This window comes from Prosthecobacter sp. SYSU 5D2 (assembly GCF_039655865.1).
Taxonomy (GTDB): Bacteria; Verrucomicrobiota; Verrucomicrobiia; order Verrucomicrobiales; family Verrucomicrobiaceae; genus Prosthecobacter.
Genome location: NZ_JBBYXL010000001.1, coordinates 115,344 through 172,632, shown reverse-complemented (window position 1 = coordinate 172,632; position 57,289 = coordinate 115,344). Strand labels below are relative to the sequence as shown.

The window sequence follows — 57,289 nt, the reverse complement described above, 5'->3', positions numbered from 1 at the left end:
TACAGGCAGAGGCACTTGCACTTTCCACCCGGAAGATAACGGAACCCGAAACGTTCCACATGCCCCGGCAGGATCCAGGGGCTTTGACCCAGCCGCATGTCCGGCTGCCGGTCTTGTTCTGCTCCCTGCTGACCTGAGTCCGCGTCTCTGACAGACGCACTGTGCCCACACGACACGATCCTGTTTAGGACAACCGTGTCTGGGCCTTGGTTTTTTCAAACCATTCACGACTCAGAATTCATGAAGATTTTTTTATCCTTAGCCGCCCTCTGGCTGCCGATGGCCGCCCTGGCCTGTGACGATTGCAAGACCCGCCGCCCGGTGACCGGGCCGCTGGTGGAATACGACCTCTACATTGCCGAACAAACTGTCAGCCCGGCGGGCAAACCTGTGCGCGGCCTAACCATCAATGGCGGCATCCCCGGACCGACGCTGCGCTTCCGTGAAGGTGACTTTGCGCGCATCCGCGTGCATAACCAGCTCAAGAATGAGACCACCTCCACGCACTGGCATGGTTTGCTTTTGCCGAATGAAATGGACGGTGTACCTCACGTGACCACCCCGCCCATCCAGCCGGGGACAACTCATACGTTCGAGTTCGAGATGCGGCATTCCGGCACCTACTGGTATCATTCGCATACGCACCTGCAGGAGCAGAGCGGGATTTATGGATCCATTGTGGTCTTGCCAAAAGGCGGTGAACCGGTGGCGGCGGATCGCGAGCAGGTGCTGCTGTTTTCAGACTGGACCAACATTGACCCGCATGAAGTGCAGCGGATGCTCATGCGCGGCAGTGATTACTTTGGACTGATGCGGCGAAATTCGCAGTCCATCCTCGGCGCGGCACAGCAAGGCATGCTGAAGGATTACTTCCGCCGCGAATGGACACGCATGATGCCCATGGATGTCTCGGATGTGGGCTATCACGCCTTTTTGGTCAATGGTCTGCGGAGCACGAAGATCGAGGGCAGGCCGGGGGAGCGCGTCCGGCTGCGGCTGATCAATGCCTCGGCGGCGACGTATTTTTACATCCACTCCTCCGCCGGGCCGATGACTATCGTGGCGGCAGACGGGCCGCCGGTGCAACCGGTGCCGGTGGATCGGCTGTTCATGGCTATTGCGGAGACTTATGACGTCATCATCACCATCCCCGCCAGCGGGCAGTATGAGCTGCGGGCCACCACGCAGGACGGCAGCGGCCATGCCTCCGCCTTTTTTGGCGAGGGTGCGCTGACGCCATCCAGCGACCCGCCGAGGCCGAATTTGTATCAGATGAACGAGATGCTGCGGCTGGCCCTTGAGGAGAAGGAGGACGATCCGCGAGCCTCGCTGAATTTGCCCCGGCCCGGCTCGCCCTATCGTGTGCTGAAGTCCACCAAGGACACCACCTTGCCCCGCCACCTGCCGCGCCGGAAGATCACGATGCACCTGACCGGGGACATGAACCGCTACGTGTGGGGGTTCGATGGCAAGACGATGGCGCAGGAACCTTACGTGCCGATCAAGAAAGGCGAGATCATCGAGCTGGAGCTGATCAATGACACGATGATGCATCACCCCATCCACCTGCATGGGCACTTCTTCCGGGTGCTGATGGGCCAGGGCGCGCGCTCACCGCTGAAGCACACGGTGGACGTGCCGCCGATGACGAGCCGGACGGTGGAATTTGAAGCCAACGAGGAGAAGGACTGGATGTTCCACTGTCACATTTTGTACCACATGATGAGCGGCATGGCGCGGGTGTTCCGGTATGAGGAGACCGGGCACAAAGTTACAGAGGCCGCCGCTGAAAACGCACCGTCGGTCACCGGCCATGATCATAGCCTGGCCCACGCCGGAGGCCTGGGGGAGCATGGCCATGACATGGCGTATGTCTGGGGAGCAGCCTCCATCCAGAGCCACATGAGCGAGGGGCTGCTGACGTGGATGAATCCCAAGAATGATCTTTTGTTAGGCTGGGAGGTGGGCTGGGGGAAGGTGGACAAACCGGAATATGAAATTGACGCTTTTTACCAGCGCTACTTCAACCCGAATTTCCAGGCCTTCATTGGCGCCCGCTTCAGCAATGAGGAGAATGTGGAGAACCGCGCCGCCATCGGCTTCAACTACCGTCTGCCGCTCATGGCCTGGGCGGAGCTGAGCATGGACAGCGAGGGAGATGCACGGATCGCCCTGTCCAAGCGCTTCCAGCTCACGCCGCGGCTCGGTATTTTTGGCGAGGTGGAGTATGACACGAACACCCGCTGGGAGTGGTCTGCCGGAGCGGACTACACGCTGACCCGGCATGCCTCCCTGATCACTCAATACCATTCCGAATTCGGCCTCGGGGCCGGCGTCCTTATCCGCTTTTGATGAGGCTCTTTTTCGTCCGAAATCCAAACCAAACCAACAATGCCTGACATGAAAACCAAAATCACCACCGTCATTGCCATTGCCCTCATGGGCCTTGCCATGACCTCCTGCGCCACGTCTGGCGGAGCCAAACCGTACCCGCTGGACACCTGCATCGTCAGCGGGAACAAGCTGGGCAGCATGGGCACCCCTGTCACCAAAGTGCACCAGGGCCAGGAAGTAAAATTCTGCTGCGAACCCTGCGTGGAGGAGTTCGAGGAGAACCCTGCCAAATTCATGGCCAAACTTTCTCGATAACCTAACTAACCAAGTAACAAAAAATAAACAGAACAAACGAACATGAAACGCACCCCTTTTATCACCCTCCTGGCCGCCGCTGCTCTCAGCGTTGGCCTAGCCACCGCTGCTGAAAAAACCACCGAAGGCCTGCCCGCCAACTATCCGCTGAAAAAATGCGTCGTCTCTGACGAGGAATTCGGCGGTGAAATGGGCAAGCCGGTCAAGGTGACTCACAACGGGACCGATGTGTACCTTTGCTGCAAAGCCTGCTTGAAGGACTTCAAAAAGGACCCTGATAAGTACACCAAGATGGTCACGGACGCGGCGAAGAAGAACTAGGCACTCCTCGAAATCCGGCTGGAGATCACCTCTCCAGCCGGATATCTTTTATGGGCAGTCACAGTCCAGGCAGCCATGTGTGGCACAGGTGCGGCAGACGCGTTGCACCTGCTCGCGCAGCCTTTTGCGGGCACGCAAGAGCCGGACATTGAGGGTGTTCGCACGTTGATTTGTCTCCTCAGCGATGGCTGTGGCGGATTCGCCTTCAAGATCAATTCGACGAAGCAGCCCGGCATCCGCCGGTGGCAGTGCAGGCAGCAGCTTCATCACACATTGGCACAGCGCTTTTTCATCCTCGGCGGCCATGGTGGCTGGCAATTCATGCACCAGTTTTTCCAAAGCCTGCTCCCGCGTGCTGCGGCGACGGTGGGCATCGATGATGGCATGGCGGAGAATGCGATAAAACCAGGTGACCACGCCTTCGTCATCCTCAGGCATGTGGTCTGCCTTGAGCGCCTTCATCAGGCACTCCTGCACCAAGTCTTCCGCCAGGTCGGGATCCCCGGTGCGGGAACGGGCAAAGCCGAGAAAGGCATCCAGATGTTGTAGCAGGGGATTCGTGGACATGGGTGGCGGAGCAGTCTCCAAGATACGCACAGATTTGTCTGCAATCACTGTGTAACCTTTTTCAATGTCATCCGTGAGCACTCATGAAAGGCCCATTGGCCCACTCCTCTCACCTCATCTCTCAGACCTTCCATGATACCTCACTCCCATTCCCATGACGAAAAACCCCCCTGCTGCCAGGCTGCACCCAAGCCTACGAAACCCAGTTGCTGCGGGCATGATCACAGCGCCCATGGGGAGTCTGTGACGCCACCCAGCACGGCGAAGTATTTTTGCCCCATGTGCCCCGGAGTGGAGTCTGACAAGCCAGGCGCCTGCCCAAAATGCGGCATGGCCCTGGAGCGCAATCCGGCCTGGAAGGCGGCCAGCAAGACGCTCTACACCTGTCCCATGCATCCTGAGGTGCAACAGGACCACCCTGGCAACTGCCCCAAATGCGGCATGGCCCTGGAGCCGATGAATGTGACCGAGGCTGATGACGCGGATGACGATGCTGAACTGCGCGACATGACGCGGCGCTTCATCTGGAGCGCCGTGTTCACCCTGCCGGTATTCATCACCGCCATGGCCCACCTGGTGCCCGCCTGGAGCCATGCTGCCTGGGTCAGCGGTGAACCCACGCGCTGGATGCAGTTTGCCCTTACCACCCCGGTGGTGCTGTGGGCGGGTTGGCCCTTTTTCCAGCGGGCCTGGCAGTCGCTTCTGCATCGCAGCCTGAACATGTTTACCCTCATCGCCCTGGGGGTGGGCGCGGCCTATGCCTTTAGCGTCGCAGCCATGCTGGCCCCCGGCTGGTTTCCTGAAAGCCTGGGCGATGCACATGGCCAGGTGCCCTTGTACTTTGAGGCCGCCGCGGTCATCATTGTGCTTGTTCTCCTGGGGCAGGTGCTGGAGCTGCGCGCCCGTGCCCGCACCGGCAGCGCCATCCAGGAACTGCTGGGCTTGCAGCCCAAGACCGCCCGGCTCGTGACCGACCAAGGGGATAAGGATGTCCCCATTGACTCCCTCACCGTCGGCCAGCAGGTGCGCGTGCGCCCTGGTGAAAAGATGCCCGTGGACGGCGTGGTGGTGGAAGGCAACAGCCAGGTGGATGAATCCATGCTCACCGGTGAACCGGAACCGGTGGAGAAACAAAAGGGTGCCCAGGTGACGGGCGGCACGCTGAACCAGCACGGCAGCCTCGTGGTGCAAACCGAGCGCGTGGGGGCTGATACGCTGCTGGCGCAGATCGTCCACCTTGTCGGTCAGGCCCAGCGCAGCCGCGCGCCCATCCAGGCCCTGGCGGACAAGATCGCCGCGTGGTTTGTGCCCGCCGTGCTGGCGGCCTCCGTGATCACCTTTGGGTTTTGGTTTTGGTTAGGTCCCCAGCCCGCCCTGGCCTACGCCATTGCCAATGCCGTAGCCGTTTTGATCATCGCCTGCCCCTGTGCCCTGGGGCTGGCCACGCCCATGAGCGTCATGGTGGGCATTGGGCGTGGGGCTCAAATGGGTGTTCTCATCCGGGAGGCGGCCGCCATCGAAAAACTGGCCCTGCTCAACACCCTGGCAGTGGATAAAACAGGCACCCTCACGGTGGGCAAACCGGAAGTGACCAGGGTGCTCACGCTGCCAGGCAGTTTGTTATCCGCCGACGAATCCCTGCGCCTGGCCGCAGCTCTGGAACGCCAGAGCGAGCATCCCCTGGCCCATGCCCTTTTGCAGGCGGCAGAGAAAAAGAACCTGACTCTCCCGGAGGTGACCGGCTTCCACGCCACCACCGCAGGCGGGGTCAGCGGTCAGGTCGCGGGGCAGCCCACGGTCATCGGAAAGGCAGCCTTTTTGCGTGAGCAGGGCATCTCCCAGGTGGATGCCCTGGAAGCTCTCGGCATGCCGCATCAGGCCGAAGGAAAGTCTGCCATCTACATGGCCGTGAAAGGTAAGGCCACAGCCGTCTTCATCGTCAGCGATCCCATCAAGTCCAGCACGCCCGATGCCCTGGCCCAGTTAAAAGAGCTCGACATCTCCGTGGTCATGCTGACGGGGGATAATGAACGCACGGCGGGCCACATCGCGCGCACCCTGGGCATTCAGCGCTTCCACGCCGGGGTGACCCCGCAGGAAAAGCACCGCTACATCACCGAGATGAGAAAACCGGGTGCCGTTGTCGGCATGGCGGGTGATGGCATCAATGATGCCCCCGCCCTGGCCGAAGCCGATGTCGGCATCGCCATGGGCACAGGCACCGACATTGCCATGGAGAGCGCACCCGTGACCCTGGTGAAGGGCGACCTGCGCGGCATCGTACATGCCATTTTGTTAGGCCGCGCCATGATGCACAACATCCGCCAGAACCTGCTCTTTGCCTTCCTTTACAATGCCCTCGGCATCCCCCTGGCGGCAGGGCTCCTGTATCCCTGGTTTGGCTGGCTGCTGAGTCCGATGATCGCCGGAGCGGCGATGAGCCTCAGTTCGGTGTCGGTGATAGGCAATGCCCTGAGACTGCGGCATTTGAAACTGAAGGCGTGAGGGGCGGGGGCAAGCAATACCTGGGAATCTCAGTTGGAGCCCAACTGAGCTACTTTTCGGATCTTCACACTTTCTTAACGGGAAGGAGCGGGACGTTTACTGGCGCGGTGGTTGGGGTGAGTGAGGCTGGGAGGGCATGAGCGAATCCAAGGACAGCAGCCGCCGCAGCCCGCACCAAACCTCCACCCTCACGCTGGTTATTGCGGCACTGGGGGTGGTGTTTGGGGACATTGGGACGAGCCCGATCTATACGCTAAAGGAGTGTTTCAGCCCGCACAGTCCACATCATGTGGAGACGACACCGGAGCATGTACTAGGGGTGGTTTCGCTGATCCTCTGGGCGCTGATTTTACTGATCTGCATCAAGTATCTGGTCTTCGTCCTGCGGGCGGACAACAAGGGAGAGGGCGGGGTGCTTTCGCTGATGACGTTGGCGGCGCATAAGCTCGGAGAGAAGTCGAAACGGCGGACGGTGATTGTCATGCTCGGACTGTGCGGGGCGGCATTGCTGTTTGGGGATGGCATCATTACGCCGGCCATTTCGGTACTCAGTGCGGTGGAGGGGCTGAAGGCGGGCGGACTGCTGGGAGCGGGGCCGACGGGCATTGCAGAGGCGGCGCTTTGGGACCAGCAGATGCAGTGGCTGATCATTGGCATCACCTCGGTGATTTTGATTCTTCTGTTCTCAGTGCAGTTCCTGGGGACAGCACGGGTAGGGCGGTTTTTTGGGCCGGTGACGGGGCTGTGGTTTGTGACTCTGGGGGTGCTGGGGGCGCGGCATCTGGTTGCGGGGCCGGAGATCCTGGCGGCATTTAATCCATGGCATGGGCTGAGCTTTTTACTTGAAGGCGGGTCGGCGGCGTTTGTGATATTGGGGTCGGTTTTCCTGGCGGTGACAGGTGGGGAAGCGCTGTATGCGGACATGGGTCACTTTGGCCGCAGTCCGATCCGGCGCGGGTGGTTCATCCTGGTGCTGCCTGCGCTGGCGCTGAACTACCTGGGTCAGGGGGCGCTTCTGCTGAGGCAGCCGGAACTGGCGGAAGCACCGTTCTTCCAAATGGCTCCGGATTGGGCGACGCTGCCGCTGGTGTTGCTGGCCACGGCGGCGACGGTGATCGCATCGCAGGCGCTGATCACGGGGACGTATTCACTGACGCTGAGCGCGGTGCAGCTTGGTTATCTGCCGCGCCTGAGCATCCGGCACACGTCTGAACATGCGCAGGGGCAGATCTACATTCCGCTGGTGAACTGGCTGCTGATGCTGGCCTGCCTGGCACTGGTGTTTACCTTCCAGACATCGTCCAACCTGGCGGCGGCCTATGGTGTGGCGGTGACGATGACGATGCTGATCACGACAGTGCTGTTTTACTTTGTAGCGCGGCATCTGTGGCATTGGCCGATGTGGTCATCCTTGTTGTTATGCGGTCTTTTTGGCGTGATCGAACTGGCGTTCCTGAGTGCTAACCTGCTGAAGTTTTTTGACGGTGGCTGGTTTCCGCTGGCGGTGGGGGCGGTACTGTTCGCGCTGATGACGACCTGGGCCACCGGGCGGCGGCTGGTAAAGGAAAGGCTGGAAGTGAGTGCGCTGAGCCAGGAGACGCTGGTGGAGAGCCTGAAGAGGCGGCCACCGGTCATTGTCCCGGGCACAGCCATCTTCATGGTGAGCACGCAGGGCCGCGCTCCGGTGGCGCTACTGCATAGTTTGAAACATTATGGGGCGCTGCATGAGCGGGTGATTTTTGTGACCATGACGGTGACGGATGAACCCTGGGTGCCTGCCAGCCAGCGGCTGGAGGTGGAGGCGCTGGGCGCAGGCTTCTGGCGGGTGACGGGCAAATTTGGCTTCATGCAGAAGCCGGACGTGCCGCGCCTGCTGCGCCAGTGCACGGCGAAGGGGCTGGAGGTGACGGTGGAAAAGACAACCTTCTTCCTGGGCCGCGAAACCATCGTGCCGAGCGCTCATCCAGGGATGGCCAAGTGGCGCGAGCAGACCTTTGCCCTGGCCAGCCGGCTGGCGCAGCAGCCGACGACGTATTTTCAAATCCCGGTGGACCGGGTGATCGAACTGGGGCAGCAAGTACAGATCTGACGAGGTGCCGCGATGAAACCCAACCCTATGCCGGAACCAGCTGAACGTCGGCCTGTGCCGGCGGCGGTAATAGGCCAGTATAGCTGGGGCGTGATGCTCATCTTTTTGCTGGCCTCTGCTTGCTGGCTGCTGCTGCCCTATACAGGCTATCTTTTTTCGGCACTGGTGTTCCTGACCGCCATCGTGCTGATGGGCGTGCGCTGGAGACGGGGCCCGGTGTTGATGATGACGCTGCTGAGCGCGGCGGTGTGGAATTTCATTTTCATTCCGCCGATCTTTACCCTGCACATCGATGAACCGCAGGATGTGGCGATGTTTATCCTGTTCTTTGCAGCCGCCTTGAGCATGGGCCATCTGACGACGCGGCTGCATGAGCGGGAGGAGGCACTGGAAATGCATCATCGGGAGAAGGAGCAGCTCCTGGCGGAAAAACATCATGCTGAATTGATGGCCGAATCTGAGCGTCTGCATCGCATCCTTCTGGACAGTGTGTCCCATGAACTGAAGACGCCCATCGCCATCATCCGCGCAGCGGTGGATGGGCTGGGCCCGGGGAATCCTTTTGCTGAGGAGATAGACACAGCCTCACGACGGTTGCAGCGTATCATCGAAAACTTCCTGGAGATGAGCCGCATCGAATCCGAAGCGCTGAGGCCGCAGCCGGACTGGTGCGAGGCAGACGATGTGATCCATGCGGCCACGGCACCGCTGCAACGGGAACTGGCTGGCCATGTGCTGAAGGTGACGGTGCCTGCTGATCTGCCCCTGCTGAAGCTGGACAGCCGGCTGCTGGCGCTGGCCCTGGGCAATGTGCTGCACAATGCGACGCTGTATGCTCCGACAGGGACGGAAATCGAGCTGCGTGCGATGGTGGAAAACGATGTTCTGCAATTAAGCGTTCGTGATCACGGCCCCGGTCTGCCAGCGGGCGGCGAGGCGCAGGTGTTTGAAAAGTTTTACCGCGCGCCTCAATCGCCCGCCGGAGGCACCGGGCTGGGCCTGACGATCTCCCGTGGGCTGATGCAGGCGATGAAGGGAGGCATTGAGGCGATGAACCCTTCCGAAGGCGGTGCTGAATTCACCCTGTGGCTGCCTGTTCAATCCCGTCCTACCCTGTCCCTGCCATGAGCACCGCTCTGATCATTGATGACGAAACCCAGATGCGCCGCCTGCTGCGCATGGTGCTGGAATCTCACGACTACAAAGTCTGCGAAGCGGCAGACGGTCCGCTGGGGCTGAACGAGGCCGCGCTGCAACGTCCAGACGTGGTACTGCTGGATCTAGGCCTGCCGGGCATGGCCGGCACGGAAGTGCTGAAAAGGCTGCGCGAATGGAGCGATGTACCCGTGCTGATCCTGAGTGTGCGCGACCAGGAGGCGGTGAAAGTGGAAGCGCTGGAGGCCGGGGCGGATGACTATGTGACTAAACCCTTTGGCACCGGGGAACTGCTGGCACGGCTGAAGGTCATCCAGCGCCGCCGTTTCACCCGCCAGAGCCCGCAGATCATTGCCGGGCCGCTGACGCTGGATCTGCTGCACCATGAGGTGACGCTGAATGATGTGCCGTTGAAGCTGACGCCCACGGAATTCACCCTGCTAAAGGTACTGGCTGAGCATGCCGGGCGTATCCTCACGCAGGGCCAGATCACCCGTCAGGTGTGGGCCGGGCAGTTCACTGATTCCAGTGAGGGACTGCGCGTACATATCAACCACCTGCGCAAGAAACTGGGTGAGGCCGGGCCGCGAATCGTGAATGAACCTGGTATAGGCTACCGGCTTGAGGCGGAGTGAGTGCCCTTTTTGCGTGACTTCAAACATGCAAAATCATTTGGTTATTCGAAAACCTTGAGGCAGCCTTTTGCGGGTCTGTCGAACACCTCATCCAAACTCCACTGACATCATGATCAAAGTCACTGAATTTGCTTTTACCGGATACAGCGTCACAGACATGGACCGGGCGCGCACGTTTTATGAAAAGGTGCTGAACCTGAAGATTGCTTCGACGTTTGGCGAGGATCCGGAAAAGCCGGACTGGGTGGAGTATGAGGTGGGGCCGCATGTGCTGGCCCTATGCGTCGGTGGGGATATGTGGAAGCCTAGCAAGGACGGTGGCGGCGTGGCCCTGGAGGTGGAGGACTTTGAAGCGTCCGTGCAGTGGCTGCGTGAGAACAACGTGAACATCTACTTTGGTCCTTATGAATCCCCTGTGTGCCACATGGTGCTCGTTGCCGATCCCGATGGGAATTCAATCTGCATCCACAAGCGCAAGCCGGGGCATGGGTGATGGGGGACGTGGGGCAAGTCCCGCTTCTTATCATTTCTCCTCCCAGCGGGCGAGGAGCCAGAGGACGTCGGCGAGGCGGTTGAGGAAGCGGAGGGGCTCGGGGTTGGGGAGCTCCTGGGGGGTGGAGGTGAGGTCTACGAGGTGGCGCTCGGCACGGCGGCAGGCGGTGCGGGCAAGGTCGGCATGGGCGGCGCTGAGGACGCCGGCCTCGCCAGGGAGGGCCCAGCCTTTGAACTGGAGGGCACCGCCGGCCTCCAGGGTGGCGACGCATTCATCCAGCCAGGTGGTGTGGTCAGCTGTGAAAGGGGTGTGGGTGGCGGCGTAGCGGGCCTCCATGCCGGGCGGGGTGGCGAGCTCCCCCATGAGGGTGATGAGGAGGGGCTGGACGCGGACGACGATTTCGCGGGTTTCCGGTTTCAACGCGGTGATGCGGAGGGGGCCGAGCGCGGCGTTGAGCTCATCCACGGCACCAAGGGCGTGGACTCGGGGGTGGGATTTGAGGAGGCGCTGGCCGAAGAGGAGGTCGGTCTCCCCCTGGTCGCCGCGGCGGGTGGCTATAGACATGGGGGTGGGATTACGCGCGGGAGGGGGCGGGGTAGGCGGGGATTTTTAGACAGGATTACAGGATTGGCAGGATGTACAGGAGGGGCTTGGAGCATTCTCATCCTTGGTGTTTTGATGGCGACGGATCGTCGGCGCTCCATGGCTCAATCGTCGTCGTCGCGGATCTCGCGGCCGGAGGAGGTTTTGCGTTTGAGGACGGGGGAGATGTTGCGGTGGACCCAGACGCTCTGCATCATGCCGACGAGGAAGAGGGTGACAATCATGAAGGTGCCGCCGTAGCTGATGAAGGGCATGGGCAGGCCGATGACGGGGAGCATGCCGAGGTTCATGCCGGCATTCTGAAAGGTGTGGGCGAAGAACATGGTGACGACGCCGACGACGAGGAGGCGGCCCACCTGGTCGCGGGAATAAAAGGCCATGAAGATGCCCTGGATGAGGAGGAGGGCGATGCCGGAGAGGAGGAGGAGGGCACCCCGGAAGCCGAATTCCTCACAAATGACGCCGAAGATGAAGTCGCTGTGGGCTTCTGTTTGGGGGAAGAACTGGCGGTGGATGCTGGCCTGGTCGGGGACTTTGACGGAGAGGGGGCCTTTGCCTTCAAATCCGGCGGAGGCAACGGCCATCTGCACATAGGTGGGGACCCAGCCGTCGCCACGGGTGTCCACCTTGTCCATCTGGTTGGTGATCATGTACCAGGTGGTGTCAATACGGGCCTGCTGGTAGGGTTTGAGGATGAAGAAGTAGAGGATGGGGATGACGCAGAGGGCGCTGAGGACAAGCGTGATGAGGTAACGGAAGGGGATGCTGCCGACGAGCATCATGGAGAGGAAGACGGGTGCCCAGACGAGGCCTGAGCCCAGGTCTTCCTTGATGACCATGGCGGCGGGGACGCCGGCGACGATACCAGCGACGAGGATGCGAAGCCAGGGGCGGCGGAAGACCGGCCAGATGCGGGGGAGCTCCCCAAAAACAACAGCGAGGGTGACGATGCCGGCCATGATGGCAAACTGGGAGGGCTGGATGGACTGGCCGGCGATGAAGATCCAGGCTTTGTTGCCTTTGACCTCAATGCCGTAAAGCTCCAGATACACGAGGCCGCCTATGCCGGCGAGGTACATGGGGATGCAGGCCCAGCGGATCCATTTGTAATCAATGAGGGAGGCGGCGAGGAGGAAAGGGACACCGAGGCCGACCCAGCGCATCTGGTCCTTCCACTTGGTGTGGAGGCTGAGGACGCCGGAATCATCGCGGAAATAAGAGGCGTTATAAATGGCATACACACCGAAGGCGAGGAGGCCGAACATGGTAAGGATGAGGATCCAGTTGATGCCGAGGAATTTTTTGAAAAGCGGGGTCATGGCGGGGTGGCAGTGCCTGAGAGGGAAGGGGGCGGAAGGCTCAGCCGGGGATGGAGGCGAGGAGCTTGCGGGTGTATTCGTGCTGGGGGCGCTCGCAAAGGTCATCGGCAGGGCCGCTTTCGACGATCTGGCCCCGGTTCATGACGATGATGTCATCACTCATGTGGCGGACGACGGCGAGGTCATGGGCGATGAAGAGGTAGGTGAGCTTGAACTCGTCCTGGAGGTCTTTGAGGAGATTGAGGACGCTGGCCTGGACGCTGACATCGAGGGCGCTGACAGGCTCGTCGCAGATGAGGAATTTGGGCTGGACGGCGAGGGCGCGGGCGATGCCGATGCGCTGGCGCTGGCCGCCGCTGAACTCGTGCGGGTAACGCTGGAGGGAATCCACGGGCAGGCCGACGCGGTGGAGGAGGGCGGCGGAGACGTCCCGGCGCTGCTGGCGGGTCATGTCCTTGAAGTGGATGGTGAGAGGTTCCGCAAGGATGGACTCGATGGTCATCCGGGGATTCAGGGAGCCGATAGGGTCCTGAAAGATCATCTGCATTTCTTTGCGCAGGGGGCGGAAAGCGGGCTCGGGCAGGGAGAAGATCTCCTGGTCGCGGTAGTGGGCGGTGCCGTGGGTGGGCTGGATGAGCTTCAGCAGGGCGCGGGAGACGGTGGACTTGCCGCTGCCGCTTTCGCCGACGAGGCCGAGGGTCTTGCCCTCCTGCACCTGGAAACTGACGCCATCCACGGCCTTCACGACCTCCCGGCGGCCTAACCAGCCGGTGCGGAGGGGGAAGTGGACTTGCAGGTTTTCAACTCGGAGGAGGGCCATATGGCCGGGAGTTTACCACACTGCGGGGAGGTGCCAAACGAAGGCTGAGGAAAGTGCAGGGGGATGGGGCGGGGGACGGGAGTGCCCAGAACTCAATGCTTGGGGCAGAGAGTGGTGGCTGGAAGTGATTCTGAGAGGGAATTAACCGGTCTATGAAAGCAGCTCGGCAATCGCGCGACCGTTTTCCACGATGTGGGTGGGGCGGCCGTTCAGGTCCTCGATAGTGACTTTTTGATAATCGATGCCGAGGTGATGATAGATGGTGGCCAGGAAGTCGCTGGCGCTGCAAGGCCGCTCGATGACATCCTCGCCGCGCTTGTCAGTCGCGCCGATCACCGCGCCGGTCTGGATGCCGCCGCCGGCCCAGATGTTGGAGAAAGCGCGCGGCCAGTGGTCACGACCGGGTTGCAGCGTTCCTGTCGGGCCGCTGGCATTGCCGGCACCGGTGCTGCGGTCGAAGCTGATCTTCGGCGTGCGGCCAAATTCACCGGTGACGACGACGAGCACTTTTTTATCCAGGCCCCGGGCGTAGATGTCCTCGATCAGGGCGGAGACGCACTGGTCATAGGTGGGCATGCGGAAGCGCAGGGCTTCAAACTGATGCTGGTTCACCGCATGGTCATCCCAGTTGTTCACGCGGCCACAGAGAGGGCCGTTTAAATTGCTGGTCACGATCTCCACCCCGGCTTCCACGAGGCGACGTGCGAGCAGGAGCTGCTGGCCCCAGCGATGGCGGCCATAACGGTCACGGGTGGCGGGCTCCTCCTTGCTCAGGTCAAAGGCGTCGCGGGTTTGCGGATTGGTCAGCAGGGTGGCGGCCTGGGCTTCGAATTCATCCAGCGCGCCCAGCTCGCCTTCCTTGTCAAAGACACGCTCCATGCGGTCCAGACTGCGGCGCAGGGCAATACGGTCGCTCAGGCGGCGGACTTCGGCTTCGTTTTCCAGGCCGATGTTGGGTACCTGGAAGTTAGGACGGTTCGGGTCGTCACTGACGGCAAAAGGGGCAAACGCATCTCCCAGATACGCCGGGCTGGAGTACTCCGGGGAGACCGCCGGCACACCGATGTAATTTGGCAGGGGATTGGAACGCCCGCCTTCTTTGGCGCGCAGGTAATGCGCCACGGACATCCAGTCCGGCAGGCGGGGTTTCGGTTTGTCGCGGGTGTCTTTGTCGCCGGAAAACATCTGCATGGTGCCGGCCGGGTGGCCGCCGGCGGTCTGGTGCATGGAGCGCAGGACGGTGAACTTATCGGCGATGCGGGCGCTCAGCGGCAGCAGCTCGGTGAAACGTGTGCCGGGCACCTTGGTGCTAATGGTCTTGAACGGCCCGCGATACTCGCTGCTCGCGTCGGGCTTTGGATCGTAAGTGTCAATGTGAGACAGGCCCCCCGGCAGCCACACCATGATGATGGACTTGCGCTCAGACTTTGGCTTCGCGGCATTTTCCGCACGCAGTTTCATCAATCCGGGCCAGCTCAGCGCGGCCATGCCTGTCAGGCCGAACTGCATGAAGCCGCGGCGTGACATGGGACCTGCGCATCGCATGATCGAAGGTGGCGGGATGATGGAAGACATGGGAAAGAGTACGGGTTGAAAAGAAAAGGTTTATCGGGTTCCGGGCGGAGACGGCTTTTCGCCAAAGGCGGCCAATTCCTTGCCCGCCGCATCCCACAGGCGAAGCTGGCTGTCCTCGCCGCCGCCAATGATGACACTGCCATTGGGAGAGCTGGCCACGGACTGCATAAAGTCTGGCAGATTGGCCATGGAGCGCACTTCGGCGCCTTCATCCGTGACGATGCGGATGCGGTTGTCACCTGCGCTGGTGACGATCTGATTCGTGGCGCCGATGAACTCCAAGGAAGTGACCTCATTTGACCAGCCTTCGATTTTCTTTTTCCGCTCGCCCATGAGCATGTTCCAGGTCACCACGCTACCCTCCGCTCCCGCAGTCGCCAGCACGCGGCCATCGCTGCGGAAGGCGATGCCCGTGACATAGTGGGTATGGCCTTCCAAAAGATTAACCTGCTTGCCTGAGGTGACTTCCATGACGCGGGCGATCTTGTCCGCCGCACCCGAGGCCAGGAGCTTGCCGTCCGGGGAGAAATCCAGGCACAGCACGCTGTCACTGTGTACTTCATTCCAGGTCTTCGTGGCTTTGCCTGTGGCCACATCCAGCAGGATGATGTCGCCCGAGCGGGAGGGCTGGCCGCCGCCGGTGGCGAGCGTCTTGCCATCCGGGCTGAAAGTCACGGCATTCAGGCGGTCAGCGAAGAGGCCTTTGGGAGCGATCTTTTTCTCCAAGGTCCAGCGCGGAGGGCTGCCGACTCTCAGGGTGGAAGCTGTTGTTGCGACAAAGCTGCCATCGGCGGTGGCCGCGAGCGTGGTCGTTGTGCTGGCAGGGTTGCGGCTCTCTTCAATCGGGGTGCCGCTGGCAGTCGCCCAGACACGCATGGCCCCGTCTTCAAACAAAGAGGCCACGCGATGCCCATCGGCGGAAAAGCCGACCGCAACAGGCTTTGAGGCAACTTTTGTCATCGCCAGTTTTAAAGTGGTCACGTCAGCCGTGGCCTTGTCCTGAGTGGCTTTGGCGGCGGCTATCGCTGCATTCGCTGAGGCCACGCTTTTGGCGTTATCAGCTTTGGAAGCTGTGATGCGCTTCACATCATCTTCGGCATCCTTGATGTTATTCTCCGCCGCCGAGACCGCTGCCAGGGCGGACATCTCAGCCGTGGTGGCCGTGATGAGTTTGTCCTGTTCAGCCTTCAGTTCTTTCTCCAGCGCCGCGTCTTTGGCCTTGGCAAATTGAGCGCTCAGTTCATCCACCTTTTTCTGGGCAGCGATCTTGGCCTCTGTGGTTGGCGGGACCGCTTTCTTCTTTTCCGGCAGGACTTTGCCCATGGTCACGATGGCCTCTTTGGCTTTCCCCAGCAGCACATCCAGCGCTTTGTCTTGCGCGGCATAGCGGGTGAGTTCGCTTTTATAAAAGGTCTGCTCCAGGGTCTGGGCGGCGATGATGCGATCCAGCTCCGCTGTCTTCTTGACTGATTCTATCGTGCCTCGCAGTTCCATCAGGGGCTTGGCCGTGGCAGCGTCCCACACCCGCACGGTGCCATCTGCACAGCCGGTGACCACTTGCTTGCCATCCGCAGAGAGGGCGCTGGTCAAAACGGATACCTTGCCTGTGGTGGTGATTTTTTTGAGAACTGCATCGCCCGCAGGAGTTGACGTGAAAGCGGCTTCGCCCGACGAAGATACAGAAGGCGTCAGATCCAGTTTCCAGATTTTGACCTCTTGAAAACTGCCGCTGGCCAGCCGTGTGCCGTCCGGGCTGAAGGCCAATGACTGCACCAATGCACGATGCGCCGCGCCGTCCTTTTCCGCCGGGTCGCTCACCTGTCCTGCAAGCTGGCGCGTGGCCAGGTCATAAAGATAGATTTTGTTAGACCGCCCGCAGGCTGCATAGCGGCCATCCTGGGTCACGGCCACGCTGTAGATCGGGTCCACCGTGGTGGAGAAGTTTTTCAGTATCACCGCACGCACCTGCTGGACGGAGCTTTTGGCACCTTCATCCACCCACTGCTTCAGGATCGCGATCTCTTCCGGGCTCAGATTTTCCGCGCCAGACTTGTTGTTAACCGGCGGCATCTCCATCTCCTTCTTATGCGTGGAAGCCAGCACGATGAGGCTCTCTTCACTCTTGCCCGGAATGAGGGACGGCCCGGAGTCGCCGCCTTTGATCATGAGCTCCGGCGTCTCCATGTTGAGGCCCGCTTTTGCGGTCGTCTTGTTGTGGCAGGAGATGCAGTTCGTCTTCAGAAAGGGATACACATCCTGGTAGAATTCGAGGTCAGCCGACTGGACGGCACTCGTGCTGCAAAGGAGGGCAATGAGGGCGCTAGGTTTCATCACTTGCCAGCGGTGGTGGGGGTTCCCGGTTTCACACTCACGTGGATCGGTTGGGAGATGATGATCTCCACCGTATCCGCCGGATTCGCGGATTTGGAAACGGAGGTCATCTTGCGGGTGGCGGCGGTCATTGCGGCTTCCGCCTGCTTTTGTTTTTCAGCGGCCTTTTTCGCGGCTTCCACATCCGTCGCAGCCAGGGCTTTGGCTTCCGCCGCGGCTGCAGCCAGTGCATCGGCGGCCTTCTTCTGCTCAGCCTCGGCCAGGGGCACCGCACCGGGATTGTAGCGGTATTTGCAGATGCCCAGGCTCTGCAAAACGAAGGTGTATTCCCCAGGGGCAATCTTCATCGCCGCCAGGTCCAGCTTGAGATCATGCGTCGCCGCTTTGATGGGGATCTCGACATCCTTCAAAGCACTGAAACCCTCTCCATAGGCTTTTATTTTGATGGAGGTGCCGTTGAAATCATTCCGCCAGGTCAGCTTCAGGGGAACCGTCAGCACCTCGCCCACCTTGGCTTCAAACACCTTTTGCTCGGCCGTGGCGATGGTCACGGGTGCCTGTTCAGAATCGGTGACGGACACCGGCAGATCGCACATCAGACGTGGGGCCGGGATCTCCGCCTTGGCATTGATCACAGGCCATTCCATGCTGGCCACACGGACCGGCCTTGTGACTTCCTTGCCGTCAATCACCGCCTTGCCCATGAGCCTGGCCAGGGAGAATCCGCGAGGTGCATCCTCGTCCGCGTAGATGATGAGATGTCCATAGGTTTTACCCTTGGCGATCTTGAGGCCTGCGGCTTTCACCCCTTGGGGAAGGTCCTCCATGTGGATGTCAATGTCGCCATCGAAACCGTCGCGACGCTGCACGACGACTTCAAAGGCGCGCGCATCCCCCTGCCGCAAAGCCGCAGGCTTGGACAAGGCCGCGCGGTCACCGTTGCGGAGCGTCATGTGAACTGCCCAGGCCGCAAGGGAAAAATCCGGCGCAGCCTGGCGCACGATCAGCCGGTAAACATTCTGCGGATCATTGCGCGTGCCGCCAAAGAGGTCCCGCACTTGCAGACGGTAGGTGCCGTCCTCCTTGACCTCAAATTTGCCCAGCACATCCGGCGAGCCGGCATCATAGGGAGGGCCGTCGTAGGAGTAACCATTGCTGGTGACTTTCATCGGCGGTGGCATGTCATAAAACTCCGCCACATCACTGAGCTTGCCGTCCTTCACCTGCTGCACAAGCACGAAAGGATCTGTGTTTAAACCGAGGCGCTCACTGCCCACTTCCACCCACCAGGTCTCGCCTTTTTTGGCGGTGAACTCAAAGGTGTCCACATCCGCCGCCGGGAAGAAGTAGCCGGAGATATCACAGGGCAGAGTGATCTTCTGCGCATCCTTGTTGTTAGGCTCGGCTTCAGCCGTGGCCGCCGTGGAAGCCAGCCCCACCGGAGGCCAGGACATCGCACTCACCATTTGTGTCTGGGGATGTGGCTGGGCAGGTCCCTTTTGCAAGGCCAGGCGGTAAAAGTGGCGTTCGCCGCCCTGGTAGGTGAGATCGTTCACCTTGATGATGTAAGTTCCGTCTTCTGTCGGCGTGAAGTCAATCATCCCGCCCGTCCGGTTCACCTTGAGATCGGCCCCTTTTGCATCGGCGATGACCAGCACGGGCGTCAATTGCGAGTCAATGCCCGTCGCCGCGCACTCCACGGCCACCGGCTGGCCCTTCACCCCCTGAAAGGAATAATAATCTACCGCCCGCTTCGTCATCGTTGCGTTGCAGATGGAGCCCAGGCTCATCGGCATCGCCGTTTCTAACGTGTTGTTAGGCTTGCTGCGGACCGTCTCCGTCAGCTTGCTCACGGAGAAAGCCCGTGACGAAGAAATGCCCAGGCGGGACATCACCCGCACATCATAAACATCCACCTGCGCGTCCTCGGCGATCTTCACCACAAAGGTGTCCGGCTTACCTGCTGCGGGACTGGCGGTGATCTTGGGGCTGGAAAACAGCAAGGCGGAAACGTCCTCGAGGTTCTGGCCGGTAATTTTGACCTCCACCTCCTGCCCCGCCTGTCCCCCCATGGGCATGACCGTCAGCAGGCGCGGCAAAGGCAGGGTCACCTGTTGCGCGAAACTGACCGTGGAGAACAAAACTCCGGCAGCGAGTGCGAGTGAAAACTTTGAGTGCATCATCTTAATGGTTAAATAGAAATTCCTTGGTGTTCATCAGCGCCCACAGCAGGTCTTCATAACCGTTGCGGCTGGCTGTTTGTGAATCCAGCACCTTGCCCTCCGCATCGGTGCGCGGCCTGGCCAGATAGGCCCCCGCGATCTTCAGCTCCTCCGCAGACGGCTCACGGGAAAAGGCCGCCAGGTAAATCTCGCGGATGCGTTTTGGCTCCGAGGTTTCCGCTTTGGAAAGCAGCACGGCCCGGCCTGTTTTGGCCGTCAGCTTCTCCTTGATATCCGGGGCGTTCATCAAGTGCAAGCTCTGGGCGAGGCTGGCCGACTGCACACGTTCACACTCACATACGCTGGTGTTGTCCGGACGGCCAAACACCTTTAAAAACGGTGACGCCTTGGTGTAGCTGTTGTCCGGCAGCGAGATGGCCCGCGTGCCCGGCGGCAGATCCGCGAAGTCCGTCTTGGTCCCTGCCACCGCGTCAATGCTGTCCAGCAGCACCTCCGCCGTCATGCGTTTCGGGTAGTAGTGGGAGTAGGCCTGCTGGTCCACCACGTTGTGCTCATTGGGCATCGCGCTGAGCTGATAGGCATAACTTTGAGTGATGACACGGACCAGCGACTTCAAATCAAACTCGCTTTCCAAAAAGTGCTTCGCCAATGCATCGAGCAATTCTGGATTCGTCGGCGGATTGGTATCCCGCAGATCATCCTCCGGCTCGATCAGACCGCGCTTGAAAAAGTGTTTCCAATATCGGTTCACCAGCGCCTTGGCAAAGAAAGGGTTCTCCTTCTTCGCCATCCAGTCCACCAGCGCCAGGCGGGGATCATCATCCGGCGCGATGTCCATCGGCGCATCTCCCAGGCCTGCAGGCTTTAGCATCTCCCCCGTTTTGCGGTGCTCCGTCTGGGCGACGCCGCGCTTGTGGAAGATGAGGTCTTCCCCCGCCACCGTGGTGGGCTTGCGCCCGATCTGGCTGAAGAATGCCGCCAGGTGAAAATACTCGCCCTGCGTCCAGCGCTCAAACGGATGATGATGGCACTGCGCACAGTTCATGCGCACGCCCAGGAAAAGCTGCGCCACATCCTCCACCTGGGTGGTCGCCTCCTTCACCCGCTTGTACCAGGCCACTGGCGGATTGGATACAATCGTGCCTGTGGAAGCGAGGATCTGCCGCACGATTTGATCATAGGGCGTGTTCGCCAGCAGGTTGTCGCGCATCCAGGCATGGAAGGCAAAATTTGCCGTGATGTCCGAGGCCGCAGCCCGCTGGTTCTTCAGTAGCGCCGTCCATTTGTTGGCAAAATAATCCGCATAGTCCGGTGAGTTCAGCAGGGCCTCAATGGCGCGGTCGCGCTTATCCGGTGACCGGTCAGCCAGGAAGGCTTCCGTCTCCTCCAGCGTGGGCAGACGCCCGCCAATATCCAGCGACACCCGGCGCAGAAAGGTACTGTCATCACAGATGGACGACGGCGGAATGCCGATCTGTTTCAGGTTCGCAAAGACATGCTGGTCAATGAAGTTTTTCTCAGGCGGCAGTTGCTCCACCGGAGCCCCTAGCGGGATGGACACGCTGCATACGCTCACCTTCCCGCCATAGCGCACCATCACCGCCACATTGCCCGGCAGATTCAGCGTGTTCACCAGGCCGTTTTCATTGGCCGTGGCCATCGCTGTGTCATTGGCTTCAAAGAGAGCCAGTTCCGTCACGTCCCGGCTGCTGCCATCGGTGTATCGCGCCATGACTTTCAGCTGCTGGGCCGCTTCGTTTTTCAAAGTGATGCGTGCAGGCTCCACCTGGATGTCCTTCAGCTCCGGCTCATCGGGCAATTCATAGCGCATGCCCTCGGCCACCCAGCGCACCAGAGTGTGGTACATTTCCGAGCCAGGCTCCAGCCGCTTGCCGCCTGTGTGGGGTACGATGGCCGCCGCTTTGGTGATCAGCAGGCTCTCCTCCGGTGCCGGTGGGAAGACACGCCGGCCTTTGCTCTGCTTCACAATCGCCTCATAATCCTCCGCCGGTTCGAAACCCAGCACGCTCAGGCGGAAGCCACGCTGGCCGGTGATAGCCCGTGCATGGCAGGCTCCCGCATTGCAGCCCGCCTTCGTCAAAATGGGCTGGACGTCCCGGACAAAACTCAAAGGCTCCGCTGCAAATCCAGCGGAGGCCAAGCAGCAAAAGAGAAAGGTTTCCCGTATCATTTCAGTGTGAAAGCATACGGCCCCCTTTCGAGGATCTAGCAGCGAATCTGGGAGGGGTTAGGGTCAGTGTTCAGTGTTCAGTGCGCAGTGCGCAGTGGAGGTGGGTGGGTTTTGGATAAGGGGGCGAGGGGGGCATCGCATCACTCGGAGAGTGATGGGTACTGTACTAAGCCAGGCCGACGTGTTTGAGGGCTTCGAGGGGTGGGCCGTCGAAGGTGGCGGAGGTGACGTTGCCACGGTAGCCGATGTCCTTCATCCCTTCGGGAGTGGTGTAATAGCCACCGGCGGTGAGATCGCGGTAGCGCTTGAAGAAGGCGGCGGGTTTTTTGTGCTCAGGCTTGGGTTTGGCGGCGGCGATGTCATCACAGATGGCAGTCTGCTGCGCGGGCTGGAGGTCGGGGAAGGGGAGCTGGAAACGGCGCTGGGATTCGGCATGAATCCAATCGAGGCCTTCGATGATGAGGGGGCGGTCGGGGGCCTGCTCGGGGTAGGGAGAGCTGACCCATTCATCAATGAAGGCGGGGACGCCGACGGCGGAGGCTGCGGGAGAGGTTTCATCCGCAGGGAGGATGACATCGCAGAGGGCGGTGGCGGTGCGGCGCTGGGCGTCGGTAAAGGTGAGGGGCCAGACGTCGCCGGGATTGTAGATTTTGACGATGTCGGGATCGGGGCCGTAGCCTTTGGCCGTGATGGGGGGAATTGGGCTTTTGGCGGCAGACTGGGCTTGGGCGGAGGCCGTGCCAGGGATGCTGAGGCCGGCGGTGGCGGTGAGCATCCACTGGATGGCGGCGCGGCGGTCCAGGGGGGCGGAAAGGGGGACGTGAGGGGGCATGGCTTAGATGTTGCCTTTTTTGAGTTCATCCATGAGGTGGTCCGCCATGCGCCAGGCGAGGGCCATGATGGTGAGGGTGGGATTTTTATCGGCAGTGCTGGCGAAGGGGGCGCCATCGGCCAGGAAGAGATTTTTGACGTCCCATGTCTGGCTCCACTGGTTGGTCACGGAGGTGGCTGCATCGGCGCCCATGATGGCGCCGCCGACCTCGTGGATGACGGTGCCGCCGTTGCGGATGGCCTTGAGCGGGTCGGTCTCCGGGGGCTTGGAGAAGTGGCCGCCGAGAGCCTCCAGGAGCTCGGCGATGCGCTGCTGCTGGTGGCGGACCTGGTTCAGCTCGTGCTCGGTCCACTTCCAATGAAAGCGGAGGACGGGGATGCCCCACTGGTCTTTGAGGTTGGGGTCGATCTCGCAAAAGCTGCCGTCGTTGGGCAGCATGGTGCCTTGGGCCCCGAAGCCGATGCGGCAGCCGTAGAAACGGCGGGCATCCTCTTTAAACTGGCGGCCGTAGCTGGTGCCGCTGCGGCCCGCAAGGCGCTCCGCGCCGTTAGCGACGGTCATGTTGGGCATGTGGCGACCGGGATTGAACTCCAGGTGGTAGCCGCCGGGGAAGCCAAGCTCGCCCTTGCGGTTGAGCGCATGCTGGGTCCAGGGGACATAGGCGTGGGGGCCGCCGGCACCGTCTTCATTGTGCAGGGGCATGCCCTCAAAGGCGGGGATGTGGGCGCTGAAGGAACTGCCGACGGAATCCGTGATGTATTTGCCCAGCTTGCCGCTGGAATTGGCGAGGCCCTGGGGGAAGAGCGTGGATTTGGAATTAAGCAGGAGGCGGACGGACTCCTGGGAGCTGGCGGCGAGGACGATGACGCGGCCTTTAACGTGGCCTTCCTGGCCGGTGGTCTTGTCAATGAAGGTGATGCCATTTGCTTTGCCGTCCTTGCTCAGGGTGACCTCGCGGGCCATGGCGTTGGGGAGGATGTCGAGATTCCCGGTGGCGAGCGCGGGGCGGAGGTGGACGGTTTGGGAATCGTAATTGGCGCGGATGGAGCAGCCGCGATGGCAGTCGGTGGCCCAGAAACAGGGGGCGCGGCCGCGCATGGAATCGGCCAGGATGGCCTGGGCTTTGGGATTGCCAGGATGGAGGCGGGCGGGGATTTTTTCGGCATCCTGGGGGACGCTGAGCACGGCGCGGTGGATGGGGGTGACCTTCATGCCGGCCTTGGGCGCGTGCTTTTGAGCATAAAGCTCGCCCACGCGGAACTTCGGCGGGGGAAGGAGGACGCCGGGGGAGGAATCGGGGGAATTTTCCAGGCCTTCGTTGCTGCCAAAGACGCCGATGAGCATCTCCACTTTATCGTAATAAGGGGCGACGTCGTCGTAGGTGATGGGCCAGTCGAAACCGGCGCCATAGACGGTGCGGGGCTTGAAGTCATAAGGGCCGTTGCGCAGAGAAATGCGGCCCCAGTGGTTGGTGCGTCCGCCCATCATGCGCTGGCGCCACCATTTGAACTGGTCTTCGGGTTTGGTACCGGCGTTGGAATACGGCTCGCCTGGGATGTCCCAGCCGCTGTGGATGGAGGAATCGTGAAAGCCGTACTGTTTATCCGGGGTCTTGGTGCCGCGCAGGGGGGCGTGACTGGGAAGTTGGAACATGGCCACCTCGGTGGCGGGATCGAAGGAGCGGCCGGCCTCCAGCATGAGGACTTTGACGCCCTCCATGGTGAGGGTGTAGGCGGTCTGGCCGCCCCCGGCCCCGGAACCGACGATGACGACGTCATAGGTGGACTGGGCTTTTTCGGCAGAGATAACGGGCATTGGGGAGTAACGTGGGGAAGGATGGGAGTCTCTCTTATCCTTGCATCGCAGGAGCATCCGATGAGGGCCAAACGGGAAGTCAAAAACGAATTGGATGGATGACCGTCCAAGACGCCCCGGCACGAAAATTTAAACTGCGTGTCTTTCAGGCAGTGCTCATTGTCGCGCTTGTGGCCATCCTGCTCTTTGGCCTGGGCTTAGTAGCGGAAATTTTGCTGGTGGTTTTCGCAGGCATTCTGGTGGCGGTTTTTCTACGCGGGCTGAGCACGGCTCTCAGCAAGGTGACCCCGCTGAGCGACGGGTGGGCCCTGGCAGTCGTGGCGATGGGGCTCGCGGGGGCAGTGGGCCTGGTCGGCTGGCTGCTGGCACCGGAGGTGAGCAAGCAGGTGGAGGAGTTGTCAAAGTCTCTGCCGGAATCCCTCAGATCCCTGCGCGACCAGCTTTCCAGCACGAGCTGGGGCGCGGCGCTGGTGGAGCGGGTTTCTGAGGCGGACCAGTATTTCTCAGAGCGGAGCGCGCTGTCGCAGGCCAGGTCTTTTCTCTCCACGACGACGGGTGCCCTGGCGGGCTTTTTTGTCATTCTGGTCCTGGGCTTGTACATGGCCTCCGAGCCCGACTATTACCGGCATGGGGTGGTGCGGCTGGTGCCGGTGGTGCACCGGAAGAGGGCAGACAAACTGCTCATCCGCCTGGGCGATACGCTGCACTGGTGGCTCATCGGCCAGTTCATGAGCATGACGCTCATCGGTATTCTGACGTGGATTGGCCTGCTGCTGTTCGGCGTACCGCTGGCCCTCACGCTGGCCTTGCTGGCTGCCGTGCTGACTTTTATCCCAAATGTGGGGCCGATCATTGCCGTGATTCCTGCGGCCTTGCTGGCCATGATGGACAGCCCCATGCGAGGTTTTTACGTGCTGTTGATGTATCTTGGGATCCAGACGGTGGAAAGCTATCTGGTGACGCCCTTGATCCAGCGCCGCACGGTCCGCCTGGCCCCGGCCCTGATTCTCGTGTCGCAGATGGTGGCCGGCACCCTGCTGGGCCTCTTCGGCGTCGCTCTGGCCACGCCAATGGTGGCCGTCCTGATGGTGGTCGTGCAGAAGCTCTACGTGGAGGAGACGCTGGAAAAAGGGGCAGGGGAGGAAGCGGGGAAGGATCCAGTTTAAATGAAGGCGGAGGTGGCTGGCTACGGACCCGGCGGTGGTGACTGTGGCCGCAGCGTGGAGCAGTGAATCACCCAGTAGATGGCCACCGTGATGATGCCGCCCAGGAGCGTGGCCAGTGCCCATAGATATCCTGAAACGAAATAAGTGCGGCGCTGGTAATGATGAAACTGGAGCGCGCTGTCCTTAAATACGCCCCAGGCGAACATGGCATGCATGAAGAGGAACAGGGCTGCGATAATGATGGCCAAAGGACTCGAGGTTAAACCCGGAATAAATAAGCTGGAAGAATTCATAAGACAAAGGATTGGCCTGCTGTTTCGGTTTATCAGAAAGTGGCTCAACTGTGCAATAGCCTTCTTCCATGGGGAAAAGATAAACCTATGGAAATTTTGACGGTTATGATTAAATTGCCACCATGCTAGCGGTGCCAACGGGCTCGTTTTTACGTTTGGTCCTCCTTTCCGGAGGGCTGGCCTGGGCATGCCTGCTGGGCACCGCCAGAGGGATCATCCTATATGATACCGGGGATGCTCTGGTGAATACCACCGCTCCAGCGGGGATGTATGCGGACAGCGGCTGGAGCTACCAGGGGATGTACGGGGACTTTTTGGGCACGATGATCGCGCCGCAGTATTTCATTACCGCAGATCACATCGGCGTATCCGCCGTGCCCACTTTTACCAGTGTGGAATCAGGGAGCATCTATACGATAGATGCGGCGGCAAATGCGGGAATAGGATTTTGGCAGGTGGGGGATACGGATCTGCGGATCTATAAGATCAACGAGAGCTTTTCAGCTTATGCACCGCTCTATATGGGTGAGCTCGAAGCGGGCATGGATCTTGTGGTATACGGTCGCGGCGGGCCACGCGGGGCGGAGGTGGAGCTGGGAGGCGACCTGAAGGGCTGGTATCACACCGGGGCAGACGGGGTGGTGCGCTGGGGGGCAAATGAGGTGGACGGCATTACGACGATCAGTGGCAATGAATACCTGCGGGCCAGTTTCAGCCCGGTGCTGGGCCAGAATGAGGCGACGCTTTCCGTGGGGGATTCCGGCGGGGCGGTTTTTGTGAATGACGGCGGCGTCTGGAAGCTGGCAGGCATCAACTATGGTGTGGACGGCTTTTTTGATACCAACAATGTAACTGGCGACGGGCTGGAGTTTGAGGCCGCGCTTTTTGACCGTGGAGGGTTTTACCAAGGAAGCGACGGTGCCGGCTGGGCAGGACCTCTGCCTGACGGAAGTGCAGGGAGTTTTTATGCCTCGCGCATTTCCGCGAGTGCGCTGGAGATCCAGGGAATCGTGGGCGTGCCGGAGCCGGGCGGCATCCTGTTGATAATGGTAGGTGCGGGGCTGGGAATGCGGCGGCGAAGGTGAGGGTCTGACGCGACGTCAAGAAGCAGGCCGAGAGACTACTTTTTCAGTTCAGCAAAGATGAGGCGGCCGGCGGAGGTGGGGAGGGCACCTGAAATGGCGATTTCGACGGTCTGGCCGATGAACTGCGCGGCGTTGTTGACGACGATCATGGTCCCGTCCGGGAGGTAACCCACCGCCTGCTGTTTGTCCTTGCCCGGGCGGGTGAGCGAGAGGGAGAGTTCATCCCCAGGATTGAGCTGCGGCTGGAGGGCGATGGCCAAGTCATTAAAACTCAGAACGACAATGCCGCGCAGGCGGGCGACTTTGGCCAGGTTTTCGTCATTGGTGAGGAGGCGCGCATTGAGCTCGCGAGCCAGGGACACGAGGCGGGTGTCCACTGGCAGGTCGCGGCTGACGCCGGGCGGGTCTTCATGGATGGAAAGGGGCAGGTCTTCCAGGTTACGCATGGCCTCCATCACCTCCAGCCCACGCCGGCCACGGATCACTTTTTGAGGCTCGGCGGAATCGGCGAGAAGCTGAAGTTCATCCAGAACAAAACGGGGGACGACGAGGGCGCCGCTGAGGAAGCCGGTTTTGACCACGGCAGGGATGCGGCCGTCAATGATGACATTGGTATCCAGCAGCAGGGGCTCGCCTTCCAGACCGTCACGCCGGAAGCGTACGTAAGGGATCAGGAGGGCGAACTGGTCCCGATCACTGCGCAGGGCAAAGGTGATGCCGAAATAGGCGAAGCAGGTGTAAATGACGATTTCCACCGCATTGCGGAGGGCTTCCCCGTCCAGCATGGACTGGAAATAACTGAGCTGAAAGACGCCGATGCGGGTGATGAGCCAGGCGCAAAAGAGACCGATGGCCAGGCCAAAGGTGGCCTGGGAAAAATCACGCAGGCTGAAGCGGACGAAGATGGTGTCCAGGATGATGATGAGGCCCATGGCCAAGGCCCCGGTGACAGCCCCAAGCCACGCAGGCTGCTGAAAACCCAGCGCCACCGTGATACCGGTGAAGACAAAAAAGGCAAAAAACAGAGCCCGGATGAGGCGGATGGACCAGGTGGAATTCATGCGGGAGAAGGAGAGGGAAAGTGCAGAGTGCTCAGTTCACAGTGCGGGACTGTGGAAGAAGACGGGTAAAAAGATTTTGAGGTGGAAAGGTTTTTTTGGGGAGGGTTTAAAGCGGCTTTTGCCCGGCGGTGGGCACTCAGGTCAGAGATTGGGGTTGGGAATATTAGTGCTTATTGCTGGGTATTAGTGGTTTAAATATCAGGCTCGGGGGCCGCAGTTGGCAGGCCGAATTATTTTTGGAGCACCCAGGAGGAGATGCAGCCTTCGTGAGCTTGCTGGGCGGTGGCGGCGAAGTCGGCCAGGTAGCCACGACGGGGATTAGGTTTCGGCCAAGCCGTCGGGCGGGTGGTGAGGTCGGCGTGGAGGTGGATGGTACCTTCCAGGAGGTCGAACTCGATCTCATCACCATCCTGTACGGCGGCGATGGGGCCGCCGACGGCTGCCTCCGGGGAGCAGTGGATGCCCATGACGCCGTGGGAAACGCCAGAGACCCGGCCATCCGACAGGAAGGCGACCTGGCCATCCAGCTCCGGAACGGCGAGCGCGGCCGAGGCGACGAGAAGTTCGGGCATGCCGGCAGCGATGGGGCCGACACCGCGCAGGACGACGAAGTGGCCCGGGCGGATGCGCTTTTCCGTGGCGGCCTGGGAGACCGCCTGCACACTGTCGAAGCAGATGGCGCGGCCTTTGAACCGGGGACTCTGGCGGGAGGAGACTTTGAAGACCATGCCGTGGGGGGCGAGATTGCCGAAGCAGATTTGAAGGTCGGCGTAGTCTTTGAAAGGCTGGCCCAGGGGGGCAATGAGGTCCTGGTCCGCCGGGACATCCGGGCAGTGAGCGACGTTTTCGGCCAGTGTTTTCCCGGTGACGGTGATGCAGGTTCCATCCAGCAGACCCGCTTTTAAGAAGTGGCGCAGGAGCATGGCGGTACCGCCGATGCGGTGGAGATCCGCCATGGTGCCACGGCCACGGGGGGCGAAATTGCAGTAAACAGGAGTGCGGCGGCAGATGGTCTGGACATCCCGCAGGGTAAAGTCCAGGCCCGCCTCACGGGCGACGGCGAGGATGTGGAGAACGCCATTGGTGGAGCCGCCCATGGCGGCGATGGCGGTCATGGCATTGGTCATCGCGGCCTTGGTGATGATGGCGCGTGGGCGGAGATCCAGCTCCAAAAGATTGCGCATGGCCTGTCCCACGCGGAGGCAATCGTCCTTTTTGGCGGCATCCACAGCAGGGATGGAGGAGGTGTCCGGCAGGCTGAGGCCCATGGCCTCCAGGGCAATGCCCCAGGTATTAAAGGAGGCGGCGATGCCGCAGCCGCCGGCTCCAGGACAGGCGGCGCGGATGATGTCCTCGGACTCCTGGTAGCTCATGGTGCCGTTATTGGCCTGAGCCTGGGAATCATAGGAATCGAGGATGGTGACAGGTTTACCGGCGTGGCAGCCGGGCAGGATGCTGCCGCCATTGACGATGAGGCCCGGATAGTTCAGCCGGGCCAGGGCCATGGCAAAGGCGGGGCCGTTTTTATCACAATGATGGACGCCGATCATGCCGTCGTAACAATGGGCGCTGGTGACCATCTCCGCCCCATTGGCCATGAGATTGCGGGAAACCAGGGAGGAAGCTCCGCCTTCATGGCCCTGGGTGATGTTGTCGCTGACGCCTGAGACGCCGAATGGAAAGGCGATGAGACCGGCCTCTGCACAGCCAGTCTGGATCAGTTTGGCCACCTCGTAGGCCTTCATGTTACAGAGGTTGCCATCCAGAAGGGGGGTGGCGATGCCGATCTGTGGCTTGTCAAAGTCCGCTTCATGAAAGCCGAGACCCCAGTAGAAGGATTTGACACCACGCTGCCAGCCGTGGGTGAGTGAGGAAGAATTCCAGTTGAGCAGTGTGGGCGGCATTTCAGGAAGCGGTTGGTGGGGAGGCCGAAAATCTCTTGCAGGCAGCTTTAATACAGGTCCGGAGAGATAAAGACAAGGAACAGGACAAGGATGATGATGCAATGGCACTGCCAAATGTACAAACAAAAACTCCCAACCAGGAGCACTGGTTGGGAGTTGGATGAAGGAATCTTTAAGACTCCGACAGAATTAGAAGCTCACGCTCAGCTTGACACCACCGAAGATTTCGTTGTCCTGAGTGTTCAGGGCGCGACGAGCGTCGAGGGAGATGTTGTAAGCGATGTAAGGGGTCAGAGTGGCCATGGATGTCAGCTTGATAGGAGCGGACACGGAAGGGATCACGTGGGTGAAACCACCGCTGCGGGTGCCGGCTGCCACACCATTGGTGTAGTAGTCGAAGCCGTAGCCAGTCTTCACTGCTGGAACGATGGAGAACCAGGAAGTGATTTCGATAGGCAGGTCAGCACCAACTTCAGCGTAGGAACCGCCGATGCGGAAGTCATAGTAGAAACCAGCATACAGGTTCACAGGACCAGCAGCAGCGGCCACAGTGATGCCGACTTCGTCAGCGCTGGAGACGTTGCCTTCGTTAGCGCCGTTGAGGACGCCAGCGTTGGTGCCGGAGAAACCATCCCAGAACTCATAGTGAGTGTAAACCAGGCCGAAGGTCGCGAAACCTGCGTCATAGCTAAGGGAAGCGGAAAGGTCGAGTTCGGAGTAGTCGAAGTCACCCTGGCCAAACGGAGCGCCGTTGCCTGCGGTGGTTTCGACGGTGCTCAGGTAAAGAGCGCCGAAGCCGAGGGAAAGCTGCTCAGTCAGAGGGATGCTCAGGCTGAGGCCAGTCCAGACGGCGTTGTCCGCGAACCAGAGGCCGCGGTAATAAGTGCGGGTGTCATACCCCACTTCGAGTGTTGCACCAAGGGTGTCAAACAGTGCGCCAGACTCTTCCGGGGGAAGGACTGGGGCGACGCCCTTGGAAGGGGCAGGAGTGCCGGCGAAAGCGCTCAGGGAAGCCGTAGCTGCCAGAACGAGTGCCGACTTAGTGATGACGGAGGTCATGCTCTTCAATTTCATGATGGTCGATTTTGGTTTGTTGATGAGATGGAGGTTGGTCCGGGAGACCTCCCACCGTGCGCCGCTATTAAAGCACCCTGCGGGCCATTGCCAAGCATCTTTTTCTGAAAACTATTGAACAGAGAACGATTTCTTTGGTCCAACCGACACCCAATGCGTGCTAAAATCACTCTGCAAGCACCACAAGAAGGCCATCCGGGGTGATTGCAAGGCTCTGAATGCCAGCCAGAAAGCGCTGGATCGCGGGGTCGTTTTGTAACGTTTCATCCGTTAGGTTGACGCCTTTGATGTCTCCCAGCCAGGCATTCGGCAGTGGAACACCGCCAACGCGGACATCCCGGACCTGAAGGGCGACTTTTTTATTTTCGTCCATTCGCGCGCCCAGAGCGAGGCTGAGGCGCAGTGTGGTACCGGAGAGCAGCGGCAAACCTGCATCCTGGGGGACTGGCACCAGGACAGTGGCAGAAATGCTGTCCTTACCAAGGTCAATTTTAACCGTTTCTCCCAGATTCTGGCTGGCCAGGTAGGCATTGATCTCCTTGGCAGTGATCACCAGAGTGCGTTCCTGCTCGCCCGGTGAAACGGCGGGCTGGGTGGCCGGTGCAGACGTGCTTTCAAGAACGTGCAGCTTGGCATCCAGGGTCTGCTGCTCGTTTTGGGTCAGGCTGACGGGCTGGATCGGGCTGGCGTAAATATTTCGCTTCACCCACCAGGCGGTGGTGGCAGCGGCGATGCCGCAGCCCAGGGCAAAGACGCCCAAGGTAATAAGTACCGCTTTTTTAACGGAGGTGCCCTGGCGGATGACGGTGCCAGGGGCAGGGGACGCGCTGCCGGTGGCGGCAGGGGCTTGGGATGGGGTCAGTGTTTCCATAATATGAGCAGGGGTGGACGGTGATGAGTGAAGATTCATTCGCCTGTCTCCGCCATTCCACGTTGATCCCAATTATGGAACGGATGACCGTTTCCATTTACGGGATCTTCAAAGTCTGGCCGGGGCGGATGAGGTCGGATTTGAGGCCGTTGGCAGATTTGATTTTGGCGACGGTGGTGCTGCGCTTGCGGGCGATGCCATAAAGGGTGTCGCCAGAGACAACTTTATAACTGCCGCTGCCGGAAGATTTTTTGGCGGTGGATTTGGTCGAGGTTTTCGGCTTGGAGGAAGATGTGGTGGTTTTCTTGGGGGCGGTGTAGCTGCTGGAGCCGGAGCTTGAACTTGAGCTCGTGGGCGCATTGAAGGCATACGGGTCCGCCTCCACCGGGGCGGGCGGCGGGGTGTAGGTGGGGATGCTGGAGGAGCTGCCGCCCTGGGCATATCCAGGCTGGCCGGGATACGGGTTGTAGCCGCCGTCGTTGCCGTAGTTGGAGACGTAGGGATCATTGCCGCCCAGGGACTGGCCGTTTTGGCAGGAAGTCAGCAGGGAGCAGACGGCGGCGAAGGTCAGGAGGCGGGCGGCGGGGATCATCGTGAGGGCGGGTGGGTTAAGAAAAAGAATGGGGACCAGCTATGAGTATGGTTTTGAGATTGCTTTGTTCAACATGAAACCTTGGGGCGGGTCGCGTCGTTGACAGGGGTTCGCGTCCCGAAATCGCCGGAAAGCAAGTCTTGCGGTTTCCCCGGCGCTTTTCTAGTCTGCCTTCCCCTATCCATGAAAATCGGCTTTAATCTCCTCCTTTGGACCGGTCACGTGACCGAAGAAAACTTCCCCGTCATCGAGAAACTCAAGGCCGCCGGCTACGACGGTGTGGAGATCCCCATCTTCGATGTCAGCAATGCCGCCCACTTTGCCACCATCGGCCGCGTGCTGAGGGACAATGGCCTGGAGGCCACCGCCGTCACCGTCCTGCCTGATGAAGCGCACAATGCCATCAGCCCCGACGCCGCCAACCGCCAGGGTGCCATTGACCACCTGAAGCGCGTTCTGGAGTGCGCCCATAATGCCGGCGTGCAGACCCTCTGCGGCCCTTATTACCAGGTGCTCGGCCAGTTCACCGGCAAATATCCCACTGAGGAAGAGCTGAACCGCGCTGCTGAAGTGCATCGCGCCATCTCCCCCGTCGCCGAAGCAGCCGGCGTCAAATGCGCCATCGAAGCGCTGAACCGCTTTGAATCCCACCTCCTCAACACCATGGAGCAGGCCGCCAGCTACGCCAAGCGCGTGGACCACGCCAACTTCGGCACGATGTATGACACCTTCCATGCGAACATCGAGGAAAAGTGCCCCTTCACCGCCATCGAGACCGTTTATAATTCTGGCAAGCTGAACCATGTCCACATCTCCGAAAACGACCGTGGCACTCCCGGACGCGGCCACATCAACATCACGGAGCAGATCCAGAAGCTGAAGTCCCTGGGCTACGACGGCTGGATGACCATCGAGGCCTTCGGCGGCTCCCTGCCGGACCTCGCCGCCGCCACCCGCGTCTGGCGTGATTTCTTCCCCTCACCTGACCAGGTTTACCTCGAAGGCATCGAGGTGATCAAGAAAGCCTGGAATGCCTGAAGTTACTCTTTGTTAGACCCTTTTGAACTGAACCAACCGAACGATCCCATGAATACCGAAACGACCCCCACCACCCGCCGCGACTTCATCGGCAAAACCGCCGCGGCCACCGCCGTCACCGTCGCCACCAGCGGCCTCACCATCGCCCAGTCTGCCAATGTGGCCGGCAGCGACCGCATCAAAGTCGGCCTCATCGGCACCGGCGGCCGCGGCTCAGGCGCCGCCAACCAGGCCCTCAGCACCAAGCAGGAAGGCGTGGAGCTTTATGCCGTCGCGGATGCCTTCAAAGAAAAAGCCGAGGGCGCCCTCTCCAACCTCCGCACCAAACACGCGGAAAAAGTCAAAGTGGACGACTCCCGCATCTATGCCGGGCTCGACGGCTACAAGGAGGTCATTGACACCTGCGACCTCGTCATCCTCACCACCCCTCCCGGCTTCCGCCCTTATCACTTCGAAGCCGCCGTCAATGCCGGCAAGCACGTCTTCATGGAGAAGCCCGTCGCCGTGGACGCCCCCGGCGTTCGCAAAGTCCTCGAGATGGCCAAAATCGCCGATGAAAAAAACCTCAAGGTCGTCGTCGGCCTCCAGCGCCGTTACCAGAACTGCTACAAAGAAGCCCTCAAGCAGGTCAAGGAGCAGAACATCATCGGCGACATCGTCTCCGGCCAGGTCTATTGGAACGGCGGCGGCATCTGGTTCCGTGACAAACAGCCCGGCCAGTCCGAGCTCATGTACCAGCTCAACAACTGGTACTTTTTCACCTGGCTCTGCGGCGATCACATCAACGAGCAGCACATCCATAACATTGACGTCGCCAACTGGTTCATCGGTGGCCATCCCGTCAGCGCCCAGGGCATGGGCGGCCGCGAGCAGCGCACCGACAAAAAATTCGGCCAGATCTTCGACCACCATTACGTCGAGTTCACCTATGAAAATGGCGTCCGCATCAACAGCCAGTGCCGCCACCAGTCCGGCGTGTACAACGCCGTGCGCGAAGAGTTCACCGGCACCAAAGGCAAGATCTACCTGGACAACAAGCCCAACTGCTACGCCGTGGATCACAAAGGCAACGTCATCTGGAAATACCGCCCCGTCGGTGGAGAAGATCCGCTGGCCGAGGCCGCCAAGCCGAAGCGGTCCCGCCGCAGCAGCGATCCTGACCCCTATCAGATCGAGCACGACATCCTCCAGGCAGCCGTGCGGGATAACACCCCCATCAACAACGCCTACTACGGTGCCGAATCCACCATGACCGCCGTCATGGGCCGCATGGCCACCTACTCCGGCAAGGAGATCACCTGGGACGAGTGCTTCAACTCCAAAGTTCAGCACATGCCCGCCATCGTCACCGCCGAGACCGAGCCCCCCGCCAAACCCGATGGCGACGGCGGCTACCCCGTCGCCATCCCCGGCGTCAAGGTCGAAGGCGTCGAGATCATCTAAGCAGACGGTCGTCTAACAAATAGCACTCAATCAACCCCGGTCTGCCGTAAGGTGGGCCGGGTTTTTTGTTGCCCAATGTCAGGGTTTCAGATTGCCAAGTTCGACCGCCATTCCCTGTGCACCTTGAAGAAAGGATTCGATCATCGGGGTGGGCTTGCCGGGCCACATGGCTACGTAAGTGAGCCGGGGGAAATCGATCAGCGACAGGCGTCGTGTGCCGGGAGGAGGGCGGTGATCCGGCTGGTCCAGGACCAAGCCGATCCCAAATCCCTGCGCGGCATATTCGGCCACGAGATCCAGCGAGGCGAGTTCCAGGGAAGGGAACCATTCGATCTTGCGGCGCTGGAGTTCATGCTGGAAGCAGCGGCAGAGGGCATCGGCGGAATCCACACAGATAAGCGGTTCATCAATGCGGTCCTGTTTCCAGAGATCCTGGGGGCTTTTGATGCGGCTTTTTTCCGGCACCATGAGGGCGAGCGGAAGGGAGAGAAGCTCATGCTGGCGCAGGCCGGGGGCGGGTTTGCCAAAGACGCTGGTGACGGCGATGTCGAGTTCATCCGCCAGGAGGCAGGCTTCGAACTCGCTCTGGCTGCCAGTGAGGAGGCTGAATTCCAGCCGGGCAAACCGGCGGCGCATGGCCTTCAGGATGCGGGGCAGATAATTCTGCTGGATGGCAGCAGGTGCACCAATGCGCAGGCGGATCTCGCGCCCGCCCCGGAGCCTGTCGGCGAGCTTGGGCAGGCCGGTGAAAAAAGGCTCGATGTGGGTAAAAAGCTCGCGGCCTTCCGGCGTCAGTTCAAACGGGCGGCGCTGAAACAAGGTGATGCCCAGGCTGTCCTCAAGCTGGATGATCTGGGCGCTGATGGCGGGCTGCTGGATGCCATAAGGAATGTGCCGCGCCGCAGCGCTGACACCCCGGTGCTTGGCCACGTAATAAAAGAGTTCCAGGTGGTGGATGTTCACCGGCGCAGCGTAGCGGGATCATTGATCTGCTCAATACACGATCGCGTTTTATCAATTAACACGGGGTCTTGCGGCGCGGCATTGGTGGTGCCGTGATGAAACAAGACGAGACACACGCCAACTCAGACTTAATAGCGCTGCCGGGAATCCGGTCACACCGGGCGCTGCTACCGGACAGGTTCCTGCCGCTCGATGAACTGGATGTGTCGTCACCGCATGAGAACTTGCGGGCCTTCGGTTTTGACGGTGCGTGGATTGGTGATGACATCCATGCGCTGGCATTGAAGGCAGGGCAGGGCGCGCTGGATGCGGCGGGACTGAAGGCGGAGGAGATCGGTGCGCTGTTGTGTGGGGGAGCCTTGCCTTCGGCTCATCTGCGGCAGAGCGAGAAGCCGGGGGACACGGGACTGCTGGGGATGTTTTGTTATCAGGCGAGCTGGCTGCAAGATGCGCTGGGGCTGGAGCGGGCTTTCATCAGCGGCGTGGCTCAGCAGGGATGCGCAGGGATGTTTTCCGCCCTTCGGCAGGCTCGTGCGCTGCTGATGGCAGAGCCGGATCTGGAGCATGTGCTGTGCGTGGGCGCGGATGCTTTTCCACAAGGGGCCATGCGGGAGGTACTTTATAATGTAGTAAGTGATGCGGCCTGCGCGGTGGTAGTCTCGCGTGAGAACCTGCGCTATCGGTGGCTGGCGCATCACCAAATTTCCAAAGGCTGGTATTGGGACGTGCCCACGCGGCAGAGCGAGATCATCGCGGCCTATTTTCCAACTGCGGCGATGACCGTGCGCCGGGTGCTGGCCAAGGCGGACCTCAAAGCCGGGGACGTGGATCTGGTGATCCCGACGGGTGTGAATGCTGCAAGCTGGCCCATCCTGCTGCGGCTGTGCGGCATTCCTGAGGACCGGCTTTTTATTCCGCGGCAGCGCTTTGGCCACACCATCGCGGCGGACAGCTTTTTGATGCTGGAGCAGGCGCGGGCGACAGGCGTTCTCAGGCCGGGGCAGCGGGTGCTGCTCTTTGCGTATGGCTTCGGCTCGAGCTGGTCGGCCATCATTCTTGAAATCACAGATCTCATCTAAACATGAAAATATTACTCACTGGCCTAACTGGAAACATTGGGCATGAAGTTGCGAGGCAGCTCGCCGGGCATCAGGTGATGGCCAGGGTGCGGGATGTGACTGCAGCACCCGTCATGGAGCACGTGGCGCTGCTGCGTGAAGATGAGCTGGATGCAGCGCGAGCCTGTGAAATCATCATCCATTGCGCGGCCAGCACGACCTTCAATGCGCCTCTGCAGACTCTGCGTGAAGTGAATGTGGAGATGACGCAAAACTTGTTAGACTTTGCGGTCGGTTGTCCGGCGCTGAAACGCTTTGTGCATGTCAGCACGGCCTGTGTGTGTGGCCTGGACGGGGGGCTGATTCCAGAAAACAGCCTGCCTGAGCCGAGTGCCTTTGTGAATGCCTATGAGCAGAGCAAGTGGGAGGCGGAGCAGCGGGTGCTGGCCAGCGGACTGCCGGTCTGCATCGCCCGGCTGTCCATCGTGGCAGGCAGTGAAGTGGATGGCAGCGTGCGCAAGCGCGGGGCGCTGCATCACCTGCTGTTCTGGCTGTGGAAGGGCCTCATCCCCATGATGCCAGGCACGGCAGAGACGCCGGTGGATATGATCTCCACCGAGCACGCGGCACGTGGGGTGGTGAGTGCGGCCCTGGCCGATGCGGCACCGCCCGTCATCCATGTGTGCGCAGGCGGCAGAAGCCCCCGGCTGGGCGAGCTGATCCAGCATGTGGCACAGGATTTTGCCAGCACCAGCGCAGGCTGGCGCAGCGGTGCCATCGCCGCGCCGGAGATCGTGGATGCGGAGACCTTTGCCCTTTTTGAGCAGACTGTGCAGCAAAGCGGCGACCTGCTTTTCCAGCGTGTGTGCACGGATTCAAAATCCTTTCTGCCGGGCCTGCTGCATTCCCGAGTTTATGCCACCGCGCTGGCCGAATCTCTGAACCCCGAACCCGCCTATGACTGGCGGAAACTCTCCACCCTCGTTACCCACCATGTCCTCGCCCGCCACCACGCTTGATACCCTCCAGATGGAGGCTGCTCTGCTGCATCTCGTCAATGAAATGCTGCCGACGCTGCGCCTCTCCCCCGTGGATGCCACACCCGTTTCGGCAGAGACCCCGCTGTTTGAAAACGGCCGCATTGATAGCATGGCCATCCTTCACGTGATCGGTCTGATCGAAGAAATGACCGGTGCACCGGTGCCGGATGAAAAGGTCTCCATGAAACACTTCCATAGCATCGCCGCCATCACCCAAGCCTTTTGCCCTGCCTCCCTATGAATGCCCAGCTTGAACACATTGACGGCCGTCTGCGCACCTGGTCCCTGGCCCACGAGGCTGCGGAGCATGCCTGGCCGGTGCTGATCCCGCGAGTGACCCTGCGCCGTGCGGGATACTACGAATCCTTTCCCCAACTGCTGATGACGGCCGCCGCGAATGCGCAGCCGGAAGCGGCCGAAGAACAACTTGAAGCCACCCCTTATGATCTCTCTCCTGCTGTCTGTTATCACGCTTACGCTGCGCTGGAAAACCAAACGCTCACGGAAGCAGGCGGACGTGTGCTCGCCGCCCGTGGGCATTGCTTCCGCAACGAAATCCCTGGAGAACTGAAGCCGGGGAGACGCCAGGTGGAGTTTCAAATGCGCGAACTGATCTTCATCGGTGGGCAGGAGTGGATTGAAGAATCGCTTTTCTCCATGCAGCAGGACATCGCACAAATGGCGGGCGAATTCGCCATCCGAGGCGACTGGGCCGAGGCGAGCGATCCTTTCTTTCTGCCGAAGGCAGAGGCTCTGGGCAAGGCGCGGATGCAAAAGCTGCTAAAAACGAAGATGGAATACTGCCTGCCTGACGGGCTGGCCATTGCCAGCATCAACCGTCATGGCGGATTCTTCGGCCAGCGGTTTCAGATCCGTCTTGCGGGCGGCCAGGCTGCGCACTCCGCCTGCGTGGCCTTTGGCCTGGAGCGCTGGGCATCGAGTTTGCCGAAGGCGTGATCCTTTTTGAATCAAGATTGCGCATGAATGGATGAACCCCTTTTAACATCATGACACCTCAACAAACACTTCATCGTCTGCGACTCAACCTGCCCCGTCTGGCTCCGCTTTTACGGGAGGATGTGCCGCTGAATGAGCTGGCACTGGACAGCATGGACCACGTGGAGCTGCTGTGCGCCATCCATGAGGAATTCGGCGTGCGGCTGACCCCGGCGGAACTGGCTCCGGGCGCGAGCCTGACCAGTCTGGCCCGGCATATTTCAAGCGCAGCCGTGAAGGCCTAACCATTAACATTGCATCCTTATGACTTACGGAGACTACCTGACCACTTCTGAAATGACGCGCTGGACGCTGGATACGGACATCGCGTGGAACGACATCCAGCCTGAGCTTTCCCTGCAGCAGCCGGACCTGCTGGAGCGGGTGCGGGACTCGGCGCTCATTGAATCGTTTTTCCCCATCTTCACGCCGCGTGTGCTGGACCTGATGTGGGACTGCGTGACCAGCACCGCCATTTACAGCGTGCAGCTTTTCGAGAGCTACAAGCACTTCCATGTCTTTGCCCAATACCTGGAGGCGGTCGGCTACCGGCCCATTCAGGATGAGGAGATCATCGCCATCCGGCGGCGGAATCTGGACCTGAAGTTTGACCATCCTTCCCGCCTGCTGACGCGCTACATGATGAGCGAGCACTTCGCCGCGCATAGCTTTTTCAAAGATGCCAAACAGGCGCAGGATCCAGTGCTGGCGCATATTTTAAATCTGGTGGCCAAGGATGAAGTGAGGCACTGCCAGTTTGGTTTTGACCTGCTCGCGCTGCGCTTGCAAAAGCATCCCGAAGAAATTGACGACGTGCTGGATGAGGCCGTGCATTTCCGCCACATCGGCGAGCTGGTGGTGCCCGAGACCCCGGTGGCAAAGAAGAACGACTTCGCCGCCATCCTGGCCATCAACCGCAAGATGGAGCGCCTCACAGGCCGCAAGATGTCGGGAGAAATCAACCAGATCATGGCGGCATGAAAACCGACGATCTCCAAAAACAGCTCGCCTGGCGGCTGAACTGGTACAGGCAGAGCGAGCTGGAAGGCGCACTCCTGCTTGGCCGCATGGCCGGCCTGGCCGATGGCGCCTTTCTCTGCCAGGAGCTCACCCGCCATGCGGCGGAGGAGGCCGCGCATGCGCAGCTCTGGGCAGATGCCATTGGTGAATGCGGACTGCCGCACATCCGCATCCTGCGCAGTTACCAGTCCTTTTATCTTCACCACAGCGGCCCGCCCGCCTCGCTGATGGAGGTGCTCAGTTTCACGCAAATTTTCGAACGGCGCGTGCACTTGCGCTTCCAAGCGGAGCTGGCCAATACCGCCCTGCCTGCCCCGGCAAGGCATGCCTTTTCCCAGATGATCGAAGATGAAAAACATCACCTAAGCTGGGTCGCGCGCTGGCTGCGCAGCCAGCCCGGCTCAGCGGAAAGCCTCCGGCGCTATCAGGAAATCGACCTTGCGGTCTATCAGGAACTTATCCCTTATGAACACCAACTCCATGCTCTCCCCGGCCTCGGCCGTGAATGAATCCCCCCGGCCCGCCAATTTCACCCGGCGCACCGCCAGACTCACCGCCAAGTTTTGGCGTGCCGGCCACTGGCACCTCATTCCCCTCTATCACTTCCTCCGCCTCAGTGATCTTGCACGGGAGGGGATCGAGCGCAGCGGCAGCTACCGCTTTGCCGATCATCTTTATCAAAATCGCGCAAGCGGGCGGCTGCTCATCGGTCGCCTGCTGGACCGCGTGCTGCTCAACACGCAGGCCGCCCGGGGCATGCGCGATCGCTGTGTACGGTCCACGCGGCATTTGAAACAAAGGCTGGAGGAAACGCCAGGCGACCTCCGCCTGCTCGCCATCCCCTGCGGCATCCCTCGGGATGTCACCCGGCTCCATAGCCGCACGCAAAGGCTCCACTACACCGCCATGGATGTGGATGAAAGTGTGCTCGCCGCCGCCCGTATGCACCTCGAGGCCGATGCCCCCGGACTCCTCTCCAGAACCGCCTTCATCCATGGCGATGCACTCAATGACCTCGACTTCCCCGAGCAGCCTCAGGACGTCATCGTTAGCACCGGCCTCGGCGAGTTTCTGGACGATGCCCAGTTGCGCACCTTCTACCGCAATGTCTTCGATTCTCTCGCCCCCGGTGGCACCTTCTACACCAGTGCCACCCGGCGGGAGGGCGGCAGCGATTACCTCATGCAGGCCTTTGAGCTCCATGCCCATTACCGGGAGCAAACCGACATGCAGACCCTCTTTGCCGAACTCCCCTGGCACACCGTCGAATACGATCACGACACCACCGGCCTCCAAACCTTCATCGTCGCCAGAAAATGAGCGCTGCGGGTAGAGTATGCAGGAATTATCGGTCGGGGGGGTTTGACAGGAGTGAACCTTCTCACAGGCAGGTCCTCGCCCGCTTGCACGCCATCTTGAAATAATGTATGGTGATGCCGAGTCTGTTCCATTTCCCAGACAGCACAAAGAGTCAGAGTCAGAGTCAGAATCCATCCACTTCCCCGGTGATTATCTGTAATCCTCCGTGGCATCGGCAGATAAAATCTGACGCAATGCCCCCGGTGGAAAGGGGCAGCCGACAGAAACGGCAAAATTCACGCTATGAATGCCGAAGGGCTGCGTTTTGAAGGACCCCATGAAAACCAAAACCTTGCTTGCTCTCTTTTGCCTCATCGGCTGCACGGCCCTCGCAGCGGACCGGCCTAATGTCGTGGTCATTCTTTCGGATGACTTTGGATACGGCAGTGTGGGCTGTTACGGGGCGGACGGGAAGCTGATCCAGACGCCGAACCTGGACCGGCTGGCGCGGGAAGGGCGGCGGTTTACGGATGCGAATACCACCTCCTCGGTTTGCTCGCCCACGCGGTATTCGGTGCTCACGGGGCGGTATTGCTGGCGGACCTCGGCAAAGCATGGCGTGCTGGGCACTTTCTCGCCGCTGCACATTGAAACGACGCGGCTGAACATGGCCTCGCTGCTGAAGGAAAAGGGCTATAGCACGGCGGCGATCGGCAAGTGGCACCTGGGCTATGGCAAGGCGGATGAATCCCCCGTATGGCGGACGGATTATGAGGCGGAGCTTTCGCCAGGGCCCCTGGACATCGGGTTTGACTACCATTTCGGCGTTCCGGCCAATCACGGCGACCTGACCGGCATCTATGTGGAGAACAGGTTTGTCTATGGCCTGCGCAATGGCAAGATCCCGGAGGGCATGAAGATCAGCGGACCTGACCGCGACAACCCGAATTTCAAGGCGACCTATACCCAAGAGGATACAGAGAGCGGGAAGTCAACCATCCTGGAACTGGATGCACCACGCCGCATCAATGAGCGTGTGATGCCGTATCTGACAGAGAAATCGGCGGACTGGATCAAGGCGCAGAAGAAGGGCACGCCGTTCTTTTTATACTATACCCCCGTGGCCGTGCATAACCCCGTGACCCCGGATAAGGACACCGCCGGTACCAGCAAAGCCGGGCCGTATGGCGACTGGATCCATGAGCTGGACAAGAGCGTGGGCGGCATACTCGCCGCGCTGGATGAAAGCGGCCAGACGGAGAATACGCTCATCATCTTTACCAGTGACAATGGCGGGGTATTCAAGCCCGAGCGTGACATGCCGCAGACGGATGCGTATAAAGCCGGTCTGAAGGTCAATGGCATCCTGCGCGGCGGCAAGCACACTGTCTGGGAAGGCGGCTTCAAGGTGCCCTTCATCGCCCGCTGGCCGGGGAAGATCCCTGCCGGAAGCGTCTGCAATGAGATGGTCAGCCTGGCCGACCTCCTGGCCACCACGGCCGCCATCGTCGGTGAAAAACTGCCCGCCGCCGGTGAGGCCGCCGAGGACAGCTACAACATCCTGCCCGCGCTCCTCGGCCAGGAGGCCAAACCAGCCCGCACGGACATGATCGTTCACAGCTCAGACGGCGTATTCGCCATCCGCCAGGGACCCTGGAAATGGATCGAAGGCATCCCTGCCCAGGGTACGAAGAAGAAAAAGTCCGAGGAGTTCGAGCCCCGCCTTATCAACGTGAAAGAGGATCCATCTGAGACGAAGGATGTCAGCACCGAGAACCCGGAGGTGGTGAAGAAGCTGAGCAAGTTGCTGGTGCAATATCGCAATGGTGGCTATAGCCGAGAACTGCCGCCCTTCATTGAAAAGGTGCTGCCCAAGGTGGCCGTGCTGCCGAAAGCAGAGGGAGAGGTGGTCATTGAAGAATCATTGGTTAGTCTCCCTGAGAAGCCGTGGACCACCAGCCAGGGTGCCTGGAAGGCGGAAGACAGCGCCGTATGGGGCGTGCAAAAAGGGGCCAAAGGTTCAGGAGCGAACCTGCGTGTGCCTGTCAGCCTGACCGATGGCGTCCTCGATTACCAGATCCAGTTCCAGGGCGGCCGGCACTCGCTGCGCATCGAGGCCGGGGATAACAAAGAGTCCTTCCGCATTGAGGTCAGCACCACCCAGGCCGGCATCACCAAGAACCCGTCAGGAACAGAGCCGCTGCTTCCTCTGGCCCGCAAGACGGTCGAACTGGAATCCGCAGTCTGGTATCCTGTGAGGGTGACCTTCAAGGGGGATGAGGTGACGGTGCAGGTGAATGAGACGGTCTTTAGCGGGAAACATGCGCTGCTTGGAAAAGAAAAGAAGGTGCTGAACTTCCTGGTCTTTGGTGACCGTGCAGGATTTAAAAACGTGCGGTTGGTGAAGTGAGCCGCTGAAGATCGTTTGAAAATTGGGCCGGTGCAGCCTGGCCCGCCTGCACGGGCCTCTTTAAATGAGGGACCAGGATCATGAAAGAGCATTGCAAGCACCTTAATCTGACCTTTTGAAAAGCTGGAGAAGGCACCTGCGGTCTTCTGATGGTTTTACGATCTGGAGTTTGCCCCTCTTCAGGAGATGAGGCGGTCTTTGGAAAATCTGTTCCATCTGGCCCGTCAGCATCACATTCGCGTTCTGCTTCTTTCCATGCCCAAGTCTGAAGGCCTTTTTGTGGCTCATGAGAAGAGCGGCTTCTGAACGGGTTTGTGAATGAAGGCGATGCGGAGTGGCTTGTGCGGGAGCAGCCATCCTTGCTGCAACGGATTTCATTGACGGCGTGCACCTGACGCGGGCTGCCGGTTTCCGGTTTAGCCAGCAGGTGGCTTCGTTATTGGAGGAGCATCTCAAAAATAACCCGCTGCCCCAGTAAAGCGCTACGAGCGGATGGCGGGCCCGTTGTTGGCGCAAAAAAAGCCCGCCTGCCTGATGGCGGACGGGCTTTTAAAGGGAACCGGGGCAGAATTAATCTTCGCGGTCGTTTTCCTGGCGCTGCTCGCGGTCTTCACCGGAGCCGATGGGCTTGGCACCGCTGAGCTGGAGGGCGCGGTTCATGAAGTCTTTGCCGCCCAGTTCCTGCACGGCGCGGCGGGCTTCATCCACACTGCCCATGGTGACAAAGGCGAAACCTTTGGAACGCTGGGTGCGGTTGTTGACGACTACTTCGCAATTGCGGACGCTGCCGAGGCCGCTGAACAGTTCGAAGAGGTCGCTCTCGGTGGCATCGTAGGAGAGATTGCCCACATAGAGGCGCTCGGTGGTGATGTCGGCCGGATTGACGGAGACCGGCTCGCGGCGGGGTTTTGGCTCGCGTGGCGGACGGCTTTCGCGGTCACGGTCACGACCGCCGGATTCGGGACGGGAGGTGGTGCTGCGTGGCTGGGGTGTGGCGGCGCGGGGAAGGGTCTTTTGTTTTCCAAGCAGGCCAAAGGAGATGACGCTGAGGAATTTCTGCAGGCCGCTGGGTTCCTGATGGCCGGCACGCGGGGTGCTGCCTTGGCGGGAGGGGCTATGCTGTCCGCCGGAGGAGCCCGGACGGTTGCGGCCGCCACGGCTGCGGCGGCGGCGGTTGTTTCCTTGGGTAGTACTGTCTGACATGGGTCGTTCGTTCTGGGGTGGGTTGGGTTGGGAGCACCGCGCCATGAGGCGTGCTAGGGGTCGGCAGTGGGGATGGACGTCGGGTCACATCCACGAGGCCGGGCCGGATGACGGACCGCCATTGCGGGTCGTCGCAGCCCCATCGGGTGCCGCAGTTCAGTGAGCCGGACCACACGGGGTCCCGGTGCGTGTGACCACAAGTCACAAAGAAGCCGCCCCGCGATAAAATCGCTGGTCCATTCATAGCTTTAGGCACGATCAGAGGTCTGGCGTGGCACATTCCGCAAATTTGGGTGGGGGGAGGTGGCCTCAGAGCACCGATGCTCTGACTAACTGCAAATTGAGCCTAACTGTCAGGATGAAGGCGGTCAACTGCGGATTCAGGCCCGGATGGGAAAGTCTTCATGGAAAGAAAACGCTGCCCGGCTACGATACAACGGTCTGCCCATTTCCACTTTGAATTCATGAAAATCACCCTCGCCCTCACCCTGCTGCTGACCACCTATGCCTCCGCCAAGACGGATTGGAACCGGTTCCGGGGGCCGAATGGCACTGGTGTGGCGGAGACCTCCGGCCTGCCCACAGAGGTGACGGCGGACAACACCCTGTGGAGTGTTGACCTGGGCAAGGGTTGGTCATCCCCGGTGCTCTGGGAGGACAAAGTCATCCTGACGGCCGAAACGGGAGAAGGAAAGCGTGGCGTCATCATGCTGGATGCCAGGGACGGAAAAGAGGTCTGGCGTCATGAGGAAAACTTCACCGAGCACAAGAAACACAATTTCAACAGCTTCGCCAGCAGCTCCCCCTTTGTGGATGCGGAGCGCATTTACATCAACTGGAGCACCGGTACCACCATCCAGGCCCTGGCGCTGGACCATGCGGGCAAGGTGGTGTGGAAAAATGAGCATGTGGCCGATTACATCCACGAGCATGGCACCGGCGTGTCTCCTATCATTGTGGATGGCATCATGATTGTCCGCAGCGAGTTCGACTGGCAAAAGGGCGGCAAGGTTTATACTGAAGACCCGGTGGAGCAGACCTGGAAAAGCTGCATCGTCGGCCTGGATGCCAAGACCGGCAAGCAGGTCTGGAAGCTGGAGATCCCCAACTGCCTGAACACCTTTTCCACCCCCGTAGTGAATGTGCGCGGTGGCAAAAAGGAGATCATCTGCACGAACAACGCCAGCGGCGTCATGGGCATTGACCCGGCCACGGGCAAGATCAACTGGCAGCATAAGGGTGACTTTTCCCAGCGCAGCCTGGGGTCAGGCGTTCTTTCTGAAGGAGTCTATTTTTGCACCTTCGGCACGGGTGGCGGGGTGAAGGAATTCGCCGCGCTTGACGTCAGCGGTGCCAAACCGAAACCGGTGGACTTTACCTTTAGCAAAGGCCTGCCCTATGTGCCCTCCCCCCTTGTGATGGATGGCCGCATGTACCTGCTGGGGGATGGAGGCATCCTGAAGACAGTGGACTTCAAGTCTGGCGAACTCCTGTATGAAGAGCGCGTCAATGGCAGCACCGGCAGCAGCAAGTTCTTCAGCAGCCCCGTCGCAGGCGATGGGAAAATCTATTGCGGCAGCCAACAGGGTGACCTGATTGTGCTCAAAGCCGGTGGCAAATTTGAGCAACTTTCCGCTAACAAGCTGGACAGCACCATCAACGCCACCCCCGCCATTGGCGACGGGCGCATCTACGTGCGCACGGAGAAGAAACTCTGGTGCATCGGCAGCAAAAATGCACCGCTGCCATAAGCAGGCGGTGCCTTCAGGACGAATTACACGGACGAATCTTCAGTGAGCACATCCTCTTCGTGCCGGATGCCGGCATTCCAGGATGGAGGGTCGCTGGCGGGGAAGGATTCGGCCATGGCTTCGTCAATCCGGTCCTGAGAGCTCAGGTCTGACTTGGTCTCTTCAAGAACTGGATCGGTGGGTTCTTGCTCAAGTGGCGGTACTTCGGACGGGATGGGTGTCATAAGAGGGATGGGGATGTCGAATTCAGTGGTGCTCAGTGGTGAGCCTCCGCTTGTATTCGTCTTCCGGTGTTCTTTTGCGCTTCTTCCCGGGCTTAGCTTACATTCATCGGGTCCACATCCCAGCTCACATAAATGTCTGCGGGGAGCGTCAGTCCGTCCACCACGCGCTTGATGTGGGCGCAGAGGATGCGAATTTTTTCACTGCGCAGCAGGAGCTGGAAGCGGTGCTGGCCATGCGCCTTGGCCAGGGCGGCGGGTGTGGGTTCGCCCATGATGGTGCCGACAGGCAGGCCCTGCTCCAGCCGCTTGTGCAGGGTCTGCAGGGTGAACTCCGCCTGGGTTTCATGTTTGCCCCGCGCACTGATGAGCACCATGTGGGTGTAGGGCGGGTATTTGAAAGCCAGCCGCTGCTCCAGCTCCTGCTGCGCATACCCATCGTAATCTGTATGCCGGCTGAACTGAATGGCCGGGCTGTGCGGCGCATGGGTCTGAACAAAGACCTCGCCCTTCACCTCGCCACGACCTGAGCGCCCGGCTACCTGGACGAGAAGCTGGAAGGTGCGCTCAGCCGCGCGGAAGTCCGGGATGTTAAGAGCGGTGTCCGCATTCAACACACCCACCAGGGTGACGTTGGGAAAGTCCAGCCCTTTGGCGATCATCTGCGTGCCGATGAGGATGTCCAGCTTCTGCGCGCGGAAGTCCTTCAGGGTATCGCGAAGCTGGTTTTTCCGCTGCATGGTGTCCGTATCCACCCGTGCCATGCGGGCCTGCGGAAAGACTTCCCGCACTGCCTGCTCCACCCGCTCCGTGCCGAAGCCTGCATACTTCAAGCCGGGTTCCTTGCAGCTCGGGCATTTGGTGGGTGGCACGCGCCGCGCTCCGCAGATGTGGCAGACGAGGCGGTTGTCCTTTTTATGCAGCGTCATCGGGATGGCGCATTCCTGGCACTGGACGGTCTCACCGCAGGCCACGCAGGACAGGCTGGTATTAAAACCGCGCCGGTTGAGGAACAGGATCGTCTGCTCCTTTTTCTCCAGCCGCGCGGTGATGGCGATGCGCAGCTTTTGGGAAAGGATGCCTGTATTGATAAAGGACACCTCGGTGCCCTTGCGGCGCTCCAGCCGCATGTCCACGATGCGGATCAAAGGCATGGATTTGCCATCCGTGCGTTTGGTCATGTTCAGCAGTTCGTACTTGCCCTGGGTGGCGTTTTGAAAGGATTCCAGGCTCGGCGTGGCGGAGCCCAACAGGACTGCGCAGCGCTCAATGCGACCCCGCACCACGGCCACATCCCGCGCATGATATCGGGGCGCGTCCTCCTGTTTATAAGAGGGTTCGTGCTCCTCATCCACAATGATAATGCCCAGGTTTTCCAATGGCGCAAAAATGGCGCTGCGGGCACCGATGACGATCTGCGCACGGCCTTCATGTACCTTAAACCATTCGTCATGCCGCTCGCCATCGCTGAGGTGGCTGTGCAGCACGGCGATGGCATCCGTTTTCTCAGAAAAGCGTGCCTTGAAACGCTCGATGGTCTGCGGCGTCAGACTGATCTCCGGCACCAGAACGAGCGCCGTTTTGCCCATCTCCAAAACTTGCGCGATGGCCTGCAAATACACTTCCGTTTTGCCGCTGCCCGTAACGCCATGCAGCAGCAGCGTGGACGGCGGACGAGGTTCGGTTGTTGTAGAACTATTGGTTAGGTAAGCCTCGCGCTGGATGGCCTTCAGCACCGCCTCATAAACCACCTGCTGTTCATCCGTCAGCGTCAGCGGCTGGCTGGGTAAAAACTCCTCTGTCTGAAACGGATCCCGCTCCACACGGATCTCACTGCGGGTGATCCAGCCCGCCTTCAGCAGCGGCTTGATGATCGCCGTCGCGCGTGGCAGTTCGCGACGGAGCTCGCTCAGCGTCGCCTCGCCACCGTTGCTGCGCAGCTTCTCCAGGATGCGGGCCTGCATGGGCGCATTGGCATGCATTTTTTCAAAGACCTCCGGCGGCGGCTCCTTGGCCAGTTTGAGATGGCTGTCCGTGAGAAAAGTCTCCGGCTTTTCCCTCACCGCCTGCGGCAGCATGGTGCGCAACACCCGGTTCACCGGCACCACATAATAATCGGAGATCCAGTGCGCCAGCTTCAGCAGGCCGGTGGTAAACATGGGCCGTGTGCCCACCAGTGAAGCGATCTCTTTCAGCCGGGCATTAAATGAGGACGATTCCAGCAGCTCAATCACCACCGCCGCCACGCGCTGGTTTTGCAGCGGTACCATCACCCTCGTGCCGATGCCGATGGTGCGCAGCAGCTTCTCCGGGATGGCATAGTCCAGTTCCAGCGCCGCCGCTGTTTCGATCTGCACCCGGGCGATGAGCTGCCCCGCATCCATCGTCAGACCGGCCTCTCCCGCCACGTCCGCACCCGCCAGCCCCAGGTCAAAAAGTGACTGGGCAGCAGGCTTCGAAGAACTGGGTGGAGGGATGGACATTCAGCAGGCCATCTGAACCACGGATCACAGCGGAATGCACGGAGGATGTTGATTTACCTCAGCACTGCTGGGGAGCTGGTTGTTCAGCGGACATCAATGTCCAGAATCTTCAGCTCAGGCAGTGGGTTTTTGCCTTTGGGGGCGAGGATGGACGGTGGTAAATGGAGCTGGTTTTCTTTTTCGATAAGCTTCGTAATTAGGACAGAGGCATCGTTAAAACCGATAATAATGCGGCTGCCTAGCCAGACTCTGCCGCGCACGGACGCCCCCTGATTATCCCTGAGCCAGGAAGGGGGCCAGGAGGCATCGGCCGCATTCTCCCAGACCAGAGGGAAAAAAGGTGGAGACTTTGCGTTTATGCCCGCAGTCATCATCCAATGGTTCTCGCCGGGCTCAAGAAACTGGGCGTATTCAGTATCTCTGCCGATGTTTTTATCAGGAATGAAGGGGGAGCGGGCGGTGCCAAAAGGGAGCTCTTCGTGGACTAGTCCCTCCTGCGCCAGCCGCCGGAATGCTTCGTTGGAGGTCGGACGTGCTGCCGTCAGATCGTGGTCAGGATATTGCCCGTTATGCTCAGCCGCATAAACCATTAGCAGGCCCAAGACATGCCGAGCCTTGGCGGCGGCATGCATTTCTTGAACGTAATATGTCATGAGCCTGTAGGTGGAGAACGCCGCTGCAAATAACAGGCTGAAGACAATTAGAGCTACTGTTAAGCTCAACTTGCTGCACCCTTGCTTCTTCTGTGGTAGGGCTTCGTCCATGGAGCATTTCATCAGGCACAGAGACGGTGGGCAAGACGAAAGTGGTTCCTGACTTATCGCCGGGGAACCGCCCGTCGAACCCGTGGCAGGTGCTTCCGTGAGGAAGGAATTTGAGAGATGCGTCTGGGAGGTTTGGACTGGCTTGAAACATGTTCGCGGCCCCGACGTTCACCTTCACCTATGAAGAGGTTTGTTCTGACTCTGGTGTGTGGGCTCGCGATGCAGGTGGTGCAGGCGGCGGGACCGAATTTTGTCTGGATTGTGGCGGATGACATGTCTCCGGACATCACGGCCTATGGGGCTGAGGGGGTGAAGACGCCGAACCTGGACCGGCTGGCCCAGGAGGGGCGCAAATACACGCGTGCTTATGCCTCCGCGCCCGTATGCAGTTCCTCGCGTTCCGCCTTCATTCTCGGCTGTTATCAGACCACCACCGGGCTGCATGCGCATGATGTGGAAAACCCGCAGCCGCTGGCCGCTCCGTATAAGCACCTCCCCGGTTTGATGCGTGAAGCCGGTTATTTTGTCACTAATTCTGTGGCCCCTGGCAGCACGAAAAAGAACGCCAAGACGCACTATAATTTTGCCCATGACCCGAAGGTGATGTTTGACGGGAATGACTGGACCCAGCGCAAGCCTGGGCAGCCCTTCTTTGCGCAATTTCAGATCTCTGAGCCGCACCGCCCTTTCCCCATCCCTGAGAGCTACGATGAGCAGGCGCTGCGTGAGCTGGACCTGCCACCGAACTACCCTGACCATCCGCTGACCCGGCGTGACTGGTATGCCTACCTGCGCAGTGTGGAGGTGGTGGACCAGCGGGTTGGCGCCATCCTGGACCAGCTTGAAAAAGAGGGGGAGCTTGAAAACACGGTGGTCATGTTCTTTGCCGATCATGGACGGCCCATGCCCTGGGGAAAACAATGGCTCAGTGTGGAAGGCCTGCAGGTGCCTCTGCTGGTCCGCGGTCCGAAGGTGGGAAAAGGCGAGGTGGAAGAACGTCTCGTCAGCCTCATTGATCTGGCACCTTCCATGCTGGACCGTGCCGGACTGCCAGTACCGGAGTGGATGCAAGGGCGGCCCCTTTTGAACGGCAGTTTTCCTGACCGTTCGCTCATCTTTGCAGCCCGCGACCGCTGTGGCGATGCGCCGGACCGCATTCGTGCCGTCATCACCCCTGGCCAGCTTTTGGTGAAAAACTTCCATCCCGAGCTCCCTTATCTGAACTGGTCGGGCTACAAAGAGGCCAGTTATCCCGGCATGCCGCTGCTGCGTGAGCTGGGCAAGATCGGCGCCCTGTCCCCCATGCAGATCCGCTACACCCGTGACCAGCGTGAGCCCCTGGAGCTTTACGATCTGGAATCTGACCCTACCGGCCTGGTGAACCTGGCCAAAGACCCGCAACAGGAGGACCGCCTGACGGGCCTGATGGCAGACATGGATGCCTGGCTGGAAACCAGCGAGGACAAAGGCGCCCTGCCCGACCCGCCGACAGAGCCCAGCATGGATGAGATCCGCCACTCGAAAAAACAGGACTACCTCCGCACCTGGAGCCGCCGCGGTTTCAAACAGGAGCCGACCGATGCCCAGCGCCTGACGTGGTGGATGCAGCAGTATGGCCTGCCTGAGACGGAGACGATCAACTGAGCCTCTCACTGGGGTGGGTGGGGCAAAGACTGCCCCGCCGCCCTTAAGCCAGCGCCGCCCGAATCAGCAACGCCATCGGATCCGGGTCGCGGCCCATGAAGTCGCGGAAGAGCTTTGCGGGGTCTTCGGAGTTGCCTTTGCTGAGGATCTTGTCGCGGAAGTCGCGGCCCACTTTTGGATTCAGTACGCCTTCATGCTGGAAGCGGGTGAAGGCGTCGGCATCCAGCACTTCGGCCCACTTGTAACTGTAGTAGCCGGCGGCATAGCCGACGGGGCTGCTGAACAGGTGGCCAAACCGGCGGGCCATGGACGGGGGTTCCGTCTTCAGCGGCATCAGGTAGGGTTTCAAAAGCTGGCGGGAGAGCTGGTCCAGGTCCGCGCCTTCATCGGTGGCGTGGTGCATGTGCAGTTCCAGGTCCAGCTTGCCAAAGGAAAGCTGGCGCACGATGTCGCTGGCGCTGCGGTAGTTTTTCGCGGCGAGCACCTTTTTCAACAGGCGCGCCGGGAGTGTGTCGCCAGTTTCATGATGCCGGGCAAAGAGGTCCAGGCTCTCACGCTCCCAGCAAAAGTTTTCCATGATCTGGGAAGGCAGCTCCACGAAATCCCAATAGACATTCACGCCATTGAGCGAGGGGATCTCCACATTGCCTAACAGCTGATGCAACAAGTGGCCGAACTCGTGGAAGACGGTGCACACCTCGTCATGGGTCAGCAGCGCGGGCTTGCCGTCCACAGGCGGGGTCATGTTGCCGCAGATGAGGCCCAGGTGCAGACGGCGGTCGCGCTCACCATCCGGGCTGGGCGGCAGGCCGCCTTTGAGATAGTTCATCCACGCACCGCCGCGCTTGGAATCCCGCGGATGCCAGTCCGCATAGAATGAGCCGATGTGCACGCCCTTCTCATTGCGCACCTCATAAAATTTCACATCCGGATGCCAGACTTCCACCGGGCCAAGCTCGCCCGGCTGGGTGCTGGCGGGGCCGGTTTCACCCGCAGGGTAATGCACCACATCCCGGCCCACGATGCGCAGGTCAAAGACCATCTCCGCCAGCCGGAACATGCCGCCCAGCACCTTGTCCAGCGGGAAGTAAGGGCGCAGCTCCTCCTCATCAAAATCGTATTCGGCCTTCCGTTGCTTCTCGGCCCAGAAGCCCACCTCCCAGGGCTGCAGCAGGTCCGCGCTCTGGCCGACCACATCGGCGCGGTACTCCTGGAGCTGGATGGTTTCACGGTCAAAGGCGCTCTTGACCTTGGCGTGCAGGTTCTCGATAAAATTCAGCGCGTTCTGCCCCGTCTTGGCCATGCGCTGCTGCAGGACATGGTCGGCGAAGTTGCCCTTGCCCATGATCTGGGCCTTTTCATGGCGCAGACGCAGGATCTTCCAGATGAGCTCCGTGTTGTCATGCTCACCGCCGCGGCCGATGCTGGTGGAGCCTTCCCACACGGCTTTGCGCAGGCTTTCATCCTCCGCGTATTCCATGACCGGGATCATGGACGGAGCCTTCAGGGTCAGGCGGTATTGCGGATCCTCCGGCGTGCCCAGTCCTTTGGCGATGGCATCCGCACGGGCGGCCTCGATGGCGGAGGCCGGCATGCCTTTCAGCCGTTCCACGTCGGTGATCACCAGCTCCCACTTGTTGGTGGAATCCAGCACGTTTTCTGAATATTTCTGCGTGGCCTGGGACAGCTCGGACTCCAGCTCTTCCAGCCGCTTTTTCTTCTCTGGCGGCAGGTCCGCACCGGCCTGGATAAAGCTTTCCATGGTCTCCTTCAGCGCGCGTTTGCGCACGGGAGGGAGGTCGCGGGCGTCTTCGGTTTTGCTGTAAGTCTCGATGAGATCCCATAAGTGCTCATTGAGGGGGATTTTGGCAAAGAAGGAGCTCACCTCAGGCAGCATGGCGTTGTGTGCCTCGCGCAGGGCAGGGGAGTTGCACAGCGCATCCAGATGCTGGACCAGGCCCCAGGCCTCATTGAGCGGGCGGGTGGATTCATCCAGTGCCAGCACCACGGTATCAAAGTTCATTTTGCCCCGGTCCTGCTCGATCAGGCGGTTGATGTTCGCATCCGCCAGCTCCAGCGCCGTTTTGATGTCCGCCTGAATGGCGGATGTTTCGAGGGTGGACCAGCGGATTTGAAAATCCTGGGTGAGGAACGGTTGAGCCATAGAGGGGATGGTTTGGCGAAAGAGGACGATTATCGGCAGTGCGGCGGGGTGAGGCAAGGAAAGGAAGGCAAAAAGATGATTTTTGTTAAGCTCCGGTAAAGCCCCAAGTCAGGCGGCCGCCTATGGAGTTCAATGGAGCCTTATGAAACGAATCCTGATCCTGTTCTGGCTGTCGGTGGCTGTGGTTTCTGCTCTCACGACTCCACCTGTGGCGGCCCTGCGTGAAGAAGGCGGCTGGCGCATCCTGACTTCCAATGGCATCGCCAATCATCCCACGGGGGCCTTTCCAAATGCCAATAACCCGAATACGGTCTCCCCGCAGGCTTACGAATTCCGCATGACGCTGAAACCGAAGGCTGCGCCCAAGCCCACGCCATCGGAACGCGCGTTCTTCGGCGTGGCGGTGAACGGAGTGCCTTTTGAACCCGGCACAGCAGAGTTTTGGAAACGTGACCCCCGCTCCGGCTGGGTGGCGGAGGCCAAAAGCGGACAGGTAAATCTGGGGCTGGACGAGCATGACGCGCATGTGCAGCCCAATGGGGCCTACCATTATCATGGGCTTCCCACTGGCCTGATCCAGTCGCTCAACGGAGCCAAGCCGGACCAGATGCTGCTGCTGGGCTGGGCGGCGGATGGCTTCCCTATTTACGCGGCCAGGGGCCATCAGGCCCCGATGGATGCCACCAGCCCCCTGGTGCCTATGCGCAGCAGCTACCGCCTGAAAAAAGGCACACGGCCTGCGGGTGACGAAGGCCCTGGCGGCAAATACGATGGCTACTACACGCAGGACTATGAATACGCCGCAGGGCAGGGGGACCTGGACGAATGCCATGGCCGCTTCGGCGTCACGCCGGAGCATCCTGAGGGCATCTACCATTATTACATCACCGACGAGTTTCCCTACATGAGCCGGATGTGGAAGGGGGAGGCCGATGCGAGTTTTCAAAAACAGGGTGGCGGCCCTCCCGGTGGCGGACGCGGCAGGCGCGGTGGACCTGGAGGCCCTGGCGGACCAGGGTTCGGCCCGCCAGCTCCCGGCATGGGCCCCCGTGGCGGTCCCCCGGTGGCAGACCGCCAGGAGGCTGATCTGTGCTGAGGTTTTACGTTCCGCAATACGTCAGATACGGCTGCCCGCCTGGAGGTGGCGGCGTGCTGTATTCTGAATGTGCCGCCGCGTCATCATACGGCCTGGCCAGTGCCTCCAGCAGCCGTTTCACCGGCGCATAGTCCTGCTGCTCAACCGCCGCTTGCAGTGCCTCTTCCACCTTGTGATTGCGCGGGATCACGGCAGGATTGTGCGCCTGCATCCGTGCCCGCACCGCCTCTTCAGACTGCGGCTGGCGCGACAGCCTTGCGGTCCATTGCTCATGCCATTGCCGGAAAGAAGCATCCTTTGTTAGGCCGTGAGCAGCCGCTCCGTCGCCGGCCAGTGTGCGAAAGGTGAGCGTAAAGTCCGCCCGCGTTTTCCGCATCCATTCGATAAAGTCATCCACCAGGGCGGCATCGTCCGCCTCATCTGTAAACATCCCCAGCTTGCCCCTCATGCCAGTCAGCCAGTGTCGCTGGAAAGCGGGGATAAAGGCCTCCAGTGCCAAGTTCGCCAGCTCGATGGATTTGGCTTCATCCTCATGCAGCAGTGGCAGCAGAGCCTCCGCCAGCCGTGCCAGGTTCCATTGGGCGATGGGCGGCTGGTTCGCATACGCATAGCGGCCGCGCTGGTCAATGGAGCTGAAGACCGTGGCCGGATCATACGCATCCATGAAAGCACAGGGGCCATAGTCAATCGTCTCGCCGGACAGCGCCATGTTGTCCGTATTCATCACCCCATGGATGAAGCCCACCTGCTGCCACCGGGCAATGAGCGCCGCCTGGCGGTCAATGGCCGCCTGGAGAAAGGCCAGATACGGACTCTCCGCCTCGGCCGTCTCCGGGTAGTGCCGTGCCCTTGTATAATCCGCCAGCGCCCGCAGCGCCTCTTTGTCTCCATGTCCCGCCGCCCATTCAAACGTGCCCACACGGATATGGCTGGCGGCTACCCGGGTCAGCACCGCCCCTGGCAGCGGCTTTGGCCGGTAAACCGCCTCTCCGGTTGTGGCGACCGCCAGGCTGCGCGTCGTAGGGATGCCCAGAGCGTGCATCGCCTCGCTGATGATGTATTCGCGCAGCATCGGCCCCAATGCTGCCCGTCCGTCACCCCGCCGCGAGAACGGTGTCTGCCCGGACCCTTTGAGCTGGATGTCAAAACGGCCGCCAGTTAGCGTCACCTGCTCGCCCAGCAGAATCGCCCGTCCATCTCCCAGTGTGGTGAAGTGCCCATATTGATGTCCTGCATACGCCTGGGCCAGCGGCTCCGCCCCGGCAGGCAGCAGGTTGCCAGTCAAGAGAGGGGCCGCGTCCGGATGATCCAGCGCATCGGCCTTCAAACCCAGTTCTTCTGCCAGCGCCCGGTTAAAAAGCACCGTCTGTGGCGCAGTAACAGAAACCGGTCTGGCCCTCACATAAAAGAGCTTTGGCAGCGCGGCATAGGTGGATTCCAGACGCCAGCCAGCGTCGGCAGAAGAAGGTGGCGTAACGGACATGCAAACACCGACCTTCGAGTGCCTGGAAAGCTTCGCAAGCCCTCGATTTGAAGATGAATTGCCTGGGCCGATTAATTTTTAACCCTGGTCTCGGCCATCGCCAAAAAGCCTCCTGTGAGGTTCCCTGGCAGTGACCACCCTCTGGCGGGCGCGGCTAGGCGCCCACTTTTTCACGGATGAAGGCTTTGAGGGCTTCGGCGTTGGAGGGAAGGGGATGCGTCTCCAACGGGAGGGCTTTGAGCAGTTCCAGGCTGGGGTGCAGGGGCTCGCTGCCGGTGGCTTCCTGGACGACTTCGGGGAACTTGGCCGGGCTGGCGGTGCTGAGCACCACGCTGACGCGGTCAGCTGCCATGTCGGTGAAGGCGCAGGCCGTGTGAGGGTCGGCGACGTACTGGTAGTCCTGCCAGACCTGGGCGATGGTCTGGGCGATGGTGGCATCGTCCATGCGGCTGGCGCGGAAGGTGGAGGCGACTTTCGGCAGGGTGACGCGGTCGCCCTTTTTCAGGCGGAGCATGAGCTCACGGACGCGGTTCTGGTCCTTGCCGAGCATGAAATAAAGGTAACGCTCAAAGTTAGACGCGGCCTGGATGTCCATGCTGGGGGCGAAGCTGGGGGCGACCTCGCCCTGCTTGTAGTCGCCCGTTTCAAAGAAGCGGTAAAGGATGTCGTTCTGGTTGGTGGCCACGCGGAAGCCGCTGCAGGGCAGGCCCATCTGCTGCGCCATCCAGCCGGCCATGACATTGCCAAAATTCCCCGTGGGCACGACAAATTCGACGGTGGCGCGGGCTTCTTCCGGCAGCTTCAACCAGGCCCAGATGTAATACACGCACTGGGCCAGCACGCGGGCGATGTTGATGCTGTTAACCGCAGAAAGATTGACGGCGGAGACAAAAGCGGGATCGCCAAAGCACTCCTTCACCAGGCCCTGGGCATCGTCAAAGGTGCCGGGCATAGGGATGGCATGTACATTGGCGGCACCGGTGCAGGCCATCTGGCGCTCCTGCAGCGGAGCCACGCGTCCATTGGGATAAAGGATGAAAATTTCAATGCCGTCCTGGCCCATGCAGCCGTGGATGGCGGCGCT

The 57,289-nt window shown here is 60.5% G+C and carries 50 protein-coding genes (2 of these 50 only partly in view); 25 read left to right on the top strand and 25 right to left on the bottom strand.

All coding sequences use genetic code 11. The annotated features are described in order from the left end of the window. From WJU23_RS00755 to WJU23_RS00740, 4 genes are all read left to right on the top strand, one after another. Nucleotides 1-137 carry the 3' end of a hypothetical protein gene (locus WJU23_RS00755; protein WP_346330610.1) on the top strand. It extends 235 nt beyond the left edge of the window, so 137 of the gene's 372 nt are visible here — the last part of the coding sequence; its start codon lies off the left edge, out of view; it ends in the stop codon at nt 135-137. A gap of 103 nt (nt 138-240) precedes the next feature. After that, on the top strand, nt 241-2,352 hold the full coding sequence (locus WJU23_RS00750) for a multicopper oxidase domain-containing protein (RefSeq protein ID WP_346330609.1): 2,112 nt from the start codon (nt 241-243) through the stop codon (nt 2,350-2,352). Nucleotides 2,353-2,400: 48 nt separating this feature from the next. Continuing rightward, the gene (locus WJU23_RS00745; protein WP_346330608.1) at nt 2,401-2,649 is read left to right on the top strand and encodes a hypothetical protein; all 249 of its coding nucleotides are present in this window, start codon (nt 2,401-2,403) and stop codon (nt 2,647-2,649) included. Between the two features lie 42 nt (nt 2,650-2,691). Then, complete coding sequence (locus WJU23_RS00740) at nt 2,692-2,970, top strand: TRASH domain-containing protein (RefSeq protein WP_346330607.1); 279 nt, start codon at nt 2,692-2,694, stop codon at nt 2,968-2,970. Nucleotides 2,971-3,018: 48 nt separating this feature from the next. Here the strand turns inward: WJU23_RS00740 and WJU23_RS00735 are convergent, their stop codons facing one another. Then, nucleotides 3,019-3,537 carry an RNA polymerase sigma factor gene (locus WJU23_RS00735; RefSeq protein ID WP_346330606.1) on the bottom strand — a complete coding sequence of 173 codons (519 nt, stop codon included), beginning with the start codon at nt 3,535-3,537 and terminating at the stop codon, nt 3,019-3,021. A 132-nt stretch (nt 3,538-3,669) separates the two neighbouring features. Between WJU23_RS00735 and WJU23_RS00730 the strand changes: the two genes are divergently transcribed. The 5 genes from WJU23_RS00730 (at nt 3,670) to WJU23_RS00710 (ending at nt 10,414) form a co-directional block, all read left to right on the top strand. Then, nucleotides 3,670-6,042, top strand: a complete 2,373-nt coding sequence (locus tag WJU23_RS00730; protein WP_346330605.1) for a copper-translocating P-type ATPase — start codon at nt 3,670-3,672, stop codon at nt 6,040-6,042. A 136-nt stretch (nt 6,043-6,178) separates the two neighbouring features. Further along, on the top strand, nt 6,179-8,131 hold the full coding sequence (locus WJU23_RS00725; RefSeq protein ID WP_346330604.1) for a potassium transporter Kup: 1,953 nt from the start codon (nt 6,179-6,181) through the stop codon (nt 8,129-8,131). Between the two features lie 27 nt (nt 8,132-8,158). Further along, the gene (locus tag WJU23_RS00720) at nt 8,159-9,259 is read left to right on the top strand and encodes a DUF4118 domain-containing protein (protein ID WP_346330603.1); all 1,101 of its coding nucleotides are present in this window, start codon (nt 8,159-8,161) and stop codon (nt 9,257-9,259) included. After that, complete coding sequence (locus WJU23_RS00715) at nt 9,256-9,921, top strand: response regulator transcription factor (RefSeq protein ID WP_346330602.1); 666 nt, start codon at nt 9,256-9,258, stop codon at nt 9,919-9,921. Before WJU23_RS00720 ends, WJU23_RS00715 begins: the two co-directional genes overlap by 4 nt. Before the next feature lie 109 nt (nt 9,922-10,030). Then, nucleotides 10,031-10,414, top strand: coding sequence for a VOC family protein (locus tag WJU23_RS00710; RefSeq protein ID WP_346330601.1), 384 nt, complete (start codon nt 10,031-10,033; stop codon nt 10,412-10,414). Nucleotides 10,415-10,444: 30 nt separating this feature from the next. Here the strand turns inward: WJU23_RS00710 and WJU23_RS00705 are convergent, their stop codons facing one another. The 9 genes from WJU23_RS00705 to WJU23_RS00665 form a co-directional block, all read right to left on the bottom strand. Further along, complete coding sequence (locus tag WJU23_RS00705; protein ID WP_346330600.1) at nt 10,445-10,978, bottom strand: cob(I)yrinic acid a,c-diamide adenosyltransferase; 534 nt, start codon at nt 10,976-10,978, stop codon at nt 10,445-10,447. Between the two features lie 143 nt (nt 10,979-11,121). After that, nucleotides 11,122-12,336 (bottom strand): FtsW/RodA/SpoVE family cell cycle protein, encoded by a 1,215-nt coding sequence (locus WJU23_RS00700; protein WP_346330599.1) that lies wholly within the window; start codon nt 12,334-12,336, stop codon nt 11,122-11,124. Nucleotides 12,337-12,376: 40 nt separating this feature from the next. Next, a complete protein-coding gene (locus tag WJU23_RS00695; protein WP_346330598.1) occupies nt 12,377-13,156 on the bottom strand; it encodes an ATP-binding cassette domain-containing protein in 780 nt (259 codons plus the stop codon). Between the two features lie 150 nt (nt 13,157-13,306). Beyond that, entirely contained in the window at nt 13,307-14,731 is a 1,425-nt protein-coding gene (locus WJU23_RS00690) for a DUF1501 domain-containing protein (protein ID WP_346330597.1), read from the bottom strand. 30 nt (nt 14,732-14,761) lie between these two features. Further along, nucleotides 14,762-17,062 (bottom strand): c-type cytochrome domain-containing protein, encoded by a 2,301-nt coding sequence (locus tag WJU23_RS00685; RefSeq protein ID WP_346330596.1) that lies wholly within the window; start codon nt 17,060-17,062, stop codon nt 14,762-14,764. After that, a complete protein-coding gene (locus WJU23_RS00680) occupies nt 17,062-19,245 on the bottom strand; it encodes a PPC domain-containing protein (RefSeq protein ID WP_346330595.1) in 2,184 nt (727 codons plus the stop codon). Before WJU23_RS00680 ends, WJU23_RS00685 begins: the two co-directional genes overlap by 1 nt. 1 nt (nt 19,246) lies before the next feature. Continuing rightward, nucleotides 19,247-21,406, bottom strand: a complete 2,160-nt coding sequence (locus WJU23_RS00675) for a DUF1549 and DUF1553 domain-containing protein (RefSeq protein WP_346330594.1) — start codon at nt 21,404-21,406, stop codon at nt 19,247-19,249. 196 nt (nt 21,407-21,602) lie between these two features. Continuing rightward, nucleotides 21,603-22,268, bottom strand: coding sequence for a gluconate 2-dehydrogenase subunit 3 family protein (locus WJU23_RS00670; RefSeq protein ID WP_346330593.1), 666 nt, complete (start codon nt 22,266-22,268; stop codon nt 21,603-21,605). Nucleotides 22,269-22,271: 3 nt separating this feature from the next. Then, on the bottom strand, nt 22,272-24,083 hold the full coding sequence (locus tag WJU23_RS00665; protein ID WP_346330592.1) for a GMC family oxidoreductase: 1,812 nt from the start codon (nt 24,081-24,083) through the stop codon (nt 22,272-22,274). A gap of 98 nt (nt 24,084-24,181) precedes the next feature. Between WJU23_RS00665 and WJU23_RS00660 the strand changes: the two genes are divergently transcribed. Then, the gene (locus WJU23_RS00660) at nt 24,182-25,249 is read left to right on the top strand and encodes an AI-2E family transporter (protein WP_346330591.1); all 1,068 of its coding nucleotides are present in this window, start codon (nt 24,182-24,184) and stop codon (nt 25,247-25,249) included. A 20-nt stretch (nt 25,250-25,269) separates the two neighbouring features. On the opposite strand, the gene WJU23_RS00655 is transcribed toward WJU23_RS00660, so the two are convergent. Continuing rightward, nucleotides 25,270-25,464: a hypothetical protein gene (locus tag WJU23_RS00655; protein ID WP_346330590.1), complete on the bottom strand. Its 195-nt coding sequence runs from the start codon at nt 25,462-25,464 to the stop codon at nt 25,270-25,272. Beyond that, nucleotides 25,433-25,612: a hypothetical protein gene (locus WJU23_RS00650; protein WP_346330589.1), complete on the bottom strand. Its 180-nt coding sequence runs from the start codon at nt 25,610-25,612 to the stop codon at nt 25,433-25,435. The genes WJU23_RS00655 and WJU23_RS00650 overlap by 32 nt, the downstream gene beginning before the upstream one ends. A gap of 52 nt (nt 25,613-25,664) precedes the next feature. On the opposite strand from WJU23_RS00650, the gene WJU23_RS00645 reads away from it, so the two are divergent. Continuing rightward, a complete protein-coding gene (locus WJU23_RS00645) occupies nt 25,665-26,627 on the top strand; it encodes a PEP-CTERM sorting domain-containing protein (RefSeq protein WP_346330588.1) in 963 nt (320 codons plus the stop codon). 35 nt (nt 26,628-26,662) lie between these two features. On the opposite strand, the gene WJU23_RS00640 is transcribed toward WJU23_RS00645, so the two are convergent. From WJU23_RS00640 to WJU23_RS00620, 5 genes are all read right to left on the bottom strand, one after another. Beyond that, nucleotides 26,663-27,688 carry a PIN domain-containing protein gene (locus WJU23_RS00640; protein WP_346330587.1) on the bottom strand — a complete coding sequence of 342 codons (1,026 nt, stop codon included), beginning with the start codon at nt 27,686-27,688 and terminating at the stop codon, nt 26,663-26,665. 230 nt (nt 27,689-27,918) lie between these two features. Continuing rightward, nucleotides 27,919-29,592, bottom strand: a complete 1,674-nt coding sequence (locus tag WJU23_RS00635) for a dihydroxy-acid dehydratase (protein ID WP_346330586.1) — start codon at nt 29,590-29,592, stop codon at nt 27,919-27,921. 189 nt (nt 29,593-29,781) lie between these two features. Further along, entirely contained in the window at nt 29,782-30,666 is an 885-nt protein-coding gene (locus WJU23_RS00630; RefSeq protein ID WP_346330585.1) for a hypothetical protein, read from the bottom strand. A 166-nt stretch (nt 30,667-30,832) separates the two neighbouring features. Beyond that, complete coding sequence (locus WJU23_RS00625; protein WP_346330584.1) at nt 30,833-31,537, bottom strand: hypothetical protein; 705 nt, start codon at nt 31,535-31,537, stop codon at nt 30,833-30,835. Between the two features lie 97 nt (nt 31,538-31,634). Continuing rightward, nucleotides 31,635-32,129 (bottom strand): LysM peptidoglycan-binding domain-containing protein, encoded by a 495-nt coding sequence (locus tag WJU23_RS00620; protein ID WP_346330583.1) that lies wholly within the window; start codon nt 32,127-32,129, stop codon nt 31,635-31,637. A gap of 183 nt (nt 32,130-32,312) precedes the next feature. Here WJU23_RS00620 and WJU23_RS00615 point away from each other — a divergent pair, with 183 nt between their 5' ends. Next, nucleotides 32,313-33,167, top strand: coding sequence for a sugar phosphate isomerase/epimerase family protein (locus WJU23_RS00615; protein WP_346330582.1), 855 nt, complete (start codon nt 32,313-32,315; stop codon nt 33,165-33,167). A 48-nt stretch (nt 33,168-33,215) separates the two neighbouring features. Then, nucleotides 33,216-34,610, top strand: a complete 1,395-nt coding sequence (locus WJU23_RS00610) for a Gfo/Idh/MocA family oxidoreductase (protein WP_346330581.1) — start codon at nt 33,216-33,218, stop codon at nt 34,608-34,610. 78 nt (nt 34,611-34,688) lie between these two features. On the opposite strand, the gene WJU23_RS00605 is transcribed toward WJU23_RS00610, so the two are convergent. Then, complete coding sequence (locus WJU23_RS00605) at nt 34,689-35,573, bottom strand: LysR family transcriptional regulator (protein WP_346330580.1); 885 nt, start codon at nt 35,571-35,573, stop codon at nt 34,689-34,691. Nucleotides 35,574-35,668: 95 nt separating this feature from the next. Between WJU23_RS00605 and WJU23_RS00600 the strand changes: the two genes are divergently transcribed. The 9 genes from WJU23_RS00600 to WJU23_RS00560 all read left to right on the top strand — a co-directional run bounded on the left by WJU23_RS00600 (nt 35,669) and on the right by WJU23_RS00560 (nt 43,396). Beyond that, the gene (locus tag WJU23_RS00600) at nt 35,669-36,652 is read left to right on the top strand and encodes a 3-oxoacyl-[acyl-carrier-protein] synthase III C-terminal domain-containing protein (protein WP_346330579.1); all 984 of its coding nucleotides are present in this window, start codon (nt 35,669-35,671) and stop codon (nt 36,650-36,652) included. Between the two features lie 2 nt (nt 36,653-36,654). Further along, complete coding sequence (locus tag WJU23_RS00595; RefSeq protein ID WP_346330578.1) at nt 36,655-37,650, top strand: SDR family oxidoreductase; 996 nt, start codon at nt 36,655-36,657, stop codon at nt 37,648-37,650. Continuing rightward, nucleotides 37,625-37,912 carry an acyl carrier protein gene (locus WJU23_RS00590; protein WP_346330577.1) on the top strand — a complete coding sequence of 96 codons (288 nt, stop codon included), beginning with the start codon at nt 37,625-37,627 and terminating at the stop codon, nt 37,910-37,912. The genes WJU23_RS00595 and WJU23_RS00590 overlap by 26 nt, the downstream gene beginning before the upstream one ends. Continuing rightward, the gene (locus WJU23_RS00585; RefSeq protein WP_346330576.1) at nt 37,909-38,628 is read left to right on the top strand and encodes a hypothetical protein; all 720 of its coding nucleotides are present in this window, start codon (nt 37,909-37,911) and stop codon (nt 38,626-38,628) included. The genes WJU23_RS00590 and WJU23_RS00585 overlap by 4 nt, the downstream gene beginning before the upstream one ends. Nucleotides 38,629-38,678: 50 nt before the next feature. Further along, nucleotides 38,679-38,912: an acyl carrier protein gene (locus WJU23_RS00580; protein ID WP_346330575.1), complete on the top strand. Its 234-nt coding sequence runs from the start codon at nt 38,679-38,681 to the stop codon at nt 38,910-38,912. Nucleotides 38,913-38,931: 19 nt separating this feature from the next. Then, nucleotides 38,932-39,648, top strand: a complete 717-nt coding sequence (locus WJU23_RS00575) for a ferritin-like domain-containing protein (RefSeq protein ID WP_346330574.1) — start codon at nt 38,932-38,934, stop codon at nt 39,646-39,648. Continuing rightward, nucleotides 39,645-40,196, top strand: a complete 552-nt coding sequence (locus tag WJU23_RS00570) for a hypothetical protein (protein WP_346330573.1) — start codon at nt 39,645-39,647, stop codon at nt 40,194-40,196. Before WJU23_RS00575 ends, WJU23_RS00570 begins: the two co-directional genes overlap by 4 nt. Further along, a complete protein-coding gene (locus WJU23_RS00565; RefSeq protein ID WP_346330572.1) occupies nt 40,153-41,007 on the top strand; it encodes a class I SAM-dependent methyltransferase in 855 nt (284 codons plus the stop codon). Before WJU23_RS00570 ends, WJU23_RS00565 begins: the two co-directional genes overlap by 44 nt. Nucleotides 41,008-41,323: 316 nt before the next feature. Next, complete coding sequence (locus tag WJU23_RS00560) at nt 41,324-43,396, top strand: arylsulfatase (RefSeq protein WP_346330571.1); 2,073 nt, start codon at nt 41,324-41,326, stop codon at nt 43,394-43,396. A 570-nt stretch (nt 43,397-43,966) separates the two neighbouring features. On the opposite strand, the gene WJU23_RS00555 is transcribed toward WJU23_RS00560, so the two are convergent. After that, nucleotides 43,967-44,599, bottom strand: coding sequence for an RNA-binding protein (locus tag WJU23_RS00555; protein WP_346330570.1), 633 nt, complete (start codon nt 44,597-44,599; stop codon nt 43,967-43,969). Between the two features lie 464 nt (nt 44,600-45,063). On the opposite strand from WJU23_RS00555, the gene WJU23_RS00550 reads away from it, so the two are divergent. Next, nucleotides 45,064-46,350, top strand: a complete 1,287-nt coding sequence (locus tag WJU23_RS00550; RefSeq protein WP_346330569.1) for a PQQ-binding-like beta-propeller repeat protein — start codon at nt 45,064-45,066, stop codon at nt 46,348-46,350. Between the two features lie 23 nt (nt 46,351-46,373). Here WJU23_RS00550 and WJU23_RS00545 read toward each other — a convergent pair whose 3' ends face one another. From WJU23_RS00545 to WJU23_RS00535, 3 genes are all read right to left on the bottom strand, one after another. Then, nucleotides 46,374-46,574 carry a hypothetical protein gene (locus WJU23_RS00545; protein WP_346330568.1) on the bottom strand — a complete coding sequence of 67 codons (201 nt, stop codon included), beginning with the start codon at nt 46,572-46,574 and terminating at the stop codon, nt 46,374-46,376. 92 nt (nt 46,575-46,666) lie between these two features. Next, a complete protein-coding gene (priA, locus tag WJU23_RS00540) occupies nt 46,667-49,054 on the bottom strand; it encodes a primosomal protein N' (protein ID WP_346330567.1) in 2,388 nt (795 codons plus the stop codon). An 83-nt stretch (nt 49,055-49,137) separates the two neighbouring features. Then, entirely contained in the window at nt 49,138-49,818 is a 681-nt protein-coding gene (locus WJU23_RS00535; RefSeq protein WP_346330566.1) for a hypothetical protein, read from the bottom strand. 180 nt (nt 49,819-49,998) lie between these two features. Between WJU23_RS00535 and WJU23_RS00530 the strand changes: the two genes are divergently transcribed. Continuing rightward, complete coding sequence (locus WJU23_RS00530; RefSeq protein ID WP_346330565.1) at nt 49,999-51,462, top strand: sulfatase; 1,464 nt, start codon at nt 49,999-50,001, stop codon at nt 51,460-51,462. Nucleotides 51,463-51,505: 43 nt separating this feature from the next. On the opposite strand, the gene WJU23_RS00525 is transcribed toward WJU23_RS00530, so the two are convergent. Further along, nucleotides 51,506-53,626: a M3 family metallopeptidase gene (locus WJU23_RS00525; protein WP_346330564.1), complete on the bottom strand. Its 2,121-nt coding sequence runs from the start codon at nt 53,624-53,626 to the stop codon at nt 51,506-51,508. A 142-nt stretch (nt 53,627-53,768) separates the two neighbouring features. On the opposite strand from WJU23_RS00525, the gene WJU23_RS00520 reads away from it, so the two are divergent. After that, a complete protein-coding gene (locus WJU23_RS00520; RefSeq protein ID WP_346330563.1) occupies nt 53,769-54,722 on the top strand; it encodes a YHYH protein in 954 nt (317 codons plus the stop codon). Nucleotides 54,723-54,726: 4 nt separating this feature from the next. Here WJU23_RS00520 and WJU23_RS00515 read toward each other — a convergent pair whose 3' ends face one another. Together WJU23_RS00515 and thrC are read right to left on the bottom strand one after the other, a co-directional pair. Beyond that, the gene (locus WJU23_RS00515) at nt 54,727-56,205 is read right to left on the bottom strand and encodes a protein adenylyltransferase SelO (RefSeq protein WP_346330562.1); all 1,479 of its coding nucleotides are present in this window, start codon (nt 56,203-56,205) and stop codon (nt 54,727-54,729) included. 154 nt (nt 56,206-56,359) lie between these two features. Beyond that, a protein-coding gene (thrC, locus tag WJU23_RS00510) for a threonine synthase (protein WP_346330561.1) crosses the window boundary here: on the bottom strand, nt 56,360-57,289 show its 3' portion. Its footprint extends 429 nt past the window's final position; 930 of the gene's 1,359 nt are visible here — the last part of the coding sequence; its start codon lies off the right edge, out of view; it ends in the stop codon at nt 56,360-56,362.

Bases quoted from the DNA above. Each gene is read 5' to 3' on its own strand.
- WJU23_RS00750 (WP_346330609.1), top strand. From the start codon at position 241: ATGAAGATTTTTTTATCCTTAGCCGCCCTCTGGCTGCCGATGGCCGCC.
- WJU23_RS00745 (WP_346330608.1), top strand. From the start codon at position 2,401: ATGAAAACCAAAATCACCACCGTCATTGCCATTGCCCTCATGGGCCTT.
- WJU23_RS00740 (WP_346330607.1), top strand. From the start codon at position 2,692: ATGAAACGCACCCCTTTTATCACCCTCCTGGCCGCCGCTGCTCTCAGC.
- WJU23_RS00735 (WP_346330606.1), bottom strand. From the start codon at position 3,537: ATGTCCACGAATCCCCTGCTACAACATCTGGATGCCTTTCTCGGCTTT.
- WJU23_RS00730 (WP_346330605.1), top strand. From the start codon at position 3,670: ATGATACCTCACTCCCATTCCCATGACGAAAAACCCCCCTGCTGCCAG.
- WJU23_RS00725 (WP_346330604.1), top strand. From the start codon at position 6,179: ATGAGCGAATCCAAGGACAGCAGCCGCCGCAGCCCGCACCAAACCTCC.
- WJU23_RS00720 (WP_346330603.1), top strand. From the start codon at position 8,159: ATGCCGGAACCAGCTGAACGTCGGCCTGTGCCGGCGGCGGTAATAGGC.
- WJU23_RS00715 (WP_346330602.1), top strand. From the start codon at position 9,256: ATGAGCACCGCTCTGATCATTGATGACGAAACCCAGATGCGCCGCCTG.
- WJU23_RS00710 (WP_346330601.1), top strand. From the start codon at position 10,031: ATGATCAAAGTCACTGAATTTGCTTTTACCGGATACAGCGTCACAGAC.
- WJU23_RS00705 (WP_346330600.1), bottom strand. From the start codon at position 10,978: ATGTCTATAGCCACCCGCCGCGGCGACCAGGGGGAGACCGACCTCCTC.
- WJU23_RS00700 (WP_346330599.1), bottom strand. From the start codon at position 12,336: ATGACCCCGCTTTTCAAAAAATTCCTCGGCATCAACTGGATCCTCATC.
- WJU23_RS00695 (WP_346330598.1), bottom strand. From the start codon at position 13,156: ATGGCCCTCCTCCGAGTTGAAAACCTGCAAGTCCACTTCCCCCTCCGC.
- WJU23_RS00690 (WP_346330597.1), bottom strand. From the start codon at position 14,731: ATGTCTTCCATCATCCCGCCACCTTCGATCATGCGATGCGCAGGTCCC.
- WJU23_RS00685 (WP_346330596.1), bottom strand. From the start codon at position 17,062: ATGAAACCTAGCGCCCTCATTGCCCTCCTTTGCAGCACGAGTGCCGTC.
- WJU23_RS00680 (WP_346330595.1), bottom strand. From the start codon at position 19,245: ATGATGCACTCAAAGTTTTCACTCGCACTCGCTGCCGGAGTTTTGTTC.
- WJU23_RS00670 (WP_346330593.1), bottom strand. From the start codon at position 22,268: ATGCCCCCTCACGTCCCCCTTTCCGCCCCCCTGGACCGCCGCGCCGCC.
- WJU23_RS00665 (WP_346330592.1), bottom strand. From the start codon at position 24,083: ATGCCCGTTATCTCTGCCGAAAAAGCCCAGTCCACCTATGACGTCGTC.
- WJU23_RS00660 (WP_346330591.1), top strand. From the start codon at position 24,182: ATGACCGTCCAAGACGCCCCGGCACGAAAATTTAAACTGCGTGTCTTT.
- WJU23_RS00655 (WP_346330590.1), bottom strand. From the start codon at position 25,464: ATGCATGCCATGTTCGCCTGGGGCGTATTTAAGGACAGCGCGCTCCAG.
- WJU23_RS00650 (WP_346330589.1), bottom strand. From the start codon at position 25,612: ATGGAAGAAGGCTATTGCACAGTTGAGCCACTTTCTGATAAACCGAAA.
- WJU23_RS00645 (WP_346330588.1), top strand. From the start codon at position 25,665: ATGCTAGCGGTGCCAACGGGCTCGTTTTTACGTTTGGTCCTCCTTTCC.
- WJU23_RS00640 (WP_346330587.1), bottom strand. From the start codon at position 27,688: ATGAATTCCACCTGGTCCATCCGCCTCATCCGGGCTCTGTTTTTTGCC.
- WJU23_RS00635 (WP_346330586.1), bottom strand. From the start codon at position 29,592: ATGCCGCCCACACTGCTCAACTGGAATTCTTCCTCACTCACCCACGGC.
- WJU23_RS00630 (WP_346330585.1), bottom strand. From the start codon at position 30,666: ATGAAATTGAAGAGCATGACCTCCGTCATCACTAAGTCGGCACTCGTT.
- WJU23_RS00625 (WP_346330584.1), bottom strand. From the start codon at position 31,537: ATGGAAACACTGACCCCATCCCAAGCCCCTGCCGCCACCGGCAGCGCG.
- WJU23_RS00620 (WP_346330583.1), bottom strand. From the start codon at position 32,129: ATGATCCCCGCCGCCCGCCTCCTGACCTTCGCCGCCGTCTGCTCCCTG.
- WJU23_RS00615 (WP_346330582.1), top strand. From the start codon at position 32,313: ATGAAAATCGGCTTTAATCTCCTCCTTTGGACCGGTCACGTGACCGAA.
- WJU23_RS00610 (WP_346330581.1), top strand. From the start codon at position 33,216: ATGAATACCGAAACGACCCCCACCACCCGCCGCGACTTCATCGGCAAA.
- WJU23_RS00600 (WP_346330579.1), top strand. From the start codon at position 35,669: ATGAAACAAGACGAGACACACGCCAACTCAGACTTAATAGCGCTGCCG.
- WJU23_RS00595 (WP_346330578.1), top strand. From the start codon at position 36,655: ATGAAAATATTACTCACTGGCCTAACTGGAAACATTGGGCATGAAGTT.
- WJU23_RS00590 (WP_346330577.1), top strand. From the start codon at position 37,625: ATGTCCTCGCCCGCCACCACGCTTGATACCCTCCAGATGGAGGCTGCT.
- WJU23_RS00585 (WP_346330576.1), top strand. From the start codon at position 37,909: ATGAATGCCCAGCTTGAACACATTGACGGCCGTCTGCGCACCTGGTCC.
- WJU23_RS00580 (WP_346330575.1), top strand. From the start codon at position 38,679: ATGACACCTCAACAAACACTTCATCGTCTGCGACTCAACCTGCCCCGT.
- WJU23_RS00575 (WP_346330574.1), top strand. From the start codon at position 38,932: ATGACTTACGGAGACTACCTGACCACTTCTGAAATGACGCGCTGGACG.
- WJU23_RS00570 (WP_346330573.1), top strand. From the start codon at position 39,645: ATGAAAACCGACGATCTCCAAAAACAGCTCGCCTGGCGGCTGAACTGG.
- WJU23_RS00565 (WP_346330572.1), top strand. From the start codon at position 40,153: ATGAACACCAACTCCATGCTCTCCCCGGCCTCGGCCGTGAATGAATCC.
- WJU23_RS00560 (WP_346330571.1), top strand. From the start codon at position 41,324: ATGAAAACCAAAACCTTGCTTGCTCTCTTTTGCCTCATCGGCTGCACG.
- WJU23_RS00555 (WP_346330570.1), bottom strand. From the start codon at position 44,599: ATGTCAGACAGTACTACCCAAGGAAACAACCGCCGCCGCCGCAGCCGT.
- WJU23_RS00550 (WP_346330569.1), top strand. From the start codon at position 45,064: ATGAAAATCACCCTCGCCCTCACCCTGCTGCTGACCACCTATGCCTCC.
- WJU23_RS00545 (WP_346330568.1), bottom strand. From the start codon at position 46,574: ATGACACCCATCCCGTCCGAAGTACCGCCACTTGAGCAAGAACCCACC.
- priA (WP_346330567.1), bottom strand. From the start codon at position 49,054: ATGTCCATCCCTCCACCCAGTTCTTCGAAGCCTGCTGCCCAGTCACTT.
- WJU23_RS00535 (WP_346330566.1), bottom strand. From the start codon at position 49,818: ATGGACGAAGCCCTACCACAGAAGAAGCAAGGGTGCAGCAAGTTGAGC.
- WJU23_RS00530 (WP_346330565.1), top strand. From the start codon at position 49,999: ATGAAGAGGTTTGTTCTGACTCTGGTGTGTGGGCTCGCGATGCAGGTG.
- WJU23_RS00525 (WP_346330564.1), bottom strand. From the start codon at position 53,626: ATGGCTCAACCGTTCCTCACCCAGGATTTTCAAATCCGCTGGTCCACC.
- WJU23_RS00520 (WP_346330563.1), top strand. From the start codon at position 53,769: ATGAAACGAATCCTGATCCTGTTCTGGCTGTCGGTGGCTGTGGTTTCT.
- WJU23_RS00515 (WP_346330562.1), bottom strand. From the start codon at position 56,205: ATGTCCGTTACGCCACCTTCTTCTGCCGACGCTGGCTGGCGTCTGGAA.